The following is a 57,671-nucleotide window of genomic DNA, read 5'->3' as shown; positions in this document are numbered from 1 at the left end:
CCATTCGAAGGTATTTTTAAAAACAATATCTCGTACTGGTTTTCTGGAAAGAACCACATCATGAATAGCACCATCCACTTCAACAACTTCTTTTATGGGTGCGGTAACCCTTTTTGATTTCTCCTTAATATCTGTCACATTCAAGATAGCATCTCCTTCAAACATTTCTTCACTCCATTCTTTTGGATATACCGATTTACGGGAATGTAAGATCAAGATTGGTACATTAATGCCAACACCATGGGCGATTTTTAGATGACCTTGATGTATTGCATTTACCCAACCCGCATTTATCGACGGGGCAACATGAGGTTTCCAGCTCAAATTGTAATCCCACTCTCCAAAATCATTTTTATGCAAACTTTTGCCATAAAATTTAGAAAAACTTACAGGCAAAGAAACATTTGGATGCAATCTGCCCAATAAAGAAAATATAGGAATGACCGTTTTCTTTTGAATCCACGGCACATTAAAATCATAAAACGGACTGTTACAAACCAAAACATCAAATAGCTCCCTCCCTTTTCGATCCGAAGCATACAAAGTTACTATAAGCCCACCTGTAGAGTGCCCGTACAGTACTATTTGTTTATTTCCTTCCTCTTTTATAATCGTTAATGCACTGTCCATATCTTCATAATATTCAGATAGATTCCTTACATTATTCGGTAAATGGTTTGGTAACTGAGACCTTCCATATTTCCTTAAATCCAAGGCGTAAAAATGATACCCTTGCTTCAAAAACTCCTCTGCAATAACTATTTGAAAAAAATAATCATTAAACCCATGAATACACAATATGGCTTTCTCAGAAGGCTTGAGATTCAATTTCCGAATGAGGCTCGTGGTCACTTTACCTTCATAATCATCGGGCTGAATAATAGTCGTTTGTTCAAAACCGTTCTTTAATACATCTTCTACGTATTGTACATTCGTCATAGTTAGGTTCTTTTTAGATAAGGGGCTTCTTATAATTTCGAGCGCATAATTGAATTATCGCTGTTTCCAATTCTCTCAAATTTAATATTCTATTTTTATTTTAAGACACTTTAATCAGTTTTTTTTAAAATTTACATTATGCGTCCACTCTATTAAAACATTAACATAACTTTTGGAAACCTCTCTAAATATTCCCACTTTTTAATTAGTATTTTTGAAGCTACTCTATTCAATGCTATTCTGAAATTTAATTTATACAAATTCATTTTATATGCTAAAGATTTACTTTAAATCACTTTTTATTTTCATCCTCGCTATTCAAATAGCAAATGCTCAAAAACCACAAAAACCAAATGCTGCCGAAATATACAATCAAATTGAGAAACTAAATTTTCTGGGGACTGTACTTTATATTGCTGCACATCCCGATGATGAAAACACGCGTTTAATCTCGTATTTGTCTAATGATGTCTATGCCAGAACAGGCTATCTATCATTAACCAGAGGCGATGGCGGACAAAATTTAATTGGTCCACAATTGAGAGAATTATTGGGAGTAATCCGAACTCAGGAGCTTCTGGAAGCCAGAAAAATTGACGGTGGAGAACAGTTTTTTTCTAGAGCCAATGATTTTGGTTATTCAAAAAAAGCGGAGGAAACATTACAAATTTGGGATAAAGACCAAGTGCTATCCGACCTTGTTTGGACTATTAGAAAATTTCAACCAGATGTAATAATAAACCGATTCGATCACAGAACTCCCGGAACTACCCACGGTCATCACACTTCATCGGCCATGCTTAGTGTTGAAGGTTTTGATTTGGCCAATAACCCAACTTCCTATCCAGAACAATTAAAACTAGTATCACTTTGGCAACCCAAAAGACTGTTTTTTAATACCTCTTGGTGGTTTTATGGAAGCAAGGAAAAATTTGAGGCTGCCAATAAAACGAAACTAACTGCAATTCAAACTGGGGTTTATTATGCTACAATAGGCAAATCCAATCAAGAAATCGCAGCTTTAAGTCGCAGCAGACACCAGTCACAAGGGTTTGGCAACACCGGAACAAGAGGAGAAGAAACGGAATATTTCGAATTTCTAAAAGGAGCCCCTTTAAAAGACAAATTATCTTTATTTGAAGGCATCGATACCAGTTGGAATCGCGTAAAAGGAGGAAAACCCATAGGAGAATTACTAACCCAAATTGCCAATCAATACGATTTCAAAAACCCGTCGGCTAGCATTCCTGCTTTGGCGAAAGCCTATACTATGATTCAAGCTTTGGAAGAAGAACATTGGAAAACTGTTAAATCCGAAGAAATAAAAAATACCATCGCCGCTTGTGCAGGTTTGTATCTTGAAGCTGTGGCCGATACTCAGGAAGCCACTCCAGGAAGTCTTGTGAAACTAAAACTGGAAGCCATAAACAGAAGTGCAATTGGTATGCAATTGGTAAGCGTTACAACATTACCGGAACAAAAAAACACCCTTTTGAACACCGATTTAAAGAATAATATTTTACATAATTCTACACTCGATTTACAATTACCAATAACGTTAAATTATACGCAACCGTATTGGCTAAAAGAAAAAGGAACCGTTGGCATGTACACAGTCGAGGAACAAAAAAACATAGGAATTCCAGATATAATTCGAGAAGTAAAAGTGATTTTTCTAATCAAAATCTCTGAGGTTGAAATTCCTTTTGAAAGAACCGTTGTCTACAAATACACGGACGATGTAAAAGGAGAAATGTATAATTTCCTTGATATTGTTCCAGCTGTAACCACAACCATTCAAGACAAGGTGATGTTATTTACAAGCACCAAAAGCAAATACGTAGGTGTCAGCATAAAAGCGAAAAAAAACGACATCAAAGGAGATTTAAAACTAGATTTGCCTAAAGATTGGAACGTATCTCCAAAATCGATCTCTTTTCAATTGGACAAAAAAGGAATGGAACAAACCGTTTATTTTGAAGTTACTCCACCCGATGTATTGAGTGAAGCAGTGGGCAAAAGTATTGCTACTGTTGACGGTGTTGCATACGACAAAGAACAAATTACAATCAATTATGATCATATTACCAAACAGCAAGTTTTAAAAACTGCTGAAGTAAAATGCATTCGATTTGATTTGAAAACCAATGGCGAAAAAATTGCTTATATCATGGGAGCTGGAGATGAAGTTCCAAAGAGCTTAACACAAATGGGGTACAAAGTAGCACTACTAAAACCCGAAGAAATAACTCCCGAAAAACTAGACTCTTTTGATGTTGTAATGACCGGAGTGAGAGCCTATAATACCGTACAAGCATTGGCAAACAAACAGGATATTTTGTTTAGTTTTGTAAAAGGCGGCAAAACAATGATTGTACAGTACAACACAACCGATGATTTGGTTACCTCAAATATTGCACCCTATCCCCTAAAAATTTCAAGCGACAGAGTAACCGAAGAAAATGCCGAAGTTCGTTTTCTAACTCCAAATCATCCTACTTTGAATTACCCCAATACAATTACCCAAAATGATTTCAAGGGTTGGAAACAGGAACAGGGATTGTATTACCCAAAAGAGTTTGACAAGGCCTTCACTCCTATCCTATCCTCAAATGACAAAGGAGAAAGTGCCAAGGAGGGTGCGCTATTAATTGCTCCTTACGGAAAAGGGAATTACATTTATACGGGGCTAAGTTTTTTTAGAGAATTACCCGAAGGCGTTCCCGGAGCCTATAAATTGTTATCGAATATGATTTCGATTAAAAGCGCAGTAACCGTTCCGAATCAAAAAATAAAACAATAAAAAGATGGATTCAAAAAAACCTCAAATTTGGTCAAAAAGCTATACTCTTGTCCTTGTAGCCAATGCCGTTTTTATTATCATTTTTTACTTAATCATGAAATTATACTCTTAACCTATGCAATTATTTGATTGGATTATTCTAATAGTAACGCTATTATTTATAGTAATATATGGTGCTTGGAAAACTCGAGGCAGCAAAAACGTTGAGGATTATGTCTTGGGTAATAATGAAACTCCTTGGTTTACAGTTGGACTCTCCGTTATGGCCACACAAGCAAGCGCGATAACCTTTCTATCAACACCGGGGCAGGCCTTTCATGACGGAATGGGGTTTGTGCAATTCTATTTTGGTTTGCCGATTGCCATGGTCGTAATTTGCGTCACTTTTATACCAATATATCATAAATACAAAGTCTTTACCGCTTATGAATATTTAGAAAAAAGATTTGATCTTGAAACCCGTTCCTTGGCGGCCATTTTATTTTTGGTTCAAAGAGGTTTGGGAACCGGAATTACCATTTATGCCCCATCTATCATTTTATCGGCATTATTGGGTTGGAATCTTACTTATATGAATATTATTATCGGTGTTTTGGTAATCATTTACACCTTTTCTGGGGGTACCAAAGCAGTAAATGTTACCCAAAAACAGCAAATGTTTGTGATCCTCTCGGGAATGGTAATTACCTTTTTCCTGATACTTCACTATTTACCAAACGAAATGACCTTTGATAATGCCATGCATATTGCTGGAGCAAATGACAAAATGAATATCGTAAATTTCTCTTTTGATTTAAATGAAAAATATACTTTTTGGAGCGGAATCACGGGTGGCTTTTTTCTTGCCTTAGCTTATTTTGGCACCGATCAATCTCAGGTAGGTCGCTATTTGTCTGGAAAATCTGTTCGCGAAAGCCAAATGGGATTGATTATGAACGGACTTTTAAAGGTACCGATGCAGTTTGGTATATTACTTACCGGAGTTATGGTTTTTGTGTTTTTTCAATTCAATGAAACGCCTTTAAACTTTAATCCTAACAATAAACTGCTGGTAGAAAACTCCATTTACAAAAACGAATATCAGAATTTACAGAAAGATTTAGACAAATTATCCGAAGATGAAAAAGTAATCAATCTGTTGTATATAGACCAACTCAATCAAGATTACGACAATCCCACACTTCGAAAAGAGCTAGTCGATTTGGCACTCAAAGAAAAAGACTTGCGAGCACAAGCCCGGGAAATAATCTCAAAAGTCGATAAAAACAGTGAAACCAACGACAAAGATTATGTGTTTTTCTATTTCATACTCCATTATTTGCCCAAAGGTCTCATTGGTTTATTACTGGCTGTAATTATTTCTGCGGCCATGTCATCTACCGCTTCCGGACTCAACGCATTGGCTTCTACCACCGCCATTGACATTTACAAACGCAACGTTAAAGGAGAGAAAACAGCCAAACATTATCTCAATGTTACCAAATTTTTCACACTCATGTGGGGCGTTATTGCCATAGCATTTGCCTGTATCGCTACACTTTTTGAGAATTTAATTCAATTGGTAAACATCATAGGATCAATATTTTACGGAACCGTTTTAGGGATATTTCTAGTTGGTTTTTACATCAAAAAAATACAGGGAAAAGCCATTTTTTATAGTGCCGTTATCAGTCAAACCGCTATTATTTTGATTTATTATTTTGCCATTTTTATCTATCCTAGCGGCGAAGAAAAACTGGGCTATTTATGGCTTAATTTCATTGGAGCATTACTGACTATAGTTTTATCGTACTTATTGCAAAAGACGATTTTTAGGACTGAAAAAGGCAATTCTACACCTAAAGAAATTATTATTTAAAATCATTCGGGTGTAACCCCATTATAGAAAGAGGCCAACTTATAGAACCGCTTATTCGGCCTCTTTCTATAATGGGGTCGGGCTTCCTGATAGCTATCGGGACACGTTACTTCGGTAACGTTCCCGCTCTTCAAACGGTTTGCGTAGTTGAAAGATTACGTAAATATCTTGCTACAATTTTGATTTTGATTCTTTATTTTAAAAGGTTACTTTTGCATTATTATGATGAAAAACAATACTCATTTTATCACAGTTACTCCGCCTTGATTTATAGTCTTTAAATCGAAGGATTATTCCTAAACCACTTATCGCTTTTTTTTCGATACATTTTCAGTGTATGAATTTGCATCCTAATCTGTGTGTTTTCTGAATAAGAAATCACACCACAATCCATTTATATTATTTTATGAAATCGCCATGATTCCAAATCACAAATTAGAATGAAGAATGGCGATACCATATTCCATTAAAAAACAAATATTATCCACATATGAAAAAAGTATTTAATTTATTTGATTTATCGCAAAAGGTAAATTATAAAACAGAAATTTTAGCTGGTTTAACTGTTGCTATGACTATGATTCCAGAATCCCTTTCATTTGCTATATTAGCTGGTTTTCCTCCATTAATGGGTTTATACGCTGCTTTTATAGCGGGTTTGGTTACTGCAATTTTTGGTGGAAGACCTGGGATGATTTCTGGCGGAGCTGGAGCAACAGTTATTGTATTGATTGCTTTGATGAAATCAAATGGTTTGGAATATGTTTTTGCAGCTGTCGCTTTAGCAGGGATTTTGCAAATTTTAGTTGGGCTTTTTAAACTTGGGAAATTTATACGTTTGGTACCACATCCTGTAATGTTTGGATTTGTAAATGGATTAGCGATAATTATATTTATGTCGCAATTAGAGCAGTTCAAAACGGCATTAAATGGTCAAATTGTTTGGCTTTCTGGAAATCCTATGTTCATTATGGTTTGCTTAGTAGCTTTGACTATTGGGATTGTAGTGTTTTTACCTAAAATAACCAAAGCGGTTCCATCCTCATTAGTAGCTATTATAGTGGTATTTATATTAGTTTTTTTCTTAGGAATTGAAACAAAAACAGTAAAAGATATTGCATCTGTAAGTGGTGGTTTTCCACCATTTCATATTCCAAATATTCCAATCAATTTCGAAACTTTAAAATTAATTTTCCCCTATTCTTTGATTATGGCAGCAGTGGGATTGACTGAGGGTTTACTAACTTTAAATTTAGTTGATGAAATTACAGAAACAAAGGGGGACGGAAACAGAGAATGTATTGCACAAGGTAGCTCTAATATATTGAATGGTTTTTTCTTCGGAATGGGTGGCTGTCCAATGATTGCCCAAACTTTGGTTAATTTATCGGCTGGTTCAAGAGCACGTTTGTCTGGTATTGTTGCTTCTTTTACTATTCTTGTAATTATTTTATTTGGTGCTCCAATAATTGAACAATTGCCTATGGCAGCTTTAGTAGGTGTTATGATTATGGTTGCGATTGGAACTTTTGAATGGGCAAGTTTAAAAATATTTAATAGGATGCCGAAGAAAGATGTTTTCCTTGTAATAATAGTTGCTTTAATCACTGTTTTATTGCATAATTTGGCTTTGGCTGTTTTAATTGGAGTTATTATTTCCGCTTTGGTTTTTGCTTGGGAAAGTGCCAAAAGAATTAGAGCTAAAAAATACATTGATGACGAAGGAGTGAAACATTATGAAATATATGGTCCATTATTTTTCGCCTCAACTACTGCGTTTACTGAAAAATTTGATGTCCTGAATGACCCAAACGAAGTAATAATTGATTTTAAAGAAAGTCGTGTTGCTGATATGTCAGCTATTGAAGCCTTGAATGTTATTACACATCGTTATCATAAAATTGGTAAAAAAGTACATTTGAGACATTTGAGTAAAGATTGTATTCAGTTACTAAATAATGCAGAGGCAATAATTGATGTGAATATTATAGAAGATCCAACGTATAAATTGGTTGTGGATAAATTATAAAATACTAAAAAAGGCATTTCGATTTAGCGAAATGCCTTTTTTGACTTTTAAGTTTGAATTAATCAAATTACCCCATAAATAATGCCCCGATAATAAACGAATCCCGTTTCAATTCAATGAAACGGGATTATAAACTACTCAAATTATTTAATATACTCATAAATAAAATGTGAAATTAAATCGATTGATAATGCTACCACAGATGAAATAACGATGGTAATAATGGGATGCTTTTTTATTCGATCCGTAATTTTAAAGTAGAGACCTTTATTAATTCTTTTTAACTCTTTTTGTGTTTCAATAATTAACGCTTCATCAACACTGTTATTAGTAACATGGTTATTAATCAATGAATCCACACAGGAATTACAAATTTCTGGCTTATTGGTAGAGTAAACAATATCTTTTTTATCGGCACCATTCATGTCAAATATGCAACCTCTGGGATCATCATGAGTAAATTTAATTTCACTAAGCAATGGTATTCGATTGCCTTGACTTTTGTAAACCAAGGTTGCCGAATACAATAGTCTTAACAGCAAATTTTTTAACGGAATATCATTAAAAATCAAAATATCAGACATGCCGCTATACGTAATACAAATTCTATTGTCCGAAAAGCGTCTCACAAAATAATCATCCTGCAACGGAACATTGGTTACCACAATTAGAATATCGGCATCGGTATTGGGAGGAAGTTCTTTCTCAATATTATTATCCAGAAATTCCCAATTTGGACCATCGGAACAGCCAGCAAAATTAAGATTGTTCACCCCCGTGATTTCAAAAATGGATGAATTCCATTTTTCAATTTTTAAGATTTCAGCCAAATGAGGCAAATGTCCCAAAATGCATAATTTTATTTTTACCTTCATAATGTTATGTATTCATTATCCTTATAATTGATAGGTTGGATCGATAAAATTTATTTCAAAAATTTGAATAGTACTACTAAATCCAGTGCCAAAGATATACATAAAAAAAACTCAAAAATTAAAAAAAATAAATAATTTGGTAAATTATATCGATATTTAATATAAAATAGAATTAATTACAAAATACATGCCTTTTCATTGCAATAAAAACAATATCGTAATGTAGTTAAATTTTCACACCCATTGCTCTTATTTTTTTAAAACAATACGAATAAAGGATTGAAATAAAACGCTGATGTTCTTCGGATTAGACCTAACAGGTTTCTAAAACCTGTTAGGTCTCGTTGAAGATCAACAAGTTATAAACTCAAATTTTGATTCGCATTAATACTCAATAGTGTTTACTATTAATCATAAAAAAAACCCGTTTCAAATCTATGAAACGGGATTCTTGATATTATATGTAGAGACGCACTGCAGCGTCTCTACTGCAAAAAAAATTATTTTTTACTCCACTCTGCAATGCTTTCTTTATTCATTTTTACGTAATCTTGATTTTTGGCAATTTCTGCTGCTGCAAGAGACAGTTTAGCTGTTTCGATTGCTGCTTTTTTATCTCCCAATTTGGCTTGAATCAATGATTTCAATCGAGTGAACCAATACGGTTTTTCGGTACTCATTTCTAATGCTTTATCCACATAAGAAAGTGCTTTCACATTATCTCCATTCGATTGAAAAATATATTGTGCCGCCGAAAAGTAGTCTCCCGATGTCGGTCCTGCCAACGCTTTTTCGATATTCGCTAATGTTACTTTTTGCGTTGGGACTTCAAATTTCATTGAAACGGATGAATTCTCCCAAGCCATATCCAAATAAGCAAAATTAGCATCCAAATTGCTGATACTAATAGTGAAAGACTCAACTGGTTTTGTCAAAGCTTCTTCTTTTACCGTAGTTCTTAGCACTACATTGGCTTCATTCCATGTCTCAGGAGTTCCCCAATTGTTTGTGGTGGAATAAAAAATCACTTCCCAGCTTTCGATTTTAGGAATAGTGTACACGGCATATTTCCCTTTTGGTACTATTTTACCATCGATGGTAACATCTTCACTAAAAGAAATCGTTGTGTTTTCATTGGCGCCTGTTCTCCAAACTTTTCCAAAAGGAACTAAGTTTCCAAATACCGCTCTGCCTCTTGCGGCAGGTCTGCAATAAACAATTTCTACATCTGTCAAACCAACCGTTTGAAAAACTGTCGATTTTGGGCTAGCTTGAGGTGTCTTTAACTGTGCCTCAGTAATAAAGGGAGCTATAATAAAGGCGAAAGCAATAAGAATTTTTTTCATGTTATTGTTTTATGTGTTTGCTCAAATTTACAAATTCAGAAAGTTCTAACTGTTAATTTTTTATTAATTCAAATTCAAAAATTATTTTGTGTTATTCTCTCGCAAAGTCGCAAAGACGCGAAGTCTAGCTTTATTTTCTTTGCGACTTTGCGACTTTGCGACTTTGCGAGAAATTTTAAAATCAAGCGTGCTATTCGTTTATCTTTTAAAAATAACTCTAATACAGCACATAACAGAATACTTTAAAATCTTATTCGGACAATAATGATTCAAAATTAGTATCCTGATACCTTTTTAAAATTCAATTCATCAAAATGACTTACCACAAAGTCCGCTAAAGCCAAATCTTGATCTTTCGAGTGAATGCTATTGTATCCTATGCAAAGAATTCCCGCAGCTTTGGCCGCTTTCACGCCATTGGTACTATCTTCTATCACAATACAATTTTCTTTTGACGAAACCGACAACGAAACGGCATGTTCAAAAATAGCGGGATGTGGTTTTGATTTCGGAAAATCTTCCCCACTCACTATATGCGAAAAATATTGGTGCAACCCAAAACGGAGAAAAACCCTTTCTATAGTCACTTTTGAAGCCGATGAAGCCACAATCAATTGCATACCGTTTTGATGAAAATCTTTAATTAAATGCTCTACTCCTTCCAATAACTCTAAATCTTCCTTCGTATCAAAAGCATCATTAAATATCGATCTTTTTCTTTGTATTAAATCTTCAACTTCCTGTTCCAACAGGAAATGTTCTTTTAACTTCTGAAAAACATTTCTGGTAGAGAATCCCGTAAAAGAAGTGTACATTTCCTCTGGAACTGCTATATTGAGTTCCTCAAAATGTTGAAAATAAGCATAACGGTGTACAGGTTCTGTATCGACAATTACACCATCCATATCGAAAATTACGGTTTGTATCATTTTTTTTTGAGATTCTAAATTGCTGAGTTCCTAAGTCCCTATATCTATCGGGAGAGACACTAGGTCACTATTTCTTTCTAAAAAGTCTATTATCTATTCGTCTATTATCTATCCGTCTTTTTCAACAAATATCGAATCACCGTTTCTGCGGCATACAAGCCAAATAATCCGGGCATATAACTATTGGTTCCGTAAAATGATTTTTTAAAATTGGATCCATCGGTCATTCTCAAACTAGTTTCGTCTTGAATTTCAGAAGAGAATACTACTTTTAGTTTATCGATTTTCACTTCTTTAAGGCGTCTGCGAATCGTTTTTGCAAAAAAGCAATTTACAGTATTGGTAATATCCGTTACTTTTACTTTCGAAGCTTCCATTTTACCACCCGCTCCCATGCTACTGATGATTTTTACACGTTTTCTTTTGGCGGCAATAATCAAATTTAATTTTGGCGTTACGCTATCAATGCAATCCAAAACATAATCAAATTCTTCGGTAACAATTTCAAAAGCGCGTTCTGGCGAAAGAAATTCTTGCACGCGTGTCAATTTCAATTCTGGATTGATGTCCATTAACCGATCTCCAACAACAGTGACTTTAGACTGTCCTACAGTAGAATGCAAGGCAGGCAACTGTCGGTTGATATTGGTAATATCCACCACATCGCCATCTACAATCGTTAGAGATCCCACTCCTGCTCTAGCCAAAAATTCGGCTGCAAAAGAACCCACTCCACCAAGTCCTACGACCATTACGTGAGCATTTTGCAAATTCTGTAATCCTTCTTTTTTAAATAAAAGTTCGGCTCTTTCTGTCCACTCTGCCATATCAATTCGTTTTAATTTTATCTTTAAAGTTGCGTTTTAAAAACTGCTGCAAAATTACTCTTTATTTGTTGTCGAAGTTCTTCCATACTCCATTTTTTATACTGGGCTGCCAAGGCATATACTTCTTCAATCCCTTCTTCTACAGTATCCGTTTCCAGAAAAAATCTATCATTGGGAATACTTACAAAAACGGATTCCAGTTCAGGATTTCTCAATAAATATTTCCCAAACGAAATATAAAATCCATTATCGATGAGTTCCTTAGCCACTTGTTTATTCTTTGAAAATCCGTGAATGATCATTGGAACCGTTATTTTTAATCGTTTCTTGAGGGCATTTACCTCTTGAAAAGCCGCCACACAATGAATCACAACTGGTTTTTTATAATGTTGTGCCAAAAGTAATTGTCTTTCAAAAACTGTTTGTTGTAATTCCAACGAAATGGCAATGCGTTTATCCAATCCGCATTCGCCTAGAGCGAGACAATTAGGCTCTTGCAATTTACTTTCTATCATTTGCAAATCAGCCTCAAGCCTTTGTTCATCGATATACCAAGGATGAATCCCAATCGAATAATACGGAATCGCCGCATCAAATTCTTGCGGATATTGATTCACGAGTTCTAAAACCGTGTCTTGATTCGTAGATTTGTGGGTATGTAAATTAAAAAATTGCATTAGTCGTGAAATTTCTTAACACCAGCTTTGATTTCGATAGCCAAATCATTTTCCAGCGGCACTTTTGGACAGGAATATTTGTGATTGTAAGCACAATACGGATTATACGATACATTAAAATCAATAACAATCGTATCGCCAGTTGGAATTTTCAAATCAATATATTTCCCACCTATGTAACTCTCCTTACCCGATGTCAAATCCGAAAAAGGCAAAAACAAATCGTCTTTGTATGCTGATTTTTTAGAAAATTCAATATTGCGATAAATATTCAGTTTAAACTCTTTCCCTTCTAACTGAAAACGAGCTTCACCATATTTCACATACATTGGTCTTCTTGTACCAGAAGTTGGCATTTCAAATGGTTTTTCATCTTCGGTTCTAATAAATTGCGCAACCACGAAGGCTTTTTCATTTGCAGGATAAAAATCCAACAACTTGAATTGAGCCAAATCTTCTACCGTAAGCGGACTCGTTTTGGCATCGGCATATTCAGAATTGAGGTCTTTTTGAAATTTTTCGACAACCGACACATCAAATTTTCCTTGGCCAAAGCCAAAATTAAATTGCGCCAAAAGCAGTAAGATACCAATTTGCTTCATTTTATAATTTTATACAAAAATAGTTTAAAGTTATAACGACACAAAGATACAACCCTTTAAAAATTTTATCTTTGAAAATTCAATATCATTCTATGCTCAAAACTGCTCTCGGTCGCTACATCAACAATTTCAAAGGATTCACGCGCGAAGTTTGGATACTTGCACTAATCACTTTTGTCAATAGGGCGGGTACCATGGTACTGCCTTTTTTATCCAAATATTTAAAAGAAAATTTACACTTCACTTATGGCGAAGTGGGATGGATTATGGTTGCCTTCGGATTAGGTTCTATGCTAGGCTCTTGGTTGGGTGGAAAATTGACCGATAAAATTGGTTTTTACAAAATCCTGTTTTTCAGCCTTTTTACCAGTGGAATCCTGTTTTTTATCCTGCAATACATCACAACCTTTTGGGGATTATGCTTTGGAATGTTTATAATCATGGCGATTTCTGATATGTTTCGACCCGCTATGTTTGTCTCCCTGAGCGTATATGCCAAACCCGAAAACAGAGTTCGAGCCTTGTCTTTAGTACGTTTGGCCGTGAATCTAGGTTTTACCGCAGGCCCAACATTGGGCGGATTGATCATTCTAGGAATGGGATACCCAGGTTTGTTTTGGGTTGATGGAAGCTCTTGCATCATCGCGATTTTGATCTTTGCTTTTTACATCAAAGAAAAAAAGAGAATCCCAATTGCCACCGATGATTCCGAGACAAAAATACTACCAAAGTCCATCTACAAAGACAAACCTTTTTGGATGCTGTTGTTCATCAGCTTTATCACGGCCATGGTATTTTTCCAAATATTCACGACACTCCCTTTATACCACAACGAAAAATTTGGGCTAACCGAGTTTCAAACCGGTATGCTCCTTTCTATCAACGGATTATTGGTATTCCTTTTAGAAATGCCTTTGGTTGGCTTCTTAGAACGAAAAAAAATAAATAAAGTTAGAAACATCGCCTACGGTTCACTCTGCATTGCAGCAGGATATTACGTTTTATTACTCGATTCTTGGGTTGGAATTTTAATCATCAGCATCGTATTACTCACCTTGGGCGAAATCTTTTCCTTCCCCTTTGCCAATGCTGTAGCCCTCAACCGAGCACCAAATGGACAAGAAGGACAATACATGGGTTTATACACCATGAGTTTCAGTTTGGCGCATATTGCCAGTTCCAAAACAGGCCTCGAAATCATTGGTCATTATGGCTATCTCGTCAATTGGTTCGTGATGGGAAGTTTGGGAATGATAGCCTTATTCAGCTGCATTTGGCTCAACAAAATGGTGTGTAACGAGCAAAAATAAATCGTATTCATCCACATTTGGGCGTGCCATCATTATGAAAATGGGCCAAATATACAAACCGCTCATTCGGCCCCTTTTCATAATGCTGTCGTGCTATCCGCGCTACTTCGGTAGCCAGCTTCTATCACTCACGCGGAAAACCACAACTATTGTATTCCAAAAGATATTTAGTGGCATTAGCGTTTTATTAAACACGTATCCTAACAGGTTTCCAAAACCTGTTAGGTATTCCAAGTCCACCTCTATAAACATTCCACAATCCTAAATACTTTCAGGGTTTATTGGATATTAAAACATTGGTTTTAATCTTAATAATAACCAATGCCTAATAAAAAATACCTAACAGGTTTTGAAAACCTGTTAGGATAAACCCATATTCTCCCCAACAAAACCAACACAAAACTAAAATTTTAGTTAATAAACTATATTTATAGTTTGCAAACTAGAAATATAGTTGTAAGTTTGTTTCAAATTAATTCATCATGCAAAAACTAACGAACAAAGAAGAAGAAATCATGCACATTTTATGGAAGCTCAAAAAAGCATTCGTAAAAGAAGTCATGGCCGAAATCACCGAAGACCAACCGCATTACAATACACTGTCCACCATTATACGCAACCTCGAAGAAAAAGGATATGTGTCTTACAATGCCTTTGGGAACACCCATCAATATTATCCATTGGTTACATTAGAGGATTACAGCAAACGTTTTATGAATACCGCTATCGATAATTATTTCAATAGTTCTTATAAAAACATGGTTTCCTTTTTTGCCAAAGAAGAAAAAATAACTGCCGAGGAGCTTAGAGAAATTCTGGCCATGATCGAGCAAAAAAAACAATAACTATGGAAACGCTATTCATATACATTGCAAAATCAAGCGGATTGATCGGAATGTTCTATATCGCTTATTATTTGCTGTTGCGAAAAGAGACTTTTTTTACCGCAAATCGTTGGTTTCTATTAGCGGGTTTACTAACCTCAGTAATTTTGCCATGGGTAGTTTTCACCACCATTGTTTGGGTAGAACCAACACCAACCCATTTTGACTGGTCAAAAATTCCAGATAGAACTCCAATACAAAAGGAAAATTTTGAAATCAATTGGTATCTCGTCTTGGGAGTCGCATATGTTGTCGGAATAGCATTGTTTTTAATCCAGTTTGTATTCGACTTTTATAGCCTTAATCGAGTGTTAAAAGGCAAAACCATTCAGCAACAAGCCGATCATAAATTTATAGACCTCAAAGAGAATATTGCACCCTTTTCCTATTTCAATACCATCGTTTACAATTCATCACTGTACAGCGAAGCCGAACTGGAAGGTATTCTTGAACACGAAAAAGTACACAGCGACCAAAATCACACCGTTGATGTATTAATCACCCGATTCTTTTGCACCCTGTTTTGGTTCAATCCCTTTATTTGGTTGTACAAAAAAGCCATTTTACAAAATCTGGAATTCATCGCCGATAGTGAGGCCACCAAAAATATATCCGACAAAAAAGCGTACCAACTAACGCTTTTAAAAATAACAACTCATGAGAATTGCGTTGTCCTTACCAATCATTTTTATCAATCATTAATCAAAAAACGAATCGTTATGTTAAACAAAAATCAATCAAAAAAATGGAATTCCTGGAAGTATGCTTTGGTACTTCCTGTATTAGTTGCCTTTGTGTTTTTATTCCAAATGGAAGTTATTGCACAGGAGAAAGCAATAATCAAGAAAGAAATTAAAGACAATCCAACAGATCCAGAATCAGAAGATATCTATCAAATCGACAAAACCACTACCGATGCAGAATTACAAGAAAAAGCCAAAATTCTTAGCGAAAAATACGCTATAAAAACCACCTTTTCTAAAATAAAAAGAAATGCTAACAATGAATTAATCAGCATCAAAATAAAACTGCAAAAAGGAAAAGAAATAGCGACTGAAATGGAAGTGAACAGTAGCGAACCCCTAAAAGATTTTGGGATAGCCATTTCTAAGAATAAAAATGGAACAACAAATATCGGCATCGTTACTGATAAAGGAGAGAGTAGCCCTTCAAATGAGTTAGGATATAATAGTGATGAACTAACTCCTCCAACCCCACCAACTCCGCCAAATCATCCGTATGAAAATTTAATGGACGCTCCAACGCCTCCTGACTACCCAGATGCTCCCGAATTACCTTCAAATTTCAACAACAAAAAAGCGATGGCCAAATACAATAAAGCGATGGATCAATTCAATCAAAAAATGAAGATTATCGAACCAAAAATGGATGCTTTTAATAAAGAAATGGATCAATTTAACGCGGAAATGAAGAAATTAGATCCCGCTTTAAAAAATTATGATAAGGAAATGAAAGTTTTTGATCAAGAAATGAAAATATTCGAAAAAGAAATGGCTGCGTATGAAAAAGAAATAGAACAATAAAATATTGTACCCCTCCTCCTAAAAATAACTATCCCTAAAAAACTATCGCTATTTCAGAACGGGACACACTCTAATAATAAAGACGGTCCCTCATCAAGACCGTCTTTTTTTATATCTTTGAAAAAAAATTATCACTATGTATAAAATTCTAGCTCAAATCAACAAACTTATTTTACCAAGTTTTACCAAACAAAGATTGGATTTGGCCAAAGCCAAAAAATGGCAAATGGCTATTATTGGGTATCGTTATTTTGTAACTACTAGAGCACTTGATTGCTGATTGTAGATTAACGTCCCGATAGCTATCGGGATTGATTTTAGATTTTTGAATTCTGCTCCCGATAATTATCGGGACTGAATACTAATACGTCATTGCCGCAAAAATATCGTTTCCTGCAATCTTTTCTCTTCCCCTCAAGAACGTGATTTCCATCAAGAAGTTGCATTGTACAATTACACCTCCTAGTCGTTCTACCAATTCGCAAACCGCTTTTGCGGTTCCACCAGTGGCTAAAACATCATCGTGAATCAGAATTCTATCCCCTTTTTGAATGGCATCGGTATGAATTTCAAGCGTATCCGTACCGTATTCTAAATCGTAAGAAGCTGATATCGTATCAAAAGGCAGTTTATTGGGTTTTCGAACAGGAACAAAACCTACATTCAATTCTTGTGCCAAAAGCATCCCAAAGAAAAAACCGCGACTTTCTACCCCTATTACCTTGTCTATTTTTTTATCTTTTACGCACGAAACCAATATTTCTAGACATTCTTTCCTTGCATTTGCATCAATTAACAAAGGTGTGATGTCTTTAAACACAATTCCCTCTTTTGGAAATCCCTGAATATCACGTATATACTTTTTTAAACTCATTTTTTTTAATTTTAATGTAAATTCATGCTTGCAAGATACATATTTATTCCTATCTTTGCACCCGCAAACACGTTGATACAAAAACAAGTTTGCAAAAACAAATGGCCTTGTGGCGCAACTGAATAGCGCACTTGATTACGGCTCAAGAGGTTACTGGTTTGAATCCAGTCAAGGTCACAAAACTAAAATCCCATTTCTAGCGAAATGGGATTTTTTTATGTCTTCTTCAGTATATTCAACAAACTTTTGTTGGATCAGGTGCAAAAGCTCAATTGTATGGATGCAATAACGAACTTATTTTATCAGTACCCTTTTATATTTAGGTATATTTTTTAAGACAATACCAGTACCTTTAACCACAGCTCTTAAAGGATCTTCTGCAATATAGACTGGCAAATCCGTCTTCTGTGAAATCCTTTTATCAAGACCGCGCAGCATTGCCCCTCCCCCTGCGAGATACAAACCCGTATTATAAATGTCTGCAGCCAGTTCTGGTGGTGTCAATGAAAGCGTTACCATAATAGCGTCTTCAATTCTCTGTATTGATTTATCCAAAGCTCTTGCAATTTCCCTAAAAGTAACCCTGACCTCCTTAGGTTTCCCGGTAAGCAAATCTCTTCCACGAACCATTATGTCATCGGGAGCCTCATCAAGTTCTTCTATTGCAGCGCCAACATCAATTTTTATTCTCTCAGCAGAAGCATCTCCAATATACAAATTATGCTGCGTTCTCATATAAAACAATATATCATTGGTAAAAACATCCCCAGCAATTTTTATAGATTTGTCACAAACTATTCCTCCGAGGGCAATAACCGCAATTTCCGTAGTCCCTCCTCCAATATCAACAATGATATTTCCCTTGGGCTGCATCACATCTAAACCCATTCCAATAGCTGCAGCCATAGGCTCATGAATTAAATACACTTCTTTCCCGTTTACCCGTTCGCAGGACTCCTTTACGGCTCTCATTTCTACCTCGGTAATACCACTGGGAATACATACAACCATTCGCAGTGCGGGAGTGAAAAAATTTTTCTTTAATTCAGGTATATTTTTTATAAACCAGCTGATCATTTTCTCTGAGGCATCAAAATCTGCAATAACACCGTCTTTAAGTGGCCGGATTGTTTTAATATGCTCGTGTGTCTTACCCTGCATTAAACTGGCCTCCTTACCTACAGCAATAATTTTCCCATTTCTAATATCCCTCGCCACCATAGAAGGACTATCCACTATTATTTTTCCGTCATAAATTATTAAAGTATTAGCAGTTCCTAAATCCATAGCTATTTCCACTATCATAAAATCAAATAAGCCCATAATATAGTTTTGTTTAAGAACGTTATTGTTGCTGTTTTATTCTCTATAAAGATGAAAATTCCAATGCAACGGTTAAAGTCCTACATTTCGCTTTACATCGAAGGCGGGTTGATCGCATTAGTGGAAGATAACGATCAGATCGAGATCAATACACTGAATAATACGCTTAATCTAAATGTATCTTGCGAGGTAATCGAAGAGCGTCGGAAAAGATGGATGAAACCTCAGGCAAAAGCTCGGAGTGGTTTACTATTCAAGTACACTCAGTCCGTAAAAAACGCCTCTGAAGGATGTGTGACAAATGAGCCACATCACGAAGCTTTTCAACTTGTTCTTACTTGCCAGATATAACCTATTTGTATAGAGATGACATAAAGACCGAAACCATTATTGAGCTTTTATTAGAGTCACCGAAAATTATTCATTGCATATGCTATAACAATTGACAATTTTGGGGAACAATACACGAAGAAATATTATCAAGAATTATCCAAAACTCGCAACTAAATATCAAAATCCGACAACCATAGTGAAATGCTGTTTTTCTGATATATAATCGGACGCAAGTTCATGGATTTGTATTTTTTTTATATAATTCCCCCTTACTCCCAATAACTTTTTTTGATTACGTCAAGATTTATTTCTTAACTTTCTGTGAAGGCTAAGTTAACATGTCCCTAGTTATCTAAATAATTTGGGTTATTCTTTTTTGGGAATATATTAAAATAGAGATCAATGTCCTTTAATGTCTCAAACTATAACTAATAGGTCATTATCTCTTTTTGTTCAATTTACTCAGATCGGTCTCATAAAATATTAATCAAAAATATTCTTTATTTGACATTGCTAATTTCTTTAAATCATCTAAAAAATGATTCGAAAATTGTCCTGACAAGGTCACCATAAAGGACAGAACTTTTCATAAAGTTTCTGTCCTTTTTTTATTTTATATTCAATATAATTAAAAAATTATTAAATAACTCTCATTAAATCCTTACGGTTCGAAAAGTTTAAAAGGGTCACTTGACTGGATTAGAACCAAATTAAACACTTTAATATCATTTTATTGCAAATCATTAATTAATCAGATTGTAGATCAAGAGTAAAAAAAAATTCCTAAATTACTGATTCTATATTATCATATTATCAATCCCATCAGCTATAAAATCAGCTATAAAATTAGAATCTCCCCAGTAAAAATGAATATAGGAAGCCATCACTTTTCTTAATTTATAAATTGGAGTTTGCACTTCAATACCTTTAGCATTAAAAACATTCCCTATAGTTGGTAGATTTTCGTTTTCAACAGCAGTAGAATAATGAAACTCGTGTCCTTTTATTATTTTACCTTCAAGTTGCACTTCTCGATATCCTAAAGAAAGTTTAGCCTTTTCCATCGAAGTTTCGATAGGCAAAAAACCTGTCATTTGGTATCCTATTCCGTCAGCATTGGTAATCTGATTCCCTAAATACATCATTCCTCCACATTCGGCAATCACTTTTCCTCCATTAGAACAAAAATCAAGAATAGATTTGCGCATAGATGTATTTGCCGTCAATTGCTCCAAATGCAATTCCGGGTAGCCACCCGCTAGATACAACAGATCAGCTTCGGGCATAACGGCATCTTTCAGCGGACTAAAATAAATTACTTCCCCTAAATTCTCCAATGCTTTAATATTTTCAAAATAGGTAAAATTAAAAGCATCGTCCTGTGCCACTGCTATTTTATAATCATTTGAATTTTGTTTACTTTCAAACTTTACATTAACTTCTTTCTCTTCAACTAAAATTGTGTCTTTTTCAGTACTCTCAAATGATTTACACAATGCTAACAAACGGTCAACATCAATGAATTTAGCTAAATGTTGAGCTGCGTTTTCGATTACAGTCTCATAATCGTTATCCGATGAAATAGCCAATCCCAAATGACGAGAAGGAATTGAAATACCAGCATTACTAGGAACATAACCCAAAGCCTCGATGCCAACGTCATCACAAGCATCTTTCAAAAAAGAATAATGACTTTCGGTATTGACAAAATTGAAGATTACACCCGCAATTTTAACATTCGGATTAAAATTTTTCAATCCAAATAATAATGGTGCCACACTATAAGCCATCGCCTTGGCATTTACCACCAAAATAACAGGAACATCTAAAAGCATTGCAATTTCGGCACTGCTCCCCTGCATTCGATTTGCCCCATCAAAAAGCCCCATCACTCCTTCTATTATCGAAATATCGGCTTCCTTACTATATCGGTTATATAAATCTTTCACATGATTTTCACTCATCATATAGGTATCCAAATTGATACTCACTTGATGCGCAGCTCTCGTATGGTGCTTGGTATCAATATAATCAGGGCCACATTTAAAAGGCTGTACTTTATGCCCTTGATTTCTCAATAACCGAAGTAACCCCAACGTGATAGTCGTTTTGCCGGAATTACTCGATGGTGCTGCTATAAGGAATTTTGGTTTCATGGGACAAAGATAGCTTCGACAGGCTCAGCTACCGAAAAAAAACAAAAAAAAACGACAGGCTCAGCCACCGCATTTTGTAACTGATTTATTTCCTTAGAATGGGAATAGTCATTACTTTTCCGATGGCAGAGCCTGTCGAATCCCGATGGAAGAGCCTGTCGTTTTTCCCCGGTGGCTGAGCCTGTCATTTTTCCCGGTGGCTGAGCCTGTCGTTTTTCCCCGGTGGCTGAGCCTGTCATTTTTCCCGGTGGCTGAGCCTGTCGAAGCCCGGTGGATGAGCTTGTCATTTTTTTTTCGGTGGATGAGCTTGTCGAATCCCTATCTTTGTCCCATAACCTAGAAATAAAAAAATGACCGTTTCCATTATCACTTATGCTAAAGTTGGCGAACTTCTACAAGGAGCATTTGGTATAAACGAACCCTTTTTGGTAAGCAACACCTCTTCTAAAATACTCAAAACCATCACTATTGCAAGTACAAACCCAATAAATCAAGGTGTAAGGCTTGGAGATAAAGCAATGAAGGCTATGGAGTTATTTTATTCGTTGAATGATCAAAAAATAAAGAAACAATCTACTCCAAAAATCTATTTCAACCAACAACGAAATTTCAAAACTGGCAAAGGATTATCGTCTAGTTCTACCGATATATTTGGAATTTTATTGGCATTAAATAAAATATACAACACACAATATCCTAATGATTCGCTCTACCAGCTTGCCGCTCAAATAGAACCAACTGATCCCTGTTTGGATTTAGATTCCGTATTATTCAACCAAAAAACGGGAGAAATTATAGATACGCTGCCCCCGATTCCGTATTCGATGCTGTATTTCGATTCGGATTCAAAAATAAAAATTGACACCATAGAGCTCTCACAAAACAGACGCTATTCTGAAAATCAGATTTTAGAATTTCGAACGCTGTATTCAGACCTAAAAAAAAGCATTAAGAACAAAGATTACGCAACCTTTTTTGAATGTACTACAAAAAGCTCCATTATCAACGAGACTATTTTACCAAAAAAAAACTTTCCTTTGCTACTTGATTTTGCTTCCGAAAATAATTGTGGTTTATTTGTAGCCCATAGTGGTACCTATATGGGACTGCTAATTGAGCCTGACCGCTTGCCTTTAATCGAATTAAAAGCCAAAGATTTCGTGGCAAAACATTGGGAAACGCCACTTTATATTGAGTAAACGCTATGCAAAAATTAAAACCCATCATGTTTGTTGGTACCGCCTCCGATGTAGGTAAAAGCATCATCAATACTGGATTTTGTCGCATTTTTAAGCAGGATGGCTATACGCCCGCTCCCTTTAAATCGCAAAATATGTCGCTTAACAGTTTTGCCACGCCCGAGGGACTCGAAATAGGCCGTGCACAAGCCGTTCAGGCCGAAGCTTGCGGTATTCCATGCAGCACCGATATGAATCCAGTTTTATTAAAACCAACATCTGATAAAAGTTCACAAGTAGTTTTAAACGGAAAGCCCATTGGAGACCAATCGGCTTATGATTATTTTATGGGTAACAACAAAATGGGACTCCTCAAAGAAGCCCAAGCTGCCTATAACCGATTATCCGAAAAACACAATCCTGTTGTGTTAGAAGGTGCAGGAAGCATTTCTGAATTGAACCTTAAACATCGTGACATTACCAATATGCGGATGGCAAAATATACCGATGCTGCCACTTTCTTAATTGCCGACATTGACAGAGGAGGCGTTTTTGCCAGTGTTTACGGAAGTATTATTTTATTAACTCCCGAAGAAAAATCACTGATCAAAGGAATCATTATCAATAAATTTCGAGGAGATGCGCGACTTTTTGAAGACGGAAAAAAAATCATAGAAGACCTTTGTGGCGTTCCAGTTGTGGGCGTAGTTCCGTTTGCAAAAGACATCTATATTGAAGAAGAGGATTCGGTTGGACTTCAAAATAAAAATTCACAATGGGTAGAAAATAAAATAAACATTGCCGTTATTTTACTCAATCGCCTTTCTAACTACACCGATTTTAATGTATTGGAACGTCACGAAAATGTAAATTTATTTTATACAAAAGACCCTTTAGAAATTGAAAAAGCCGACATCATTATTCTTCCCGGAAGTAAAAATACTATCTCTGATTTAATTGAAATCAAGAATAATGGAGCAGCCAAAGCAATTGTCAATGCCCATAAAAACAACAAAACCGTTATCGGAATTTGTGGCGGTTATCAAATGATGGGACAAATTGTAGAAGACCCACATCAGATGGAAGGAACTGTCGAAAAAATGTCAGGATTAGGACTGCTACCCATAAAAACAATACTCACACAGGAAAAAATCACGAGACAAGTACAGTTTCAGTTTAAAAAACATCAAGAGACTTGTGAAGGCTATGAAATACACATGGGAATTTCAACTTCGGCTGAAAAAGATACCCAACTGAACCGTTTTTCAGATGCTACCACAGATGGTTTTTTACTGACGGACAATTGCTGGGGAACCTACATTCATGGAATATTAGACAACGAAATTGTCATTAATGATTTGCTTTCACAAACCAAAAAAGAAATGACTGCAACCCCTTTCGATTACAAAGCTTTTAAGGAACAACAATACGATTTATTGGCGCAACACCTGCGAAATCATATTGATATGGAATACATTTATAAGAGCATGATTTTAGATTGATGATTAACGATTTTTGATTGCAGATTTTAGATGATTTGATGATAAATCAACATTTGCAAATTTGATATTGTCATTACTTTTCAATTGATATTGAAATTGAAATTGATATTGCCATTGCCATTGATATTGCCATTGACTCTTTTAAGAATATAAAACTCTAACAAAAAACAATGATTTTAGGACACGGAGACGACGGTTATTTACATCACGACACCATTAAAGCGAATTTCAGTTCGAATGTTTTTTACGAAGGCCTTCCCAAAGGTTTAAAGGAATACCTATCCCTACATTGGGACAAGCTTACCCGTTATCCAGAGGCAAATGCTGAGTCGCTTCAAGAAACAGTAGCGCATTGGCACCAACTGAAACCCCAACAAATACTGATTACAAATGGGGCTACCGAAGCTTTTTATTTGATTGCACATCACTTACAAAAAAAATCGGCGACTATAATCATACCTTCATTTGCTGAGTATGAAGATGCCTGTCGTGTACACAATGTCCCTTGCGATTTTATGGAATGGTCAACTGTAAACGAGACTACCCGTTTCTCTACCCAAGCCGTTTTCTTTGGTAATCCAAACAATCCTACGGGCTTGATTTTTACTAAAAAAATGCTGCATACCCTTTTAGAAAACAATCCAAATACACTGTTTGTAATCGACGAAGCCTATGTAGATTTTACTTCGAATGTGATTACGATGGTAAACGAAATCAATAATTCCCCAAACCTCGTACTCGTAAAATCCTTAACTAAAACCTACTCAATTCCGGGTTTGCGTTTGGGGTACATCATCAGCCAAGAACAAAATATTCAAGACATACAATTGGCAAAAATGCCTTGGTCTGTAAACACTATGGCTATTGAAGCCGGTAAGTTTATTGTAGAAAATGCCGCCGATATTGCATTACCGTTAGAAAGACTATTGGCAGACACTTCGGACTTGATGCGTTCCTTACAGCAAATTGAAAACATAGAAGTATATCCCACAACAACTAATTTTTTCTTATGCCAAACAAAAGTCAAAACAGCCGCTGAACTAAAAAAACACCTCTTGAATGCCCATCAATTACTGATTAGGGACGCCAGTAATTTCAAAGGGCTTTCCCCTCACTATTTTAGAATTGCAGCACAAACACCTGAGCAAAATCAACTTTTAATCGATGCTATACGCCAATGGACAATCCTTTAATCACTTTCTTAATTCCTTTAGTTGCAGGCTACCTCCTCGACTTACTATTGGGAGACCCGAGAGGATTGCCTCATCCTATTCGGCTTTTTGGAAACGCAATCTATTTTGGCGAAAGCCTATTAAACAAAGGTAATTTTCGTTTTATAAAAGGAATCTTGCTCACGCTTGTACTATGCAGTTCGGTTTTTGCATTCTTTTATTTCCTGTCCAATATCTTGCTGCAAACCAATACGATTCTTTATATCCTTTTTGCCAGTATTTTTGTTTTTTATGGTCTAGCCAACAAAAGCCTGATACAAGAAGGAACAGCGGTTTTTGATGCACTTCAAAACAACGGATTGGAAGCAGGACGAAAACGACTTTCTTGGATCGTGGGACGTGATACCACTACCTTATCCGAAAACCAGATTCGGACAGCCGTTTTCGAAACCTTGTCCGAAAATTTAAGCGACGGGGTAATTGCACCGCTTTTTTATTATGCCATTGGTGGCTTACCCGCTATGATGGCTTATAAAATGATCAACACCCTAGACTCCATGATTGGATACAAAAATGAAAAATACTTTTATTTTGGCAAATTTGCTGCCCGATTAGACGATGTTGCCAATTTTATTCCCGCCCGATTAACTGCATTTTTAATGGTTTTAGTGAGCGGAAAATGGAGCCTTTTTTCATTTGTTCATCAATTTCGCAACCTGCATGCTAGTCCAAATTCAGGCTATCCCGAGGCAGCATTGGCAGGAATCATGAATTGCCGTTTTGGAGGCCCCAATACCTATCATGGCAAAATTGTAAACAAACCCTACATCGGAACAAATGACAGGGAAATAGAACATCAAGAAATAATCGAAGTTTCTAGAATTAATAACAAAGTTACTTTTCTGACTGTCATTATTATAGCAATTACAAGTTGTTTGTTTTTTTACAGAATTACTTAATCAGAATTCGATTATTAGTTGCAGGAGCGGAAGTTTTAGGCATTTTCAGGAGGCATTGGTTCCCGCTATCCACAAGTATCTTTTGTGCCGAACCCCGGCACAAAAGGATACTTGCTTCTATCGGGGCTAAAAGTTATTATTTTGTTTTTTTGCTATTATTTTCCAATTTTAGTTTCCTTTATTAGGAATGGATTAAGCTATTTTCAGTTTGCATATATTTAATACCTAAAAGAACGAACTTTTTGGGGTAGTAATAAGGTTTGTTCTTTCAGTATTCCTGTTTTTGTTGTTGATGCCATCTTTTTAGTTGTTATATTTATCAAAAAAAGATAAATAAATCGCTTCCAGTTTGTCATTTCGACGAAGGAGAAATCACATTACGTAATCTATACGTGATTTCTCCTTCGTCGAAATGACAAAAACAAACCATAAAGAAACGACATTGAATAAATACTTTAAAAATTAATTATCTTAAAATTAATTTAAAATCGAAGATAACGTGTTGCATTTACTCGAATTCCAAATCTGAATTCATCAAATTTATTTTGTGTTGTGGTCAAAATAGTTGGAGAACCATTTAACAAATGATGTGCATATTCAATATGAAAGTTTATTAATTTGTTGGTATATGGTAAATTATAATTAATACCCATTTTTATTGCTTGTTCTGTTGCTTTTTCATTAGCATTGTTTAATACAACTAAATCATAACGTACGAATGGAACTAAATCGCCAAGCTTTTTTTTATCAAATACTTGAAATTGAAGTTGACCATAACCACCTGTAACATTTAATTTTTGGTCTGAATAATTGGAATAAATCGCTTCATATTCGATGGTATAAAAATGCTTTCCAATAGTATTAGTGTAGTCTAAATTATTTTCAAAAGTCAATTTAGTTCCTGTTGCTGGCGTGCTTCCTAAAGACACATTATTTATACCAGAAATGAGAGTAAAACTTTTATCTTTTATGTTTCTAGTATTATCTATCGCCAAACCAATATTTAACTTTTGATTGCTTTTATCGGTGGCTTGAATAATAGATTGGGTAATTTTAAATGTTAGTGCATTCCAAAATTGAAAACTCGGATGGTCTTGATTAAGCGAACCTCTATTGTCTTGCATTGCTATTTGTAAGAATATCCTTTTTGATACTTGTGATTGAATTTGTAAGCCCCATTGTGTTCCAAAATTGCCCGTACTACCGTGTTCTTCTAGAATTAAACTTCGGTTTATAGTTGGTAAATTGCCCGAAGATAAATTATCTTCTTTTGATAAAATATTCGTGTTTTCCCCAAATAATATTCGAAATTTATTGGGGTCATTTGCATTTTGAAAAGTTATAAACAGATTTTCCCAAATTTTAAATCTTTTACTATCTTGAAAAAAGTTATTATCGGTAAAATCAACTTCATAAAATACAGTTGTACGAAATTTATTTCCGTTTATTTTGAATGGATAACTAGGTAATTGAAATTCCATTCCTTGTCTTACTCTTCTCCAAACAGGAGATAGATTTGGAGAAAATAATCTTTCGGCAAATGCCCACGTAGTCCATTGAAAATCATTTTTTTTATATTGCAAACCTGCATCGGGATTATAAATAAAATGTTTTATACTGTCATTTTGTGCAATCGTATTAATTGTACAAAATAGAAATAGGGATAGATATAAATATTTCATTATACAATTTTTGTTTTGGTATTAAATTTATAACGAACATAACTTGCCACTATTAAAGCGATTAGGCAAAGTTCTGAAACTACTTTCTCGGCATCAAAAATATCAACTGGACGATTTTTTAATAAAGGATCCATTACTATTCCGTGAACCACAAAAAGCATTGCTGTGGCGTAAGATATAAGATGTATGTTTTTCCACGCTCGAAAACTAATCTTATCTCTTAGTGTTTTTTGTGTTGTTATGATAACAGTAAATATTGCAAACATTGAAAGTGTTCCAAAAGCAACAAATATTTTTTGTGTTGGTGCATTGATTGGAAAAATGATGTCAATGAATTTGAATTTTGTTGAAGTATCAAATAATAAAAATGTTGGATGCAGGACGACTAAAAATAATGCGAAATAAGCTGTCCAATTGTGTAAATTATAAACATTAATTTGTTTGATGCGTTGCGGTAATGATTTCCAATATTTGTGTTTTTTGTAAGTGGTACTAATCATCATTCCTAATAGAAAATTAAAAGTTAGCACTATTGTTGCGACCAATCCCGTTGAAGCGGATAGGTCTAGAAAAGTTATATTCAACATTATTATTTGATTTTTAAATTATATAAACAGAGCGTTTTGTCACATAAGTTTATGCAACAAAAGAGTACTTAAATAATTAGATCAAATTAATAATGAAGCGTAAAGAATATAACGCCTTTGTGGAGGTTGAGAGAATTTATTTCGAAAATTGTTTGTAGCTGTTTTGAGAATAACTACAGGATAAAAAATAATTCTAGGAAGAAAGTCAGACTCAACAATAGCTACTTTTTTTTGAGTTGTAGTTTCGGCTATATCTAACTTTAAAGTATTTTGAGAAATATAAGAATGTGTTTCTTTTTCAAAATTTAGCTTTTCTTCATTATCGGAAAGTTCAAATACTGTGTTGAGATAACAGCAAGAAATTAGCGTGAAGAATACTATTTTGAAATTAAAAACCATATCGCAAAAGTATAACTTTATTCTTTATTGAAAATGAATTATTATGATTTCTAGAGTTTTTTTCAAAGTTCTGTGTAGCTCAAGGGTTTCATACAACTAAACGATAATAATAGACCCCAAAACGTTCAACAAAAAAACATTCCTACACAACATATTAGAACTTTTCTCAAAAAGTTTATAAAAATAATCCACATCTGTTTTGTACTTTCGCGGCTGTAATGGTTTTCTTTTTAAAATATTGAAAAGAAATTAAAAGGGAATTCGGTGTAAATCCGAGACAGTACCCGCTGCTGTAAGTTTTATCAAGGTTATAACATTATGCCACTGTTTCGTTCTAAAACGAGATGGGAAGGCGTTATCAACTGAAACGAGTCAGAAGACCTGCCTTTACATCGATTCGTAGCTTTCGGAGTAAAGGTAAACGGGTGAAAATAATCTTCTCCTTATCTTCACACGTCCTTATTCTATTGTTGCAAATAATCGGTTAACGGGATTATTAACGCACAAAAACTTAAAATGGAAAAGGATTTATCCAAAATTAAAAAAATTATTTACCTCTGTAATGGTACTTCATGTACAAACAAAGGCGCTGAAGAAAACATTACCGCCCTCCGTAACTCTCTAACGGAACAAGAATTAAACGACGAAATTCACACTATAAGGACAAAATGTAGTGGTTTTTGCAAAAAAGGTCCAATTATAAGCATTCAGCCAGAAAACACTTGGTACCAAGAAATGAATGTAACTACCTCAAATGCTGTAGTTACCACTCATATTTTACAAAACACAATTCTCCAAGACCAATTGTTATTTTCTTTAAGCAATACAACTGAGTCATTTACACCTCAAAAAAGAAAGAAAAATTTCTTTGCAAAGTATTTTAATCTAAACTTTTTTCTATTCTTATTATTATCATTTTCTACTGCAAAAGCACAAAGCAATCTTAGTGGTTTTATTACAGATGCCAACAATCACAGCAAAATTGAAGGTGCTGCCATTCAGATAAAAGAATCTAGCGAGAACACTATTTCCTATGATCAAGGGGCGTATGAATTACGGTCTGTTTCTGAAGGAATGAAAACCATTATTGTTTCTTGTGTAGGCTACAATACTTTTAGCCTAAAAATAAATTTAAAAAAAGACGAACAAAAAAAGCTGAATATTGCCTTGCAAAGTAATGCTATGAACTTGGCCGAAGTTGTTATCTCGGCTTCATTTGGCAGAAAACAAGAAAACAAAATAGATCAGTTAAGTTTGCAAATGCAACCCATAAAATCGGCTCAAGACTTGTTGCGTGCCGTTCCCGGATTGTTTATTGCACAACATGCAGGCGGAGGAAAAGCCGAGCAAATTTTTGTTAGAGGAACTGACAACGATCACGGAACCGATTTTAACATTCAAATGGATGGAATTCCGGTAAACATGCCTTCGCACGCACACGGGCAAGGTTATGCCGATATGCATTTTATGATTCCCGAAATCATAGGTTCGGCAAACTTTTACAAAGGGCCTTATGAGGCAAAAATGGGAGACTTTTCAGCGGCGGGTGCTGCCCAATTCAACTCAAAATACCGTGTAGAAAAAAATGTTATCAAACTAGAATCAGGCCTATTCAATACCCAAAGAGTTTTGACTATGATTCAGCTTTTAGATCAAAAACATTTGGTTTCAAAATGGAAAGACAATGCGTATTTGGCTTCTGAGTACAACTATACCGATGGCTTTTTTGACAGTAAATTAAAGTTCAAGCGTTTTAATATTTTCGGGAAATACAATGCCCAACTATCCGATAAAACGACGGCTACACTCTCAGGCTCTTATTTTTCCAGCACATGGAACGCTTCGGGACAATTGCCATTGCGGGCTATAGAAGACGGTTCAATTTCCAGATTCGGCTCCATAGACGACTCCGAAGGCGGAATCGCTTCGAGACTAAACGCAAACTTAGTCTTTGAAACCAAATTTAGCGAAGTAGCATCTTGGAGAAATCAGTTGTATTATTCTAAAAATAGTTTCGATTTGTTTTCTAATTTTACCTTTTTCATGAACGATCCTATCAATGGAGATGAAATATTACAATGGGAAAAACGTGATCTATTCGGATTAAAAAGTACATACAATAGACTTGATGAAATTGGGACAACCCAATTATCGTCTGAAGTAGGATTGGTTACCCGCACCGATATTTTATCGCGTGGCAGGGATCACGTTTTGCGTAGAGCTTTACTGTCTAACGATGCCATAAACTATGATGCCATTAGTAATTACAGTTTGTATTTTGATGAAAATTGGATGTTTGCACCTAAATGGACTTTGAAATTAGGAGCTAGAAACGAGGTCTTCGATTTTTATTTGAAAGACCAATTAGACGACTCAAATTCAGGGCAAAAAACCGTGTATCGCTTTAATCCGAAAGCACAAATACACTTTAATGCAACATCAAACTTCACTGTTTTTGCCAAATGGGGTGTTGGACTTCACTCCAATTACGCTCAAACCGCAGTAAGCAAAGACCCAACAGCGGGTAATCCCGTACCTCTATCCGAAGGTGCCGATTTGGGTTTTATAATGAAATTGCATAAAAAATCAATCTTTAATTTCACAGCATGGTGGCTCGATACGGGTTCCGAATTTAGATTTGTATCTGATGATGGTAGCTTTGAAAACTTGGGGCCAACGAGAAAATATGGTTTTGATGCGGCTATAAAAATTCAATTTACTGATTATTTATGGGCAGACAGCAATTTGAATTATGCCTATAGTATTCTGAAAGAGGCGAAAAAAGGCGAAAACTTTGCGCCATTATGTCCAAAATGGAATTCTACAGGCGGATTGACTCTGAAATTGGAAAACGGCATTAATGCCAGTTTACGCTATCGTTTTATGGGAGAACGCCCTGCAACCGAAGATGGATCGGTATTTTCTAAACCATACACCATAGCAGATGCCGTTATCCGGTACAACAAACCCCGTTACGAACTGTGTCTTTCAACCGAAAACATCTTCAATGTAGCATGGGCAGAAGCGCAATTTTATGATGAATCACAATTAAAAAATGAAACCGCTCCCGTAATGGATTTTCACAATACTCCGGGGACTCCTTTCTTTATTAAGGCTAGCGTTTCTTATTTTTTTTAACTTAAAGACTATCCAAAATGGAACTTCTAAATAACAATTTATCGGCATTGCTCATTCTATTTATTTTAGGTTTGCGCCACGGTTTAGATCCGGATCACATTACCGTAATAGACAATTATACCTATCGTTTGCATGAAAATAAAAACGCTTGGTCAAGATGGGTCGGAACGTTATTCACTTTCGGTCACGGTGTGATGGTAACCCTAATCGCATTAACGCTGAGCTATCTGAAAAATAATTTTGAAGTTCCATCTTGGGTTGATTTTTTACTCAATTGGTTGCCTATGGTTTTACTGCTCGTTATGGGAATTGGAAACATCATTTCTTTATCGCAAGCTAAAATCGGGAATTCATTGAGTATCAAAAAACACCTTATTCCAAAGTTTTTAGATAAAAATCTAAATCCATTTACAGTTTTTTTAACGGGAATTATTTTTGGATTCATCTTTGATACTTCTTCACAAATTGCGGCTTTTGGACTCGCAGTTTCAGGAACACATCACTGGCTTTTTTCGGTTATAGGTGGTATTATTTTCTCTATCGGATTGATATTTACAGGAACAGTCGATTCGTATTTGTTAAGTAAATTATTAAAAACATTCGATAGAAATAAAATTCAAAAACACCGCTTTAAGTTGAATGTACTGATCACAATAATGTGCTTCATTATTCCCATTTATAAAATAGGAACGGTATTCAAACCCAATTTAGAACTAACTGATTTCCAAAATAACTTGGTAGGACTAGGATTTCTTGGAACAATTCTTTTTCTCTATTTTGATTTGTATATTCGCTCTAGAATAAAAGCTATCTAATGAAAAACAATAAAATAAGCATACTAGGTTGTGGATGGTTGGGATTGCCTTTGGCTGAATCTCTGGTTCAAAAAGGGTATTCCGTTAAGGGATCCACTACCGATTTAGATAAAATAACACTCTTGAAAGACAAAGGTATTTTACCTTATCAAATAGCCATATCCGACACTGAGATTCAAGCAGATGATATTGCTGGTTTTTTAGATTCGGATATTTTAATTATCAATTTCCCTCCAAAAAGAAGACCCGATATTGTAGATTTTCATACGGGTCAATTCCAACTTTTAGTTCCAAAAATAATTGAAAGTCGGATTAAGCAAGTATTGTTTGTTAGCTCAACATCTGTATATCCAGATACGAATGAAACCGTTACTGAAAGTGAAACCAGAATTCCCGAAAAAGAAAGCGGGAAAGCGTTGTTAATTATCGAAAAAATGCTTTTAGAACAGAAGCAATTCAATACAACTATTGTTCGTTTTTCCGGATTAATAGGATACGATAGAATGCCGGGACGTTTTTTGGCTGGCAAAAAGGAAGTACAAAATGGAGAAGCCCCCATAAATGTAATTCATCAAGACGATTGTATTGCCATTATAGAAAGCATTATAAAAAAAGAAATTTGGGAAGAAATATTTAATGCGAGCACCGATGTTCATCCCAAAAGGAGAGAGTATTATGAACTGGCAGCTGAAAAAATTGGTCTGGAAAAACCAACATTTGCTCCAACAGAAAACTTATGTTATAAAATAATAAATTCAGACAAACTAAAAACAAAATTGAACTACCAGTTTAAGTATGCCAATCCACTGGATTTGTTAAATCAGGAATAGAATATGAATACAAAAGACCCCAAAATAATTAATATCAGTATTGTTGGCTCAGGACCCGGCGATCCAGAATTGCTTACCGTAAAAGCGCTGAAACGAATTCAGAACGCCGATATTATCTTACATGATAATTTAATTTCGGAGGAAATCTTGAATTTGGCTTCCGCCAAAGCACAAAAAATATATGTAGGTAGAAAATTTGGAGACATAGAAGATTCGATGACCCGTCAAGATGCCATACACGATTTGTTTCTTGAATATGCGCAACAAGACAAAAAAATTGTTCGCCTAAAATCGGGGGATTCGTTTATTTTTGGGAGAGTAGCCGAAGAGATTCGCTTTTTGACCCAACAAAACATTGCTTTTGAAGTTATTCCGGGAATTACGGCTGGAATGGCGGCTGCCAACTCTCAACATATTCCACTCACGGAACGCAACAAAACCAACTCAGTGCTATTTTGTACCGGACATACCGCTACGTACGACTTTGAGCAATTGGACGCTTTGGCCAATATGCTTAAAACAGGCACTACGCTCATTATGTATATGGGTTATAAAAATTTGAAAGAAGTAATTACCGTTTTTAAAAGAATTGCAACTGATGAAACACTCTATATTTCGGCAGTTTCGAAAGTATCGCAAGCCGATGAAACCATTTTCACAGGCACTTTAGACGAAATAGAGCAAAAATTAGAACTCGAAACAATTCCGATGCCTGTTGTTTTTATAGTAGGAAAATATGCGTTCCCTATTGATGCTAATCTAACTAAAATTTAGAAAAAAATGAATCAAAAAAAAGGAATTTTAATTTGCGGACATGGAAGCAGAGACCCAGAAGGGGTTAATGGATTCAAGGAATTAGTACGTCTCTTAAAAATACGGTATCCAGATTACGAAGTTGATTATGGATTTTTAGAATTTTCGCATCCCGTTTATGCCGCTGCAGTAGAGCGTTTGTACGCCAATGGAATCCGTGAAATCATTGCTATTCCTGCCATTCTTTTTGCTGGAGGACACGCCAAGAATGACATCCCATACGAAATGAACTCGCTCCAGAGTCAATATCCCGATTTAAAGATTCGTTTAGGAAAACACTTTGGCATCACGCCATCCATATTACAGCTTTCTAAAAAACTGATAGAAGCAACGGAGTCTAAACTAGCACTTTTAGACCGAAAAGAAGCTTGTTTATTGGTAGTTGGTCGCGGCACCTCCGATCCAGATGCCAATTCAGACATTGCAAAAATGACTCGAATGCTTTGGGAAGGAATGGGTTTTGGTTTTGCAACTACAACCTATATTGGTGTTACGCAACCTTTATTAAAAGATACTTTACCATTAGTGAACCAACTACCCTACAAACGAGTGGTGGTCTTGCCTGTGTTTTTATTTACAGGTGTTTTACTAAAGAAAATATATACCCAAGTTGAAGATTTTGCAAGTAACTCTGATACCGAGTTTTGTTATACCGCTTCTTTTGAATGTGACGAACTACTGCTACAAACCATAGACGAACGTATCGCCGAAGTGGAGCAAGGCAACCCAAATATGAATTGCCAATTGTGCAAATACCGTACACAAATCATTGGTTTTGAAAACGAAGTAGGCAAAGAACAAAAAGGACATCACTTGGCGGTAAAAGGAATTTTATTTGAAGAAGAGGAAAAAATAGCAGTCAAAAAAATCCCTTTTTCAGGTTTAAAAAAACTATTAGGAATATAGAAAATGACAAATAAAGGAAAAATATACGGAATCTCTTTAGGGCCTGGCGATCCAGATTTGATTACCATAAAAGGTCTTAAAACACTCCAAAAATCGGATAAAATATATTATCCTGGTTCCTTATTGCCTAATGGGAAAACAACTAGTTTCTCCTTGCCTATTTTGCAACACCACCAACTAGACGAAAAAAAATTAGTCGGAATGTTTCTAAAGATGTCTGATGACAGAACGCAAGCCGAAGCAACCTACATGGCTACTTTTGAATCTATTCTGAAAGACTACAATAACGGTTTAACCATTGTTTTTGTCAGCGAAGGAGACAGTCTGTTTTACAGCACGTTCGCTTATTTATTGGAACACATTCAGCAACACCAACTCGATGTTGAAATTATTGCCGGCGTTCCTTCCTTTATATTAGGAGCGGCACAACACCAGTTGCCGTTAGCCATACTAAACGAGAAAATTGCAATCATACCAAGGGTCAAAAACAGTCAAGAACTAGAAACAACCTTAAACGATTTTGACACCGTAGTTTTGATAAAAATACGAAGTGTACTTAAGGATATTTCCCCTTTTTTGATAACAAGTGGATTGACAATTATGTATTGCGAGCGATTAGGAACAACACAACAATACATTACAACTAATATAGAAGACATTAAAAACAGAGAGATTCCTTATTTCTCTTTGTTAATTATAAAAAAACGAAAATGAAAGGATACATGTACCTATTAGAATGTGCCGATGGTAGTTATTATACAGGTAGCACCAAAAACCTTGAATTGCGTTTACAGCAACATCAAAACGGAGAAGGCGCAAATCATACCAAAAAACATCTTCCTGTAAAACTAGTTTATTTTGAAGAGTTTGATAGAATCGACACCGCTTTTAATAGAGAAAAACAAGTTCAAGGCTGGAGCAGAGCCAAAAAAGAAGCTTTAATCAATCACGAATTTAATAAATTACCCGAATTGTCACGAAATTATACTGAATATCCTCGTAATGCTGTGGCTTCGACAGGCTCAGCCACCGAAAGGACACACACGAACTTGGCTTCGACAGGCTCAGCCAACGAAGTGGCACACACAAACTCGGCTTCGGCAGGCTCAGCCACCGGACAAACAAACACAATTTCGACAGGATCAGCAAGCGATAATTTAATCCTACCGATAACTAAGCCTATCTCATCTATAACAATACCTTTCTCATCGGTGGTTGACCCTATCTCGTCGCTGGCTGAGCTTGCCGAAGCCAATTCCTTCTCATCGAACACGGTGGCTGAGCTTGTCGAAGCCAATTCTGTATCATCGAACACGGTGGCTGAGCTTGCCGAAGCCAATTCTGTGGTTGACTCGATGGCTGATTCTCTTTATGGCGCGGTGGCTGAGCCTGTCGAAGCCATCGAAGCCAAGCTTTCTGTAGTAGGAATAGGTCCCGGTGGACAAGAATATATATTACCATTTGCACAATCGGTTTTGGCAGATGCCGATGTGGTTATTGGTTACCATTATTATTTTCAATTTATCGAACACTTGCTAAAAGAAAACTGCGAGTGTATCGGAAAAGAATTAACTGAGGAAGAAGCACGTGCTGTATTAGCGGTAAACCGTTGCGAAAAAGGCAAGCACGTAGTGGTAATCAGCTCCGGAGATGCGGGTATCTATGCTATGGCATCCTTGGTATATCAATATGCCAGCACCCAAACCGATAAAGACATCGACTTGCAAACCATTCCGGGAATAAGTGCTTTTATTGCTTCGGCAGGAAAATTGGGTGCGCCACTCGGACATGATTTTTGTTGTATCTCTCTTTCCGATTTAATGACACCTTGGACAACAATAGAAAAAAGAATTCACGCCGCAGCAACAGGAGATTTCGTTACTTCATTGTACAACCCAAGAAGTAAAAAACGTTTTTGGCAGCTCAACCGACTCAAAGAAATTTTCTTAAAACACCGCAGTCCTACTACTCCCGTTGCCATAATTCGTCAAGTTACACGACCAGAAGAACACATCACTATTACCACTTTGGGCGAATTCGATACTGAAATTGTCGATATGTTCTCACTAGTGATGATTGGAAATTCACAAACTTATCAGTTTAAGAATTTCCTAGTTACCCCGCGTGGTTATTTGGCTCGAAAACCCCATACAGGACAAGAAATTCAAGATGAAAGCTTTCGCCAAATTGCCGAAAGTTTACAACGTACCGATCTCCCGACAGCGGACAAATGGGCAGTCATGCGCTGCGTACACACCACAGCCGATTTTGAATACGAAAATCTCTATTTATCGAGTAATAATGCCATCGAAAAATGGAATGATTACCTGATAAACGGAGGTACAATTATTACCGATGTCACGATGGTTCAATCTGGAATTACCAAAGAATTTACATCCAAATACCAAAACCAAGTGCTTTGTTATTTGAATGACCCCGAAGCTACGGCACTCGCACAAAGCGAAAATATTACCCGCAGTCAAGCAGGAATCCGATTGGCATTAACAAAACACCCTAACGCTTTGTACGTGGTAGGTAATGCTCCCACTGCCCTATTCGAATTGTGCGAACAAATATTAGACGAAAAATGTAAACCTGTGGGCGTGGTTGGTGCCCCTGTAGGATTTGTAAATGTTGTGGAATCAAAACTAAAATTACAGGCAATTACAAGTATTCCGTATGTGATTATCCGAGAACGTAAAGGAGGAAGTAATGTTGCAGCAAGTATTGTAAACGCTGCGTTTACGTTTGAAACAGTTATTGTATAATTAGGCGTTCTAGTTTTGTCATTCCGACAGAGGAGGAATCACACTCGAAACTAACGTATTATGAATAACAAAAGTGATTAACTAATGTGATTCTTCCCTTCGGTCAGAATGACAAACTCGTAACCATAAGGCTTAAAACATCCCATGAACTACATTCTAATAGGCATATCCGATAACCCAAATTTCGTTTTTTCAGACGAGACTCAACTCTTGTTGCAATCGCATCAGGTGTTTTCGGGTGGGAAACGCCATTATGAATTAGTACAAAAACACCTTCCCGAAAATCATCAATGGATTACTATTTCGGGAGAAATGAGTGTGCTATTTGAAATTTATAAACAACAAAATCAGACCGTAATGGTTTTTGCATCGGGCGACCCTTTATTTTATGGATTTGCAAATACCATTCAGAAATTTCATCCGGAAGCAACCGTAAAAACGATACCGTATTTCAATAGCATTCAATTGTTGTGTCACAAAGCGGGCGTTACGTATTCGAATATTACGTATGCTTCCGTTCACGGACGCAGTTGGAGAGAACTGGATGTCGCATTGATGGGACAAAAAGAATGTATCGGTGTATTGACCGATGCGTACAAATCGCCTCAGGCAATTGCCAAAAGAGCATTGGATTATGGCTATAAAAACTACCAAATGATAGTGGGCGAATCTTTGGAAGGCAATGACGAAAAGATAAGCCGTCTCACTTTAGCGGAAGCGATACAACAGGAATATCAACCGCTCAATTGTGTTTTATTAATCAAGGAAGAGCAAAAAACAAAACCTTTTGGCATTCCCGACAGTGATTTTGAAGGATTACCCAACCGTCCCAATATGATTACCAAAATGCCCATTCGATTGCTGAGTTTATCCCAATTGGATTTACACAATCGAAAAACACTCTGGGATATTGGCTTTTGTACTGGTTCTATTTCAATCGAAGCCCAATTACAATTCCCACATTTAGATGTTTTGGCTTTTGAAATCCGTCCCGAATGCGAATCGATTTTAGAAAATAATGCTCGAAAATTTGGTGCTTTGGGTATTCAAACTGTTATGGGCGATTTCTTTTTACAAAATCTAGACGAACTACCACAACCAGATACCGTTTTCATTGGCGGACACGGCAACCGATTGGCAGCACTGATTGCTAAAATCGATTCTTATTTGCTGCCAAAAGGGCGCATCGTAATCAATGCAGTCAAACAAGAAAGCAAAACCGAATTTATACAAAGCATAAAGCAACTCGATTATGAACTGCTTTTGCCAACAACTATAAAAATTGATCAACACAACGAAGTAACTATCTTGACCGCACAAAAGCGGTAGTTATTAAAATTTATATTAAAAAAAATGAAAAAAATAGCTTTACTAGCCAGCACTGATAAAGGAGTCCTTTTGGGAAAAATACTTCAAAAGGAATTTCAAAAATCAGTTTTGGTTTCAACACGAAAACATGAAGGCGTAACCGAAATCGAATCGATTGCTTTGTTTCTAGAATCGAATTTCAATGCTTTTGATGGTTTTATTTTTATTGGAGCATTGGGAATTTGCGTGAGGAGTATTGCTCCCTATTTGGAAAACAAAACCAAAGATCCTGCTATTATCAATATCGACGAAGCGGGTAAATTTGTGCAATCGGTACTTTCAGGACATTTGGGAGGAGCCAATGAACTAGCTCTAAATTTAGCCAAAGTAATTGGCGCACAAGCCGTAATTACAACCGCTAGTGACGGGCAAGATATTTGGGCTTTGGATACTTTGGCAAAAACGTACAACTGGAAAACTCAAAGTACCATTGGAATGAATGAAATCATTTCGTTGTTTGTCAACAATAAACCCACCGCTTTATTATTAGACATAAAAGACAAAGGCTGTACTTTTTTAGAAAAAAACAAACCCGATTTTGTTACTGTTTATTATAGCTATAAAGCCATTGATTTTTCTAAATATGAACTTTTTATAGCCGTAACTTATACTGTTTATACTGCTCCAATTCCTGCATTGTATTATTATGCTCCCGTAATCACTATGGGAATGGGATGTTCTAGAGATATCGAATCGGATTTGTTGGAAGTTTCTTTTCGAGAACAATTACAACAAAATAATATTGCCTACGCCTCCATAAAATCCCTTGGTTCTTTGGGTGTAAAACACGACGAAGTGGCTTTTATAGCTTTGGCAAATGCGTTGCAAATTCCGTTTATCACTTTTACTGCCGATGAATTGAATTCTAAAGTAGCCGCAAATCCATCGGAAGTTGTGATGAGCAAATTAGGTGTTCTTAGCGTTGCGGAGGCTTCGGCAATGCTATTGGCTCAAACTGATGATTTGATTTTAGAAAAACAAAAACTGCATTTATCCTCGGGCAAAAAACACACCATCGCTTTGTCATTAGACAAAAAAGCAAAACGAAAAGCCGAAATCGTAATTGTGGGCGCTGGTCCGGGTGCTGCCGATTTGATTTGTGTAAAGGGAAAAGAATTACTGGAAGAAGCTGATTTGATTTTGTATGCGGGAAGCCTTATTCCTGTTGAGTTAACACATTATGCCAAAGCTAATGCAATCGTTCGTAACTCGGCAAGTATGACCCTTGAAGAACAAATAGAAATTATGGACGAACATTATGCACAAGGACACTTAATTGTACGTTTGCAATCGGGAGATCCTTCTATATACGGAGCCATTCAGGAGCAAATGACCATTTTTGACGAAAAAGGTATGGATTATTCCATTGTTCCCGGAATTTCGTCGTTTCAGGCCGCAGCAGCTTATCTAAAATCGGAATTCACTATTCCTGAAGTTGTACAAACTATTATTCTGACCCGTGGAGAAGGAAAAACACCGCTTCCCGAAAAAGAAAAACTGAACGAAATGGCCAAACACCAAGCCACGATGTGTATCTTTTTGAGTGCCACAATTGCCAAATCAGTTCAAGAACAATTACTGGAACATTATCCCGAAGACACTCCCGTAGCTGTTTTATATAGAGTAACTTGGAAAGACGAAAGGGTATTTGTAGGCAAACTAACTGAACTTGCTCAAATAATTCGTGATAACAAACTGACTTTAACAACTTTAGTAATCGTTGGAGCTGCCATTGGCGCTCGAAAAAACCGTTCTTATCTATACAGTCCCGAGTGGAAACATATTTTTAGAACGGGGAAAGAAGCTAAGGTTATCCTTCGACAGGCTCAGGAACCTTTAGCAGGATTAAGATAACTTTCGACAGGTCAGGAACCTTTGACAGGATCAAGATAACCTTCGACAGGCTCAGGTAGCTTTATTCGAAATAACTTTCGACAGGCTCAGGAACCTTTGACAGGATTAAAATAGATTTCGGTAAGCTCAGTGTAAAATAATTATAATTTTTATGATACTAGTATTCGGTGGCACAACAGAAGGAAAAAAAGTAGCGAAGTTTCTCGAAAGGGAAGCCTTGCCTTACTTCTATTCTACAAAAACGGAAATCGAGTTTGACAAAGGACAATTCGGAAGCTATCGTTTTGGGGCGTTCTCGATTACAGAATTAATTGCGTTTTGTCAGGAAAAAAAAATACGCACAATTATACATGCGAGTCATCCTTTTGCAGAAATTTTACATCAAACAATAGCTGAAGCTAGTAGCTTTTTATCTGTTCTTGTCATTCGTTTTGAAAGACAATATCCTGTAAAAAGTGTTTCAAAAGATGTGATTTATGTCAAAAATTATGCGGAAGCCATCGCCTATTTGAATGCCAAGAAAATAGAAAGTTTATTGGCTTTGACAGGAGTACAAACCATTGAAAAGATGGAATCCTATTGGAAAAAAAATTGTTCTTACTTTCGGATTTTACCAAGGGAAAGTTCATTGGCTATAGCAGAAAAATCGGGATTTCCGAAAGAAAATTTGATTTTAGAATTTCCAAGTGATGATTTGAACCATGAAATTGAGATTTTAAAAAAATACAATTGTCAAGCTGTGATTACCAAAGAAAGCGGAGAATCGGGCTTTTTATCCACAAAAATTGAAGCTGCCAAAATTTGTAAAATTCCAATTGTAATTATTGAAAGAGTTATGTTGCCTAAGAGTTTTCTAATAGCATCAAATGAAGCTGATTTGTTTAACTTTATGACTTTAAAAAAATAAAAAATGGCATTGCTTCCAATTCCAGAAGGTCCTTTACGCAGCGGCTACACCACAGGATCCTGTGCAACTGCGTGTGCGAAAGCGGCATTAATGAGTTTATTGCAACAAAAAGAAATAAAAGAAGTAACAATAACTTTGCCTTTTGGGGAAAAAGTAAATTTTACGATTACATCCTGTTTTTTTGATGAAAAACAGGCCACTTGCACCACCATAAAAGATGCAGGAGACGACCCCGATGTAACTCATGGCGCAACAATTGGTTGTACAGTTTCTCTAAATGAAGCCGAGGGAATTCAATTTCTGCAAGGTAAAGGTGTGGGCGTTGTGACCTTACCCGGATTGGCCATTGCGGTGGGCGAACCTGCCATTAATCCCGTGCCAAGGAAGATGATTACTGATGCCGTACATTTTGTTAAACATCAGTTTCAATGTGATAAAGGCGTAAATGTGGAAGTTTTTGTAGAAAACGGGGAAGCAATCGCAAAAAAAACATTGAATTCCCGTATCGGGATTCTAAACGGAATTTCGATTTTAGGAACAACAGGCATTGTGAAAGCTTTTAGTTCATCGGCCTATATTGCTAGCATCACACAAGGTATTGATGTCTCGATTGCCAATGGTTGTACCGAAATTGTCATCAATTCCGGAGGACGATCGGAGAATTTATTGAAAGTACGATTCCCGCATTTGCCTGATTTTGCTTTTATACAATACGGCAATTGGATTGGAGATACTTTAGAAAAAATAAAATCGGTTCCGCTTGAAAAAGTAACCATTGGAATAATGATAGGAAAAGCGGCCAAACTGGCGCAAGGCGAACTTGATACCCACAGCGGAAAATCAACTTGGGACAAAGCATTCATACATCAAATGGCAAAAGATTGCGGGTATAGCGACGAACAATGTTTACCGATTTTAGATTTGAATATGGCAAGGCGACTAACAGAAATTTTCGATTTTACAGAGAATGAACCTTTCTTTCAATCCTTGCGACAACATTGTTATGATGTTTGTAAACAACATATTCCGAATGTAGCATTGACCGTGCTTTTGATTGATGCGAATGATAGAATTATGCCTTCGACAAGCTCAGGCACCGGAGTAAAAACAGGCTCAGGGAACGGGGATCAGAATACATGACCAGTGCCTGCGTTCCCTGAGCCTGTCGAAGGGGTCGAAGGGGTCGAAGGGGTCGAAGGAGTCGAAGGAGTCGAAGGGGTCGAAGGGGTCGAAGGCACGGATTTAAGAATTAATAAAAAAACACAAAATGATAGGTTATCTATTTACAGATTCACTTTTATTAGGCATACAACATTCGTTTGAACCGGATCATATGGCGGCAGTCTCAGTATTGGCATCCGAGCGAAAAGACAACAAAATAGGTTTAGCAAAACTCTTATGGCGCTCTTCTCAATGGGCTATGGGGCATTCGGTAACCTTATTGCTTTTTAGTGCTTTTGCCTTATTATTAAAATCAGCTTTACCTTTAAATCTTTCTACCTATGCCGAAATAATAGTTGGTCCGGTAATGATTTGGTTGGGAATATCTGCAATCAGGCGCAATCATAAACTCAAAAAAATAATGGACGTTCATCGGACAATTGCGGAGCACGAACACACGGCAAATGTGTTGCATATACACGGCAAACAAGGTGAAGAAATTACGATGAATGTATTGAGTCGTACCTTCTGGGTGGGGATGTTACACGGATTGGCCGGTACTGGTGGAGCTTGCTCGATTGCATTGGTCATGGCATCAAAGGATACTTATACCGCAGTGGGGATTATTGCTTTGCAAAGTATCGGAATTATTATTGCCATGACTACCTACAGTTGTGTCTTGACTTTTTCGGTTTCCCGATTTATCGAACGAAACCAAATTGCTTTCAAAATGATGAATGCCGTTGTCGGTGTTTTTTCCATATTTATTGGATTTCTTTGGATTTATAACGCTATAAACGGATAATGATGCACAAAAATTTCCCTTTTACCGCCATTTGTGGGCAAGACGATTTTAAGTTGGCTTTGCTATTATGTATGATTGATCCATCGCTGGGCGGAGTTTTGGCTTTGGGGGACAAAGGAACGGGCAAAACCACAACCGTTCGGGCGCTGCAAAGCCTGATGAAAAATATCGAGAGTGATTTCCCGTTTGTGAATTTGCCGATAGGCGCTACCGAAGATCGTGTTTTGGGGTCGGTTCACTTGGAAACTTTAATCAACGAAAAGAAACTGGAAGTCCAAAAAGGATTGCTAGCCAAAGCACATCAGGGTGTTTTATACATCGATGAAGTCAATCTGTTGAATGATTATCTGATGGATGTTTTACTCGACGCTTCTTCAAGTGGAGGTTATTTTCTGGAGCGTGATGCGATTTCGCAATGGCTCGACAGCCGATTTTGTTTGGTAGGGACAATGAATCCTGAAGAAGGCGATTTACGTCCGCAGTTGCTAGATCGTTTTGGACTGAGTGTAACTATAAAAACTCCTACAGACAAGAAAATCCGAATGAAAATTGTGAATCGTCGTTTGGATTTTGATATGGATTCGAATGCTTTTTGTCGCCAATTTGAAGACGATGAAAAAGGGTTGTCAAAAATAATTGCGTCAGCAAAAGAACAACTTTCTTCCATTTATATTTCGGAAGAAATTAAGGAAAACATTGCAGACAAATGCATTTCGCACCAAGTAGAAGGTCTGCGAGCCGACATTTTACTGATGAAAGCAAGTCGTGCTTATGCCGCTTTAGACAATTGTACCGAAGTAACAGTGATGCATTTAGAGAAAGTCGCTCCTTTGGTCTTGAACCATCGCGCAAAACATTTTCCAAAAAGCAATGACAATGGCAATGACAATGACAATGGCAATGGCAATGAGAATGAGAATGAGAATACAGAAAATATAGAAAATAGCGGGTTGAGTGACTATTTATTACAAGCTACAGAAACTGAGCAGTTTTTAAAAATACAAATACCAAAGATTGAATCAAAGAAAGGGTTGTTATTTAAAAATCAACTTATACAAAAAAGCAGTCAACATCCTTTTGGAACAGTCGCTACTGGAATCGATGTTTTGTCTTCGGTAAAAGAATATCTGACTACCCAAAAAATTAAAGTTCATTATAAAAAAGCTATTGCTCAGTCAAAAATTCACTTGATTTTCCTGATTGATTCGAGTAGTTCTATGGTGAAAAATCAGCAAATTTCTTTTATAAAAGGATTGATTTCGGAAACGCTACTTCAATTTAAAAACAAAAAAATAGTACTTTCGGCAGTAGCATTGCAGAACGGTACGGCAACAGTCGTTTTAAAGCTTACGCAAAATATAGAGAAATTTATAGCCGAAATACAACAGTTGCGCTCTGGCGGAAAAACGAATTTAAAGGCTGGTTTGTCCTTAGTGCACCAACTTTTAAAATTGAAAATGCCGCAGGAAGAAACAGTCTTCTATGTCTTGACCGATGGCAAAATAAATAAAGGCGAAACCGAAAACCCTTTTGCGGAAGCGGTTTCTTATTTTAAAACCTATCTGAGAATATCAAAAAACACCACGGTAATTGATACCGAAAAAGGTTTTGTAAAATTAGCTTTGGCTAAAAAATTAGCTATTGAAATGAATGTAAACTATAGAGTTGTTGCATATTAAAATCAAAAAAAAATGAAAATATATACCAAAAAAGGAGATACCGGAAAAACGGGATTATTTGGCGGAAGCCGAGTTTATAAAGACGATGTTCGTGTAAACTGCTACGGCACATTAGACGAAGTGAATTCGACCATTGGTTTGTTGCGTGCCAAGTTAGGAACGGAACACGAATGGCAACAAAACCTGCATAAAATTCAGAGGGATATGATGGATATGATGTCCCATTTGGCCAGACCATCAGACTGCAAAAAGATAAACCCAAATCCAAAACCCGAAGATGGAGCTGAATTCTGCGAAGCTTGGATAGACGAACTGGAAGCTGCCATGACAAGCAAATCAGATTATTTCTTGCTTCCTGGCGGTAATGAAATCTCGGCTTTATGCCATGTTGTGCGTACACAAATGCGTCGAGGCGAACGTTTATTGGTAAGTTTGATGAAAGAAGATGATGTCGATGATTATATTCCTGCCTACATCAACAGAATGTCGGATCTTTTCTTCATTCTGGGTCGTGCCGAAATGGACAAAGCAGGTGTAGCCGAAGAAAAATGGCAGTTATTTTTGTATAAAAGAAAGAAACAACCTGAATTGTAGTGGTATTTTTTTTAGTTTTCAGTCTCAGTCTCAGTTTTCAGTTTGATTCTGACTATGAATGAAAACTGAATTATAGTTTTCAGTTTCAGTTTTCAGTTTGATTCTGAGACTGAGACTGAGACTGAAAACTGAGACTGAGACTGAAAACTTTACTCCGAATCTATAAGAAGCTGTTGTAGTTTTTCAACAGTTTCTGGTTTTGGTTCTTTCCACATTCCTCGTTGGATAGCTTCAAGCATTCTTTCGGACATATCTTTTAGTGCCCACGGATTTACTTTTTCTATAAATTCTTTGTTTTCGGGTTTAAATAAATATTCCTCCGTGATGCCTTCGTACATAAAATCGTCAATCATATCGGTTGTTGCATCATAGGCAAAAAGATAATCCATGGTGGCTGCCATTTCAAAAGCACCTTTATAACCATGTCTTTTTACTCCCTCAATCCATTTTGGATTTACCACACGGGAGCGGTACACTTTGAGTAATTCTTCTTTTAGCGTTTTTACTTTCGGGTTATCGGGGCGGGAATGATCTCCAAAATAAACTTGGGGTTGCGTGCCACTTACGGTTTGTACGGCATTGGTCAAACCGCCTTGAAACTGATAATAATCATCCGAATCCAGAATGTCATGTTCCCGATTGTCTTGGTTGTGCATCACAATTTGAATATCGGATAACCGTTGTTCAAAAACTTCATGCGCCGACTCCCCTATTCTGTCGCTTCCATAGGCGTAACCACTCCATTGCATATATACACGTGCCAAATCTTCTTTGGTTTGCCAATTTTTCTCGTCAATTACGGCTTGCAATCCTGCACCATACGCCCCTGGCTTAGAGCCAAAAACACGAAACAAGGCTCTTTTATGAGCTTTGTCCTCGGTAATTCCTTTGGATTTCCAATCGGCTTTTTCTTTGAGAAAACGTTTTCTGATGGGGTTCACTTCTGGATCTTCATCTAACTGTGCCAAACGTTCTACCACTTTATTAAACAACGAAATTACATCTGGAAAAGCATCTCTAAAAAAACCCGAAATGCGCAACATTACATCTACTCGCGGACGTTTTAGCATGAGCATAGAGATAATCTCAAAATCGGTTACTCTGCGATTAGCGCCTTCCCAAACGGGTTTTACACCCATCAAAGCAAAAGCTTGAGCAATATCATCGCCACCTGTTCGCATGGTAGAAGTTCCCCAAACCGAGAGTCCAACCGTCTCTGGATATTCTCCGTTTTCTTGTAAATAGCGTTCTATTATGAGGTTCGCACTTTTTACTCCCAAAGCATAAGCCGTTGGAGTTGGAATAGTACGCACATCTACCGAATAGAAATTTCTCCCTGTGGGCAACACATCCAAGCGCCCTCGTGTGGGAGCACCTGAGCTTCCCGAAGGAACATATTTGCCATTCAAACCCGACAATAAATTAGCAATTTCGTTGGTGGTTTGCTGTACTTTTGGGTAAGTGTCTTTTGCAATAAAATTAAGAACGCCATCAAAATTTAGGTAACCCGTATCTTTTTTATCTAATAAAAATTGTGATAAATAGACTCGTGAAATCAATTCGAGTTGTTCGACAGCATCGCCAATCGTTCGGCAATAGACCTGCTGAATTTCTTTTTCGAAAGCAGTTGCATAATCACATTGCAGTGGATTAAAATTCAATTCCAAATCGAGTGCCAATGCGTGTGTTATTCCTTTTATCGCTCCCGATGGAACACGGTGCAAGGCAATAAGCAAATCGAGTAATTGGTCATTTTCTGGAGCTTGTCCAAAAATATGCAAGCCGTCTCGAATTTGTGCTTCTTTCAAATCGCACAAATAGCCGTCTAATTTCACTAATAATTCATCAATATCCTCTACCGAAGCTCTCAAATCAGTATCTAAATGCGCTTCTTGAACCAAAGTTTTGATTTGCTTTTTTAATACTGTGGCTCTTTTTATATCCAAAGTAAAAGCCTCGTAATATTCGTCTATCAGATGCTCCAATTGGGTTAAAATACCATAATTTTCGGCACGGGTCATAGGCGGAATCAGATGATCCAAAATCACAGCTTGATTGCGACGCTTGGCTTGAGTTCCTTCGCCCGGATCGTTGACTATAAAGGGATAAAAATGCGGAATGGCTTCCATCAACAGTCTCGGATAACAACTTTCTTTGCTTAATGCAACACTCTTTCCTGGCAACCATTCTAAGTTTCCGTGCTTGCCTACATGAACAACGGCATCCGCTTGAAAAACATGATTTACCCAAAAATAATAGGCTAAATAATTGAAAGTGGGCGGTAAATCTGGCGAATGATAAATCGCTTTTTCGTCTTGATTGTACCCTCGAGAAGGTTGAATACTCACAAAAACAGTTCCCAATAAAAAACCGGCAATAGCAAATTTTCCATCGCTATAAAAAGGAGACTCTTCGGGTTTTCCCCATTGCTTTTCGAGTTGTTCTCTCAAATTTAGAGAAATGGTATTGTACTGTTTGTAAAAATCTTCAATAGACAACGAAACTTGAAAAGGGCGGTATTGCGTTGTATCAACATCATTGGTAATATAATGAGTGACCAATTCTATCAATTCTTGGCTCGAATTGGGTATGAAATTACCTAAATCATATCCATTATTTTTGAGAGCCTTGATGATATTGACCATGCTTTCTGGTGTATCAAGTCCTACCCCATTCGCCAAACGGCTGTCTTTGTTGGGATAGTTGGGCATTATCAAAGCGATACATTTTTCTGAATTCTTTTTGGTTTGCAATCGATGCCAACGCACGGCAAAATCAACCACAAAATCAACTCCTTCTTGGTGTGTCTCGTACTTTAAAATATCCGAATCGGTTAACGCATCCTTGCCCAACGCCACTTTAAAGGATACTGCGGTGGTAATAATTCGCCCGTCCAATTCGGGTAGCGCAATATTGATAGCGACATCAGTAGGCGTTAATCCAAATAAATTGTCTTGCCAAATGGCTTTGGTACACGAAGCAAAAATAGCCTGAATAACAGGAATATTGAGTTTATAAAAAATAAAATCGGACTCATTCTCCGTTAATGCTTTTATCGAAAAACTAGTGGTATTGACAATTGTACTCAACTTACGGTTGTTGCCTTGAGTAAGTAAGTCAAATAACTCATTGGCTATATTCTTGTCCCGAAGATTATTGACAAAAGCCATAATCGGGCGCGTATTTTTTTTCTTTAATTGTTCACAAATAGCATAAACAGGCTCTAAATTATCTGCTAAATAGTGGGATTGATATACCAAAACTACGGTATCGAATTCTGCATTATACGCTTCTTCTTTGGTTAGGATTCCGTTTTCTAAATCATACAAAAATAAATCAGGTATGCGTTGCGGAGCCTTGTAGACCAAATCTTTTCTGTCAAAAAAATGATGCAAAATAAAACGCAATGCTTCCAACAAATTTTGTTTTCCACCTGCGCAAAAGTATTTCCAAATCAAATCTGAAACCGATAAATCGACTGTTGAAAGATTCATCAGCTCTACATCTGGTGCATCATAACCCGGTAAAAAAAGTACTGGAATGTTTTTTTGCCTGCACTCCAATTCAATAGATTCTACCAAATAAGGATAATAACTAATTCCGCCCAACAATCTGCAAATAACGAGTTTTGCTTCGCCTATTACTTCTTCAACATATTTATCGATGGTCAATTCTTGTTTTAGATAGGTAAGATTGGCCATTCTTAAAGACGGCGCTTCGACTATGCACCCTTCGACTTCGCTCAGGGGTGCTTCGCTCAGCGACCGGGAGTCGATTTTCACATCAACTTCCTCTCCTATTTCTCCGGTCACTGAGTCTTGTCGAAGTGCCGCGTATGCTTTATTCAACGAATGAATTTCGGTGTCGGCGGCTGATAGAAAAACAATATCTCCTTTGGATTGTTCGATGTGAAAAACGCCGTCCTCATTAGGATTCCAGCCTCCGGGAATGGTAGGTATTAAGTGCATTTGTACTGTTCTAATTTAAAAAAAATGGATAATCAACAGCTGTCGATTATCCATTCAAATATACCCTCTATTTGCTGTTAATTCAATCTTTCGTTGATAATTTGTTGCAAATTTTTATGTTCTAATTCGTCTCCAATGATTACCAAACTCGTTTTTCGGGTTTCATTATCTTTCCATTTACGGTCAAAATAACTTTCGAAACGGGTCGATACTCCTTGCAAAACCATACGCATCGCTTTTTCTGGAACGTTTATAAATCCTTTAATTCTATAAATCTCGTGTTCTTCGATAATTTGTTTAAGTGTTGCAACCAATGTTTCCGGGGTATGAACCGCAGTAATTTCGACAACTACAGAGTCAATATGATCGTCGTGTTCGTGTTCATGACCATTGGCGTGATCCTCTTCATGATGCGAATGACGGTTTGCCAAATCATTTTCGGCTTGGGCTCCAATTCCTAACAGAATATCAGCGGCAATCAGTCCTTTATTGGCACTTACTATTTTTACATTCGATCTAATTTTAGCAGCAATAATAGCCTGTACTTCTTCAAATTGCGCTTGATCGAGTAAATCTTTTTTGGTCATTACAATCAAATCAGCGCAAGACAATTGGTCTTCAAACAATTCTTCAATTGGGGTTTCATGGTCTAAGGATTCATCTGCTTGACGTTGCGCTTCGACTCTAGCACGGTCACAGATTTCACCAGTTGCCTGCCCCACTGCATCAACCACGGTAATTACGGCATCTACGGTAATTTGCGGTTTTAACTCTGGCCAGTTGAAGGCATGCAATAACGGTTTTGGCAAGGCAAGACCCGAAGTTTCAATTATAATATGGTCGATAGTATCTTTGCGTTCCATCAATTGTAGCATAATCGGCAAAAACTCGTCTTGAACGGTACAGCAAACGCAACCGTTGCTCAACTCCATGATGTCCTCTTCGTTGGTACAACAAGATTTTAGTAATTCGCCATCGATACCCATTTCTCCAAATTCGTTTACAATAACAGCCAATCGCTTCCCATTGTTGTTTTCTAATAAATTACGAATAATTGTGGTCTTTCCCGATCCAAGAAAACCGGTAATAATAGTAACTGGAATTTTATTTGTCATAACTGTTTTTTAAAGTGTTGTTTTTTGAGGTTAAAAATAGTGTATTAATCAGAAAAACTACATACTATTTATGTTTTAAAAAAATTTGTATCTGTTTTTTAGGATAAGACATCCATGCATAATAAAAAGATCTGCGATTAAAACTGGATATTGTTCATAATCTGATTCAACATATCCCCTTTTTTTTCAAATCAGTTATCTTTATTTCAAGACGAAACATAGATTTGATAGTATAAAAAAAGTAGAAGAACCTCTATTAGTCCATGAAGTATTAGTGTTTGTCAAGAAAACAGGATAAATATACATTTTGGGTGATTTAGTACTAAGTTCTTGAAAGCACCAAATATGACAAAAGGTCTCCCTACTTTTTCCGTGATTTTTTTTAGAACTACATGATTTTCAAAAGTTATAAAAAACTATAAACTAACATACCTGCCATTTTATAGTTTTTTTGTTTCTATTTAAAGTAGATGTGTTTCTATTTATAAGTAAACGTGTTGAATTTCTACGATATTTACGGAAAAAGTCAGGAGACTCATGTTAAATTTACGCCTTTCAAGAACATTTGAAAAAAGACAAAGTCTGAAGACTCATATCTTTGTAAAACTAATCATTTCGATAAACGTCCAAGAATTCTTTTGTTGTCAATAATCCAAAAATTGTTTTGTTTTCTAAGTTTTATTTTTTCTCTCGAACAAGCAAATGGACCTGGATTTTGTTGAATGATTTCGATCAAACTGTCCTCGACTTTGCTTACAATTGCAACATGTCCATACCGATTAAAGATCGTTTTGTCGAAAATAATGATATCATTTTCTTTTGGTTTTGCCTTACTTGGGTTTGAGAATTGTATTAGGTTTCTTTTTGTGTTGTACATGCTGTCCTTGAGAGTAGTGTCATAATAATCAATGGCATTTCCGTAAGTATCTGGCATTCTGTGGTGTAAATATTCATAATAATATCTTTTTACAAACTCGACACATTGGTATTTTACACCAATATTATATCCGTCTTCGGTTAAGTTTCTTCCTTCAGAATTACTTACACCACCGTTGTAGTAGATTTTTACGCCGTTAAAAGTATCTACTACTTCACCAACAGAATGATTTCTATTCCAGTTTATATTTTTTACAAGTAATATTAAACAATAAAATACAGTTATGCTAACGACAAAAATTAACATTATCCTTTTCATTTGTTCTAAGTCTATTTTAAAGTTTTTTTAGTGTGTTTGTTTAAAATTAAAATGAATACTATATAAACAGTGATACAAATTAAAATTGGTATAAATGATTGCTTAAAAACAAAAGAATCTACATCTTCACTAGAAAATGAACTCCAGCTAGACACTCTTGTCTCAAAGATATCCGTATTTATTACTTTTAACCATACAATAATTAAATAGATTATTATCACAATTATGGTTACATAGTCTTTTTTAATAAGCTTTTTTAAAAAAAAATGGATTAAAGCAACAGGTATTAGAATTAAAAAAATAACTTGTTTGATTAATATTTCATTGAAAGAACATTTTATGCAACCCGAAGATAATTCATTTGCATATTGCCCCATTGATAGATATGCTTGAATAATTGTTAGAATAGAACAAAATAAGCCAGTTACAAAAGGTTTACATGATGTTTCCATTTTTTTATTGTTTTAAGACTGGTTTTTTTCCTTTTTCAAACTTAAACATACCTTTTGGAAGAATGCCTCCTGGACAATCTCCAGACCTAGGTAATGTGTATGCGCCTTCTGTGTTCCATAATGCTTCGTCCCACCCAGTTCTAAACCAATCCTTTGGATTTATTGGGTTGCTAACTTCTTCATCTTCAATTTTTGAGTATTTTTTCTTGTATTCTTTGTCACTTCCTTCAACCCAAGTTGGTGTGTAATTACTTCTTCTTAAATAAGCGTAGACTGTAGCATTTAATTGTTCAGCTAATATTTGAGCTAGACTTTCTTCGGGTTTTACTAATTTTATCGAAGTTTCATCATATTTATAAGTTGGACTATATGCTAGTATACTGTTATCACTATTTCCTGTTCTACAAGCATATGAGAAAACAATAGGTTTGTTTACAAATGAGGTTGATTTTAATTGCTTAGCATTATTTGTGTTAAATTGTTGCAAAGAACTGTTTTTGCCATCTAATCCAAAATCAATAATACTAGGTAGCCCATGTGAAAATATTTTCAATACGTCAATTTTTATTTCATCTCTTTTAATTAAATGATTACCGTAATTAATATATTTTATAAGCTCATCAACAGTATTAATTTTAATTAACGTTGCATTTTTATTATGCTTTTTAGAGTCTCTTTCGATAATTTTGAGTTCTTCAGTGTTAAATCCATCAGTAAAAATTAATAATGTAATGTATTTATTCTTAGAGTAATTTTGTTTGATTTCTCTAACGGCTTGAGCAGGAAACATTAACTTATTCCCATATGTTTGAGAATGCTGTTCTGTACCTATTATTACTATTACTTCTTTTAATTCTAAATTTAACTTAACACTTACATCTTCATCCGCTTTTTGATAAAAAGCATAAATCCTTGCTTTTTCAAAATCATGTTTAAAAACCAATTGTATAATTATCTTATCTCCGTCTAATTTGTTGAGAGAAGCTACTCCATTTATAATTAATCGTTCGCCATTATCAAATTTCACGGACCATTTAAGTAAACCAATTTCTGTAACTGTTGGTTTTCTAGAAGTTGTAGCTTTGTAAACATAGAAAGTTCCTAAAACAATTTTATCCACTATTTTGCCTTTATCATCAAATGGACCTTCAACTTTGGTAATTCTAATATCTGTTGGTGGTTTTCTATCCTTGTTTTTATCATAATCTACACCTTTTGCACCATTTTGGACTACTTTTGCTTCGGATAGATTTACAATTTCCCCGCCATCTTCAATAATACTACCTGATGCATTTTCTATAAAATCATTTGCAAATATATTTATTACACCCATAACTTATGCATTTAATGATTTTTCTCCGGATAGATTCTGTATTTTGCCTTTGCTATTTTGGATGTGTTCTTTTACAGAAATGGCTTCAATTTTTCCAGATGCATTTCGAGAGATGTCTTTAGCATCGGCCGAATATTTATCACTAGCAATCTTTGTTATGTTTTTTGCCATTAGCATATAATCAGCTTCTGCCTTTTGAGTGATCATTGCACCTGCAGAAATTGAATAATCTATACCCGCAGTTTCGGTAATATTAGTACCTGCTGATACCGAAACAGTTTTTAGAGCATTCATAATAATATCTGACGCATTCACTGTAAAATTCTTCGGTGCATTGACCTCAATATTCCCCTGACCGTCCATTTTCCAAGTATTGCCACTTGGGTCTTCTATGTAAACACTTCCCTCAGCATCATTAAAAATCATTTTGGTTCCGGAGCGAGGGAATTAAGTAAAAAGAGAGAAACTTAATTGCAATTAACGCATTTTAAGAGATTCGGCTTCATTGAGTTCGAAATTAAACATATAAATAAAAAACCAATACGTTAAAAATATAAAAATAACTGCCAAAATAAATAACAAACATGACAATAGCCATATATTTTTTATTTTTTTTGTCAAATAGTAGATTAGTAAAAGAGATAAAGTAGTTATTAATGCTCCTATTAAACTTATTTGTGTCACTATAGTAAAAATCTTTTTTGTACTTAAATTCTGCGAAGAATCTATTGAGATGTACCAATATGTAATACCTATCGTAGAAATGATAAAAATTACAATAGTAATGATACTGTTTTTTTTAAAATCTGTCATATTTTACCGTTTTAAGCCATTAGACGAAAAGTTAACAACCTCAAAAAATTTCCATAAGAGAACTTAAAAATGAGTTAGAATCATCGAGGTGGTAAAAAACCATAACCAAACTGAGTTGGAAAATTACAAGTATTAAAAAACCAAATAGAACCAATATTAAAAAAGAAAGTAACCATTTACTCTTCAATATTTTTATTAAAGAATAAATTAATGAAAATATCATACTTGGAATAATTGCAGCAATCATTCCAACTTGAGTAATTACTGTAGTTATGTATTTTAAATTATACACTGCTGCAAATCTGTGTACTAAAAAATACAGACATGTCATACCTATTGTTGAAAAAACAAATATTAACAAACTAATTAAAACTAACTTTTGAATATTTTTCATCATTATTTCTTTTTATATCCTGGGTTTTTTCCTGAACTGAAGGCACTTTTTAATCCATCTTCAACATCTTTCCAAAATTGTGTGTGACTTAAACTGTGTGATACCATTGCTAAGTAGGGAATTGACCCTGGTTTTTTGTCTAAATCTAATTTTGTGTTTTTTTCATCTTTCTCTGTAACTAATCCAGCATGATATTTATTGACAAATAAATAATACCTCTCAAAATTTCCTCTTAACATTTTTAGTTGTGTATCTAAATCACCTGTTATAATATTTTCAGAATAGTCTATATAATCAATAAAATCTTTCAATGCAGGAGGTTTAATAAACTGACTAAATAACCGCATTAACATATCTTCCAAATTTCTACTATGTACAGCACTTTGTGTTCCCTTTAAAAAAGCAACAAATTGCTTTTTTTTATTCCTAGAGTTATATGGGTCACTTCCAAAGATTGGTACATCTAAAATAGGTAGTCCTTTGGTTTGCTTTTTTGGAGTCCAAGATGTTTCGTCAATGCTGTCTGTCAACCCTTTCTTTTCTCCAAAAATACCTGCCAATAATTTTAATATATAACTGTCTTTCGGATTACTTTTAATATCAAACAAAATATTTAAAACTTTTAACCCCTGAGTCAAGTTTAAATTATTTGCCCATTTTGCTTTGTCATACCCTTCTTTTATGCCAACATTATAATTATTATATACATCATAAGTCCATTGTAGTAAATTATTCAAAAGATTAATAAATGAATCTTTTTCTTTTTGCAGATTTGAATTTTCAATTTTCAGCGAATTAATGTACTTGATAAATTCCGATATTATTATATTCATTCCTAAAAAAGCTTTTGCCATTTCTTTCCATGCTGGAATTGCTCTTTTCTTATGACTATCACTAAAACCTATACCTTTAAGATAAATTGTAATAGTATCAGTATTTACACTTTTAAGTGTTTCTATACCTGTTTTAAACTTCTCCATTTGAAAAGACTTTAATAATCCTTCCAAATTAACTAAACTAAAGTCAGCTACAAGTTGTTGTGTTAAATCATATTCGTTATGCACATTGATAATCTTGCAATCTTTATGTAATTTGGCATGATTAAGCTGGTGTTTCTTTTGGAAAAAGGGTGTCGATAAATAGGTTATACTTTTTATTTTCCACAATTTAGGAAAGTGTTCATTCGTTGCTATTAACTCCGTAAATTGGTTAATTACGTTCCCCCCGTGCGAATGCCCAATCAAATGTAAATGTACTTCTTGATTTTTCCAGAATTTATAAACTCTCAGAAACAAATCAAGTAATCTATCTGCAGCAAGATTTCTTTCCTTAGTATCATTATCTCCAGACCAACTAAAAAAGTCCCCCTCAATATTCAAATCAAGATATTGAGGTTTCAGTTCTGTAATTTTATGCCAAAAATTATTTATACTTGCTTTTGTTTCTTTTTTTGTCTTTTCATCAACTCCTCTCCAGTATTCGGTGTTTGCTTGGTGTTTTCCCCCTTTAGTATTTATTGGATCTGTTGTTCCCGCAACGAACATTACTACATCTCTTATTTTTTTGTCCTTTGGCGGGCTTCCTGGATCTCCATGTTTATGCCCATCTTTGGCACTATGAATAATTTGTGCGTTAGAGTGAATTTCATAGCCTTCTTTGGCATATATTTTACGATCTCCTCCAGTAATCTCTGTAATGTTTCCTTTTACATATCTAAGTTTCATATCTTAATGGTTTTTGCTTTTTTCGGCTGCATTGTGCAAAATTTCAGCCTGTGAATGTACTTCGTGATTTTTTTCTGATTGGGCTACTATCTTTTTCTCACTAATGGTTGTATGCCCTTGTTTACTCTCACTATGTACATCGCCCTCAATCATTTCATGTAATTTCCCAGCAACATTCAGCATACTATCTCCGCCTACAGTTGTATGGAGTATTGCGCCAACAGTGGTAGATTTATCAACTCCTGCACTTT

45 protein-coding genes, 1 tRNA gene, 1 pseudogene and 1 riboswitch (1 of these 48 running past the window's edge) are annotated in these 57,671 nt (G+C 35.8%); of the genes and pseudogenes, 27 read left to right on the top strand and 20 right to left on the bottom strand.

Annotation, left to right across the window (positions count from 1 at the left end; all coding sequences use genetic code 11):
• A protein-coding gene (locus FNW52_RS17530) for an alpha/beta hydrolase (RefSeq protein WP_143378782.1) crosses the window boundary here: on the bottom strand, positions 1 to 939 show its 5' portion. The gene continues 21 nt to the left of window position 1, outside the view; only the first 939 of its 960 coding nucleotides appear in the window; the start codon lies at positions 937 to 939; the stop codon falls past the left edge of the window.
• A gap of 271 nt (positions 940 to 1,210) precedes the next feature.
• On the opposite strand from FNW52_RS17530, the gene FNW52_RS17525 reads away from it, so the two are divergent.
• The 3 genes from FNW52_RS17525 to FNW52_RS17515 all read left to right on the top strand — a co-directional run bounded on the left by FNW52_RS17525 (position 1,211) and on the right by FNW52_RS17515 (position 7,629).
• Positions 1,211 to 3,742 carry a PIG-L family deacetylase gene (locus FNW52_RS17525; protein WP_143378781.1) on the top strand — a complete coding sequence of 844 codons (2,532 nt, stop codon included), beginning with the start codon at positions 1,211 to 1,213 and terminating at the stop codon, positions 3,740 to 3,742.
• 115 nt (positions 3,743 to 3,857) lie between these two features.
• Positions 3,858 to 5,600, top strand: coding sequence for a sodium:solute symporter (locus FNW52_RS17520; RefSeq protein ID WP_143378780.1), 1,743 nt, complete (start codon positions 3,858 to 3,860; stop codon positions 5,598 to 5,600).
• Between the two features lie 490 nt (positions 5,601 to 6,090).
• Entirely contained in the window at positions 6,091 to 7,629 is a 1,539-nt protein-coding gene (locus FNW52_RS17515; RefSeq protein ID WP_143378779.1) for a SulP family inorganic anion transporter, read from the top strand.
• 143 nt (positions 7,630 to 7,772) lie between these two features.
• Here FNW52_RS17515 and FNW52_RS17510 read toward each other — a convergent pair whose 3' ends face one another.
• From FNW52_RS17510 to FNW52_RS17485, 6 genes are all read right to left on the bottom strand, one after another.
• Positions 7,773 to 8,504: a hypothetical protein gene (locus FNW52_RS17510; RefSeq protein WP_143378778.1), complete on the bottom strand. Its 732-nt coding sequence runs from the start codon at positions 8,502 to 8,504 to the stop codon at positions 7,773 to 7,775.
• A gap of 500 nt (positions 8,505 to 9,004) precedes the next feature.
• Positions 9,005 to 9,850 (bottom strand): DUF2911 domain-containing protein, encoded by an 846-nt coding sequence (locus tag FNW52_RS17505; RefSeq protein WP_143378777.1) that lies wholly within the window; start codon positions 9,848 to 9,850, stop codon positions 9,005 to 9,007.
• 275 nt (positions 9,851 to 10,125) lie between these two features.
• Positions 10,126 to 10,779: an HAD family phosphatase gene (locus tag FNW52_RS17500; RefSeq protein ID WP_143378776.1), complete on the bottom strand. Its 654-nt coding sequence runs from the start codon at positions 10,777 to 10,779 to the stop codon at positions 10,126 to 10,128.
• A 104-nt stretch (positions 10,780 to 10,883) separates the two neighbouring features.
• Positions 10,884 to 11,606, bottom strand: a complete 723-nt coding sequence (locus FNW52_RS17495) for a ThiF family adenylyltransferase (RefSeq protein WP_143378775.1) — start codon at positions 11,604 to 11,606, stop codon at positions 10,884 to 10,886.
• A 23-nt stretch (positions 11,607 to 11,629) separates the two neighbouring features.
• Positions 11,630 to 12,283 carry a TatD family hydrolase gene (locus FNW52_RS17490; RefSeq protein ID WP_143378774.1) on the bottom strand — a complete coding sequence of 218 codons (654 nt, stop codon included), beginning with the start codon at positions 12,281 to 12,283 and terminating at the stop codon, positions 11,630 to 11,632.
• Complete coding sequence (locus tag FNW52_RS17485) at positions 12,283 to 12,885, bottom strand: DUF1684 domain-containing protein (protein ID WP_143378773.1); 603 nt, start codon at positions 12,883 to 12,885, stop codon at positions 12,283 to 12,285. Before FNW52_RS17485 ends, FNW52_RS17490 begins: the two co-directional genes overlap by 1 nt.
• 92 nt (positions 12,886 to 12,977) lie before the next feature.
• On the opposite strand from FNW52_RS17485, the gene FNW52_RS17480 reads away from it, so the two are divergent.
• From FNW52_RS17480 to FNW52_RS17465, 4 genes are all read left to right on the top strand, one after another.
• Positions 12,978 to 14,195 (top strand): MFS transporter, encoded by a 1,218-nt coding sequence (locus FNW52_RS17480; RefSeq protein ID WP_143378805.1) that lies wholly within the window; start codon positions 12,978 to 12,980, stop codon positions 14,193 to 14,195.
• Positions 14,196 to 14,677: 482 nt separating this feature from the next.
• A complete protein-coding gene (locus tag FNW52_RS17475) occupies positions 14,678 to 15,040 on the top strand; it encodes a BlaI/MecI/CopY family transcriptional regulator (RefSeq protein WP_143378772.1) in 363 nt (120 codons plus the stop codon).
• 2 nt (positions 15,041 to 15,042) lie between these two features.
• A complete protein-coding gene (locus FNW52_RS17470) occupies positions 15,043 to 16,623 on the top strand; it encodes a M56 family metallopeptidase (RefSeq protein WP_143378771.1) in 1,581 nt (526 codons plus the stop codon).
• A gap of 136 nt (positions 16,624 to 16,759) precedes the next feature.
• Positions 16,760 to 16,903, top strand: a complete 144-nt coding sequence (locus tag FNW52_RS17465; protein ID WP_143378770.1) for an SsrA-binding protein — start codon at positions 16,760 to 16,762, stop codon at positions 16,901 to 16,903.
• 81 nt (positions 16,904 to 16,984) lie between these two features.
• On the opposite strand, the gene FNW52_RS17460 is transcribed toward FNW52_RS17465, so the two are convergent.
• The gene (locus tag FNW52_RS17460; RefSeq protein WP_143378769.1) at positions 16,985 to 17,497 is read right to left on the bottom strand and encodes an adenine phosphoribosyltransferase; all 513 of its coding nucleotides are present in this window, start codon (positions 17,495 to 17,497) and stop codon (positions 16,985 to 16,987) included.
• A gap of 103 nt (positions 17,498 to 17,600) precedes the next feature.
• Between FNW52_RS17460 and FNW52_RS17455 the strand changes: the two genes are divergently transcribed.
• Positions 17,601 to 17,674, top strand: a tRNA-Arg gene (locus FNW52_RS17455).
• Between the two features lie 117 nt (positions 17,675 to 17,791).
• On the opposite strand, the gene FNW52_RS17450 is transcribed toward FNW52_RS17455, so the two are convergent.
• Positions 17,792 to 18,820, bottom strand: a complete 1,029-nt coding sequence (locus FNW52_RS17450) for a rod shape-determining protein (RefSeq protein ID WP_143378768.1) — start codon at positions 18,818 to 18,820, stop codon at positions 17,792 to 17,794.
• A 9-nt stretch (positions 18,821 to 18,829) separates the two neighbouring features.
• On the opposite strand from FNW52_RS17450, the gene FNW52_RS17445 reads away from it, so the two are divergent.
• Positions 18,830 to 19,171, top strand: coding sequence for a dihydroxy-acid dehydratase (locus FNW52_RS17445; protein ID WP_143378767.1), 342 nt, complete (start codon positions 18,830 to 18,832; stop codon positions 19,169 to 19,171).
• A gap of 779 nt (positions 19,172 to 19,950) precedes the next feature.
• Here FNW52_RS17445 and FNW52_RS17440 read toward each other — a convergent pair.
• On the bottom strand, positions 19,951 to 21,309 hold the full coding sequence (locus FNW52_RS17440) for a cobyrinate a,c-diamide synthase (RefSeq protein WP_143378766.1): 1,359 nt from the start codon (positions 21,307 to 21,309) through the stop codon (positions 19,951 to 19,953).
• A gap of 350 nt (positions 21,310 to 21,659) precedes the next feature.
• Here FNW52_RS17440 and FNW52_RS17435 point away from each other — a divergent pair, with 350 nt between their 5' ends.
• The 4 genes from FNW52_RS17435 to cbiB all read left to right on the top strand — a co-directional run bounded on the left by FNW52_RS17435 (position 21,660) and on the right by cbiB (position 26,120).
• Positions 21,660 to 22,508, top strand: coding sequence for a hypothetical protein (locus FNW52_RS17435; RefSeq protein WP_143378765.1), 849 nt, complete (start codon positions 21,660 to 21,662; stop codon positions 22,506 to 22,508).
• 5 nt (positions 22,509 to 22,513) lie between these two features.
• A complete protein-coding gene (locus FNW52_RS17430; RefSeq protein ID WP_143378764.1) occupies positions 22,514 to 23,989 on the top strand; it encodes a cobyric acid synthase in 1,476 nt (491 codons plus the stop codon).
• Positions 23,990 to 24,159: 170 nt separating this feature from the next.
• Entirely contained in the window at positions 24,160 to 25,182 is a 1,023-nt protein-coding gene (locus tag FNW52_RS17425) for a histidinol-phosphate transaminase (RefSeq protein ID WP_143378763.1), read from the top strand.
• Complete coding sequence (gene cbiB, locus FNW52_RS17420) at positions 25,167 to 26,120, top strand: adenosylcobinamide-phosphate synthase CbiB (protein ID WP_143378762.1); 954 nt, start codon at positions 25,167 to 25,169, stop codon at positions 26,118 to 26,120. The genes FNW52_RS17425 and cbiB overlap by 16 nt, the downstream gene beginning before the upstream one ends.
• Positions 26,121 to 26,602: 482 nt before the next feature.
• Here cbiB and FNW52_RS17415 read toward each other — a convergent pair whose 3' ends face one another.
• Positions 26,603 to 27,802, bottom strand: coding sequence for a hypothetical protein (locus FNW52_RS17415; RefSeq protein WP_143378761.1), 1,200 nt, complete (start codon positions 27,800 to 27,802; stop codon positions 26,603 to 26,605).
• On the bottom strand, positions 27,802 to 28,389 hold the full coding sequence (locus FNW52_RS17410) for a ferric reductase-like transmembrane domain-containing protein (protein WP_143378760.1): 588 nt from the start codon (positions 28,387 to 28,389) through the stop codon (positions 27,802 to 27,804). Before FNW52_RS17410 ends, FNW52_RS17415 begins: the two co-directional genes overlap by 1 nt.
• Positions 28,390 to 28,990: 601 nt before the next feature.
• Positions 28,991 to 29,192: riboswitch (cobalamin riboswitch) on the top strand.
• 112 nt (positions 29,193 to 29,304) lie between these two features.
• Here FNW52_RS17410 and FNW52_RS17405 point away from each other — a divergent pair.
• The 14 genes from FNW52_RS17405 (at position 29,305) to FNW52_RS17340 (ending at position 46,426) form a co-directional block, all read left to right on the top strand.
• Complete coding sequence (locus tag FNW52_RS17405) at positions 29,305 to 31,926, top strand: TonB-dependent receptor domain-containing protein (protein ID WP_143378759.1); 2,622 nt, start codon at positions 29,305 to 29,307, stop codon at positions 31,924 to 31,926.
• 17 nt (positions 31,927 to 31,943) lie between these two features.
• Positions 31,944 to 32,741 (top strand): NAD+ synthetase, encoded by a 798-nt coding sequence (locus tag FNW52_RS17400; protein WP_143378758.1) that lies wholly within the window; start codon positions 31,944 to 31,946, stop codon positions 32,739 to 32,741.
• On the top strand, positions 32,741 to 33,571 hold the full coding sequence (locus FNW52_RS17395) for an SDR family oxidoreductase (protein ID WP_143378757.1): 831 nt from the start codon (positions 32,741 to 32,743) through the stop codon (positions 33,569 to 33,571). The genes FNW52_RS17400 and FNW52_RS17395 overlap by 1 nt, the downstream gene beginning before the upstream one ends.
• A gap of 3 nt (positions 33,572 to 33,574) precedes the next feature.
• Positions 33,575 to 34,345: a uroporphyrinogen-III C-methyltransferase gene (cobA, locus tag FNW52_RS17390; RefSeq protein WP_143378756.1), complete on the top strand. Its 771-nt coding sequence runs from the start codon at positions 33,575 to 33,577 to the stop codon at positions 34,343 to 34,345.
• A gap of 6 nt (positions 34,346 to 34,351) precedes the next feature.
• Positions 34,352 to 35,290, top strand: coding sequence for a sirohydrochlorin chelatase (locus FNW52_RS17385; RefSeq protein ID WP_143378755.1), 939 nt, complete (start codon positions 34,352 to 34,354; stop codon positions 35,288 to 35,290).
• A 3-nt stretch (positions 35,291 to 35,293) separates the two neighbouring features.
• Positions 35,294 to 36,004, top strand: coding sequence for a precorrin-2 C(20)-methyltransferase (gene cobI, locus FNW52_RS17380; RefSeq protein WP_143378754.1), 711 nt, complete (start codon positions 35,294 to 35,296; stop codon positions 36,002 to 36,004).
• On the top strand, positions 36,001 to 38,058 hold the full coding sequence (gene cobJ, locus FNW52_RS17375; protein WP_143378753.1) for a precorrin-3B C(17)-methyltransferase: 2,058 nt from the start codon (positions 36,001 to 36,003) through the stop codon (positions 38,056 to 38,058). Before cobI ends, cobJ begins: the two co-directional genes overlap by 4 nt.
• A 144-nt stretch (positions 38,059 to 38,202) precedes the next feature.
• The gene (cbiE, locus tag FNW52_RS17370; RefSeq protein WP_143378752.1) at positions 38,203 to 39,387 is read left to right on the top strand and encodes a precorrin-6y C5,15-methyltransferase (decarboxylating) subunit CbiE; all 1,185 of its coding nucleotides are present in this window, start codon (positions 38,203 to 38,205) and stop codon (positions 39,385 to 39,387) included.
• Between the two features lie 24 nt (positions 39,388 to 39,411).
• The gene (gene cobM, locus FNW52_RS17365) at positions 39,412 to 41,280 is read left to right on the top strand and encodes a precorrin-4 C(11)-methyltransferase (protein ID WP_143378751.1); all 1,869 of its coding nucleotides are present in this window, start codon (positions 39,412 to 39,414) and stop codon (positions 41,278 to 41,280) included.
• Positions 41,281 to 41,431: 151 nt separating this feature from the next.
• The gene (locus FNW52_RS17360) at positions 41,432 to 42,187 is read left to right on the top strand and encodes a precorrin-6A/cobalt-precorrin-6A reductase (protein ID WP_143378750.1); all 756 of its coding nucleotides are present in this window, start codon (positions 41,432 to 41,434) and stop codon (positions 42,185 to 42,187) included.
• Between the two features lie 3 nt (positions 42,188 to 42,190).
• On the top strand, positions 42,191 to 43,327 hold the full coding sequence (locus FNW52_RS17355) for a cobalt-precorrin-5B (C(1))-methyltransferase (RefSeq protein WP_143378749.1): 1,137 nt from the start codon (positions 42,191 to 42,193) through the stop codon (positions 43,325 to 43,327).
• A gap of 127 nt (positions 43,328 to 43,454) precedes the next feature.
• Positions 43,455 to 44,153 carry a hypothetical protein gene (locus FNW52_RS17350; RefSeq protein WP_143378748.1) on the top strand — a complete coding sequence of 233 codons (699 nt, stop codon included), beginning with the start codon at positions 43,455 to 43,457 and terminating at the stop codon, positions 44,151 to 44,153.
• Positions 44,153 to 45,832: a VWA domain-containing protein gene (locus FNW52_RS17345; RefSeq protein ID WP_143378747.1), complete on the top strand. Its 1,680-nt coding sequence runs from the start codon at positions 44,153 to 44,155 to the stop codon at positions 45,830 to 45,832. The genes FNW52_RS17350 and FNW52_RS17345 overlap by 1 nt, the downstream gene beginning before the upstream one ends.
• Positions 45,833 to 45,844: 12 nt before the next feature.
• Complete coding sequence (locus FNW52_RS17340) at positions 45,845 to 46,426, top strand: cob(I)yrinic acid a,c-diamide adenosyltransferase (RefSeq protein WP_143378746.1); 582 nt, start codon at positions 45,845 to 45,847, stop codon at positions 46,424 to 46,426.
• Between the two features lie 149 nt (positions 46,427 to 46,575).
• Here the strand turns inward: FNW52_RS17340 and cobN are convergent, their stop codons facing one another.
• From cobN to FNW52_RS20890, 8 genes and pseudogenes are all read right to left on the bottom strand, one after another.
• On the bottom strand, positions 46,576 to 50,394 hold the full coding sequence (cobN, locus tag FNW52_RS17335) for a cobaltochelatase subunit CobN (protein WP_185966027.1): 3,819 nt from the start codon (positions 50,392 to 50,394) through the stop codon (positions 46,576 to 46,578).
• A 77-nt stretch (positions 50,395 to 50,471) separates the two neighbouring features.
• Positions 50,472 to 51,509 carry a cobalamin biosynthesis protein CobW gene (cobW, locus tag FNW52_RS17330; RefSeq protein ID WP_143378745.1) on the bottom strand — a complete coding sequence of 346 codons (1,038 nt, stop codon included), beginning with the start codon at positions 51,507 to 51,509 and terminating at the stop codon, positions 50,472 to 50,474.
• Between the two features lie 610 nt (positions 51,510 to 52,119).
• The gene (locus tag FNW52_RS17325; RefSeq protein WP_143378744.1) at positions 52,120 to 52,704 is read right to left on the bottom strand and encodes a CHAP domain-containing protein; all 585 of its coding nucleotides are present in this window, start codon (positions 52,702 to 52,704) and stop codon (positions 52,120 to 52,122) included.
• Positions 52,705 to 52,715: 11 nt separating this feature from the next.
• Positions 52,716 to 53,156: a hypothetical protein gene (locus FNW52_RS17320; protein WP_143378743.1), complete on the bottom strand. Its 441-nt coding sequence runs from the start codon at positions 53,154 to 53,156 to the stop codon at positions 52,716 to 52,718.
• A gap of 4 nt (positions 53,157 to 53,160) precedes the next feature.
• Positions 53,161 to 54,489 carry a hypothetical protein gene (locus FNW52_RS17315; protein ID WP_143378742.1) on the bottom strand — a complete coding sequence of 443 codons (1,329 nt, stop codon included), beginning with the start codon at positions 54,487 to 54,489 and terminating at the stop codon, positions 53,161 to 53,163.
• A gap of 3 nt (positions 54,490 to 54,492) precedes the next feature.
• Positions 54,493 to 54,915: a hypothetical protein gene (locus FNW52_RS17310; protein ID WP_143378741.1), complete on the bottom strand. Its 423-nt coding sequence runs from the start codon at positions 54,913 to 54,915 to the stop codon at positions 54,493 to 54,495.
• 783 nt (positions 54,916 to 55,698) lie between these two features.
• Positions 55,699 to 57,420: a hypothetical protein gene (locus FNW52_RS17305; protein ID WP_143378740.1), complete on the bottom strand. Its 1,722-nt coding sequence runs from the start codon at positions 57,418 to 57,420 to the stop codon at positions 55,699 to 55,701.
• A gap of 3 nt (positions 57,421 to 57,423) precedes the next feature.
• A pseudogene (locus FNW52_RS20890) lies at positions 57,424 to 57,671 on the bottom strand (type IV secretion protein Rhs); the annotation flags it as partial.

The sequence above is a fragment of the Flavobacterium sp. ZT3R18 genome (assembly GCF_007097385.1).
Taxonomy (GTDB): Bacteria; Bacteroidota; Bacteroidia; order Flavobacteriales; family Flavobacteriaceae; genus Flavobacterium.
This window is presented reverse-complemented; position numbering and strand designations above follow the sequence as displayed.

Bases quoted from the DNA above. Each gene is read 5' to 3' on its own strand.
- cobI (WP_143378754.1), top strand. From the start codon at position 35,294: ATGACAAATAAAGGAAAAATATACGGAATCTCTTTAGGGCCTGGCGAT.
- FNW52_RS17460 (WP_143378769.1), bottom strand. From the start codon at position 17,497: ATGAGTTTAAAAAAGTATATACGTGATATTCAGGGATTTCCAAAAGAG.
- FNW52_RS17485 (WP_143378773.1), bottom strand. From the start codon at position 12,885: ATGAAGCAAATTGGTATCTTACTGCTTTTGGCGCAATTTAATTTTGGC.
- cbiB (WP_143378762.1), top strand. From the start codon at position 25,167: ATGGACAATCCTTTAATCACTTTCTTAATTCCTTTAGTTGCAGGCTAC.
- FNW52_RS17470 (WP_143378771.1), top strand. From the start codon at position 15,043: ATGGAAACGCTATTCATATACATTGCAAAATCAAGCGGATTGATCGGA.
- cobN (WP_185966027.1), bottom strand. From the start codon at position 50,394: ATGCACTTAATACCTACCATTCCCGGAGGCTGGAATCCTAATGAGGAC.
- FNW52_RS17400 (WP_143378758.1), top strand. From the start codon at position 31,944: ATGGAACTTCTAAATAACAATTTATCGGCATTGCTCATTCTATTTATT.
- FNW52_RS17435 (WP_143378765.1), top strand. From the start codon at position 21,660: ATGACCGTTTCCATTATCACTTATGCTAAAGTTGGCGAACTTCTACAA.
- FNW52_RS17360 (WP_143378750.1), top strand. From the start codon at position 41,432: ATGATACTAGTATTCGGTGGCACAACAGAAGGAAAAAAAGTAGCGAAG.
- FNW52_RS17410 (WP_143378760.1), bottom strand. From the start codon at position 28,389: ATGTTGAATATAACTTTTCTAGACCTATCCGCTTCAACGGGATTGGTC.
- cobA (WP_143378756.1), top strand. From the start codon at position 33,575: ATGAATACAAAAGACCCCAAAATAATTAATATCAGTATTGTTGGCTCA.
- FNW52_RS17450 (WP_143378768.1), bottom strand. From the start codon at position 18,820: ATGGGCTTATTTGATTTTATGATAGTGGAAATAGCTATGGATTTAGGA.
- FNW52_RS17385 (WP_143378755.1), top strand. From the start codon at position 34,352: ATGAATCAAAAAAAAGGAATTTTAATTTGCGGACATGGAAGCAGAGAC.
- cobM (WP_143378751.1), top strand. From the start codon at position 39,412: ATGAAAAAAATAGCTTTACTAGCCAGCACTGATAAAGGAGTCCTTTTG.
- FNW52_RS17315 (WP_143378742.1), bottom strand. From the start codon at position 54,489: ATGGGTGTAATAAATATATTTGCAAATGATTTTATAGAAAATGCATCA.
- FNW52_RS17350 (WP_143378748.1), top strand. From the start codon at position 43,455: ATGATAGGTTATCTATTTACAGATTCACTTTTATTAGGCATACAACAT.
- FNW52_RS17415 (WP_143378761.1), bottom strand. From the start codon at position 27,802: ATGAAATATTTATATCTATCCCTATTTCTATTTTGTACAATTAATACG.
- FNW52_RS17515 (WP_143378779.1), top strand. From the start codon at position 6,091: ATGAAAAAAGTATTTAATTTATTTGATTTATCGCAAAAGGTAAATTAT.
- FNW52_RS17395 (WP_143378757.1), top strand. From the start codon at position 32,741: ATGAAAAACAATAAAATAAGCATACTAGGTTGTGGATGGTTGGGATTG.
- FNW52_RS17310 (WP_143378741.1), bottom strand. From the start codon at position 54,915: ATGATTTTTAATGATGCTGAGGGAAGTGTTTACATAGAAGACCCAAGT.
- cobJ (WP_143378753.1), top strand. From the start codon at position 36,001: ATGAAAGGATACATGTACCTATTAGAATGTGCCGATGGTAGTTATTAT.
- FNW52_RS17305 (WP_143378740.1), bottom strand. From the start codon at position 57,420: ATGAAACTTAGATATGTAAAAGGAAACATTACAGAGATTACTGGAGGA.
- FNW52_RS17510 (WP_143378778.1), bottom strand. From the start codon at position 8,504: ATGAAGGTAAAAATAAAATTATGCATTTTGGGACATTTGCCTCATTTG.
- FNW52_RS17465 (WP_143378770.1), top strand. From the start codon at position 16,760: ATGTATAAAATTCTAGCTCAAATCAACAAACTTATTTTACCAAGTTTT.
- cbiE (WP_143378752.1), top strand. From the start codon at position 38,203: ATGAACTACATTCTAATAGGCATATCCGATAACCCAAATTTCGTTTTT.
- FNW52_RS17440 (WP_143378766.1), bottom strand. From the start codon at position 21,309: ATGAAACCAAAATTCCTTATAGCAGCACCATCGAGTAATTCCGGCAAA.
- FNW52_RS17525 (WP_143378781.1), top strand. From the start codon at position 1,211: ATGCTAAAGATTTACTTTAAATCACTTTTTATTTTCATCCTCGCTATT.
- FNW52_RS17345 (WP_143378747.1), top strand. From the start codon at position 44,153: ATGATGCACAAAAATTTCCCTTTTACCGCCATTTGTGGGCAAGACGAT.
- FNW52_RS17340 (WP_143378746.1), top strand. From the start codon at position 45,845: ATGAAAATATATACCAAAAAAGGAGATACCGGAAAAACGGGATTATTT.
- FNW52_RS17325 (WP_143378744.1), bottom strand. From the start codon at position 52,704: ATGAAAAGGATAATGTTAATTTTTGTCGTTAGCATAACTGTATTTTAT.
- FNW52_RS17430 (WP_143378764.1), top strand. From the start codon at position 22,514: ATGCAAAAATTAAAACCCATCATGTTTGTTGGTACCGCCTCCGATGTA.
- FNW52_RS17320 (WP_143378743.1), bottom strand. From the start codon at position 53,156: ATGGAAACATCATGTAAACCTTTTGTAACTGGCTTATTTTGTTCTATT.
- FNW52_RS17355 (WP_143378749.1), top strand. From the start codon at position 42,191: ATGGCATTGCTTCCAATTCCAGAAGGTCCTTTACGCAGCGGCTACACC.
- FNW52_RS17490 (WP_143378774.1), bottom strand. From the start codon at position 12,283: ATGCAATTTTTTAATTTACATACCCACAAATCTACGAATCAAGACACG.
- FNW52_RS17495 (WP_143378775.1), bottom strand. From the start codon at position 11,606: ATGGCAGAGTGGACAGAAAGAGCCGAACTTTTATTTAAAAAAGAAGGA.
- FNW52_RS17520 (WP_143378780.1), top strand. From the start codon at position 3,858: ATGCAATTATTTGATTGGATTATTCTAATAGTAACGCTATTATTTATA.
- FNW52_RS17405 (WP_143378759.1), top strand. From the start codon at position 29,305: ATGGAAAAGGATTTATCCAAAATTAAAAAAATTATTTACCTCTGTAAT.
- FNW52_RS17480 (WP_143378805.1), top strand. From the start codon at position 12,978: ATGCTCAAAACTGCTCTCGGTCGCTACATCAACAATTTCAAAGGATTC.
- FNW52_RS17425 (WP_143378763.1), top strand. From the start codon at position 24,160: ATGATTTTAGGACACGGAGACGACGGTTATTTACATCACGACACCATT.
- FNW52_RS17475 (WP_143378772.1), top strand. From the start codon at position 14,678: ATGCAAAAACTAACGAACAAAGAAGAAGAAATCATGCACATTTTATGG.
- FNW52_RS17500 (WP_143378776.1), bottom strand. From the start codon at position 10,779: ATGATACAAACCGTAATTTTCGATATGGATGGTGTAATTGTCGATACA.
- cobW (WP_143378745.1), bottom strand. From the start codon at position 51,509: ATGACAAATAAAATTCCAGTTACTATTATTACCGGTTTTCTTGGATCG.
- FNW52_RS17505 (WP_143378777.1), bottom strand. From the start codon at position 9,850: ATGAAAAAAATTCTTATTGCTTTCGCCTTTATTATAGCTCCCTTTATT.